The organism is Amycolatopsis sp. 3B14 (assembly GCF_050958625.1).
GTDB classification, from domain to species: Bacteria; Actinomycetota; Actinomycetes; order Mycobacteriales; family Pseudonocardiaceae; genus Amycolatopsis_E; species Amycolatopsis_E thermoflava.
The window spans coordinates 1-55,696 of record NZ_JBHZEN010000043.1 but is presented as its reverse complement, the minus strand read 5'-3'; the positions used below and the strand labels follow the sequence as shown (position 1 = coordinate 55,696).

The following is a 55,696-nucleotide window of genomic DNA, read 5'->3' as shown; positions in this document are numbered from 1 at the left end:
CGCGCCGTCGTAGGTGTGGAACTCGTGTGGTTTGCCCAACCGGTCGAGCTCCGCGGACAGGGTCGCGACCTCCTCGGGCGAGGGGAACTTGTCCTCGGCGCCGAACAGCCCGAGCAGCGGGCACGACAGCTGCGGCGCGAGCCCCAGCAGCGGCTTCATCCCGGCCATCTGCGGCGGCGGGTCGTTGACCACGAACGCGCCGTAGCAGTCGACCGCGGCGTCGATCCGGATGCTGCACGCGGTGAGGAACGTCTGCCGCCCGCCGGAGCAGTAGCCGATCACGCCGATCTTGCCGTTGGCGCCGTCCAGCCCCTTCAGGTGGTTCGCCGCGCCCTCGACGTCCCCGACGAGCCGCTCGTCCGGGACGCCGCCCTGGGCGCGGGCGGTCGCGGCGGCGTCCTCGGGGTCCGCGCCCGGCGCCTCGCGCCAGTAGAGGTTGGGGCAGATGGCGTGGTAGCCGTGGACGGCGAAGCGCCGCACGATCTCCTTGGTCGCCGCGTCGTAGCCGGGCATGTGATGGATCACCACGACCCCACCGCGTGGCGCCGGGTCCAGTGGCGTGGCCAGGTAGGCCTCGATCTCGTCGCCACCGTGCCCGGTGATCCTGACGGTCTCGGCCCGCATCGCATCGGTCATGGCGTCAGCGTGGCACGACGCGGAGTGATCGTCACATCGCCACAAACGCCTGCACAGCGGCAAATCCGACATACGCGCCACCGACCCCGGCGGCGACGCTGAGCACGATGTTCATCACCGCGTAGAAGTACGCCTTCTGCTCGACCAGCCGCAACGTCTCGTAGCTGAACGTGCTGTAGGTGGTCAGCGCGCCGCAGAAACCGGTGCCGAGCAGCGCGAACAGCGGGGCGGGCAGCGCGGCGCCGGCACCGGTGAGGCCGCCGAGGACCAGACAGCCGGCCAGGTTGACCAGCAGCGTGCCCCACGGGAACGGGCCACCGTGCCGTGCCCGCACGGCACGGTCGGTGAGGTAGCGCAGGGGTGCGCCGACCATCGCGCCGGCGATGACGAGGACAGCCGTCATCGGCCTGCCAGCCGGCGCGTGACGGCGACCCCGGTGAGGACGGCGAGCCCAGCGGTCAGAAGCGTTCCGCCGAGGTAGGCGAGCGCCATGCCCGCCGAGCCCGGCTTCAGCAGCCCGTGGATTTCCACCGTGTAGGTGGAAAACGTGGTGAACCCGCCGAGGACGCCGACCCCGAGGAAGGGCCGGACCAGGTGGTGCGCCACGCGGACCTCGGTGACCAGCACCATCAGGACGCCGATCAGGAGGCAGCCGGTGACGTTGACGAAGAACGTCGTCCACGGGAACTGGCCCGGCGCCGTCGGCCAGGTGGTGGTCAGTTCGTATCTGGCCAGCGCACCGATCCCACCGCCGATCGCCACGGCCGCCACGACCTGGGCCTGCGATCGGCGAGTGGTGGTGGCCGTGCCGGGATCACCGCTCACAGCCACCCACCGTAACGTCTCACTCGGCCTGCTTCGGCTCCTCGACCAGGTCCTCGAGCAGGCGGTCGAAGTCGAACTCCTCGCGCAGCGCCTCGAAGATCGGCGTGTCACCGATGACGCGCTCGTCGGTCTTGCTCATCAACAGCACCTTCTCCCTCGCCCGCGCGTGCACTCCCACACGGTTCGTTCTCGCAGGATCGGACGCTCTCCCCTCGCCCTTTGGTTCCCGCGATCGGGTTAACGGGAGGTAATATTACCTACTCACCGTGAGGGTGCACGGGACGACAGCCAAAGCACAGCGCAGATCACATCGTGACAAGGACCCGTCGGCGAGCAATACTGGTCGGTAGAGGCGGTGCGGGCGATGGCACTCCACGGTGAAGAACAGCGACGGCTCTCGGAAATCGAGCGGCAACTGGCCGCCGAAAACCCACGGCTGGCGCAACGGCTTGCCGAACTACGGCCGATGCGCGTGTCCGGCATCCTGCTGTCCGTGCTCGGGATCCTCTGCTCGCCCGTGCTGGGCCTGTTCCTGCTCGTGGCGGCCGCCCAGTCACAGGCGGTGATCCTGTTCGTGATCGGGACCGTGTTCACTTCCGTGGTGCCGACGGCGCTGATCTGGCGCGCCTGGCTGCACCGGTTGTACTGACGGCTACTCGGCCGCGGCGGAGTCGCTCGGCGGCACCCGGGACGGGCGGGTGTCGGTCGCGGAGTGGTTCGCCAGGAAGTTCGGGACCACGAACCACAGCACCGCGAACGTGACGCCGACCAGACCGCCGACGACGGCCATCGCGATGGGGCCGTAGACCACCTTCGCGATCAGCGACACCGTCGCGGTGATCGCGGCCGCCAGGCACACCAGGCCGGCCAGGACGGCGCGGTTGCCCGCCCGCAGGATGTCGTCGCGTCGGCCCGCGCGGAACAGGATCCGGTGCCACGCCGCGGGCGACGACAGCAGCGCGGTGGAGACGACCGCGAGCAGGACCGCCGACAGGTGCACGGCCTTCTCGAACCCGCTGGCCGCGCGGAACTCGCTGGTGAACACCACCGTGAGGAGGAAACCGAACAGGATCTGCACCCCGGCCTGCGCCACTCGCAGCTCGCCGAGGAGTTCGTTCACGTTGCGTGCGAGGCGCTGGTTCGGGGTCTCTTCGTCACGGCCGCTCACGGAGATCAGCCTATGGGAGGATTTGCCTGGTCACAGATTGACCGATAAATGGAACATCATGCGAATCGTCCCCTTGGCCCTCGCCGCGGCCGCGCTGCCGGCCCTCTGGCCCGCCGAAGCCGCCGCCGCCCCCGCCGCGCAGGTGGGCGCCGGTGCCTCCGTCGTGCGCTACAACACGGCCCTCGTACCGGAGGGGGCGACCGCGCGGGCGTTCACGGCGTCGGTGACGGGCACCCTGACCACGCTTTCCGTGCGCGGCCTGCTGCCCGGCCGCGAGTACGGCGCCCACGTGCACACCAAGCCCTGCGGGGCGGCCCCGAACGATTCGGGGCCGCACTACCAGCACGTTCCCGACCCGGTGCAGCCCTCGACCGACCCCGCGTACGCCAACCCGCGCAACGAGATCTGGCTGGACTTCACCACGTCCGCGAACGGCAGCGGGTTCGCCGTGTCGCGGGTCGACTGGACCTACGGCGACCGGCTGCCCGGCTCCGTGGTCATCCACGAGACACACACGCACACGGACCCGGGTCACGCCGGGACGGCGGGCGGGCGGCTGGCCTGCCTGAACCTCGAGTTCGGGCCGAGGTGACCGCCACGGCCAGGTGAATCCGGCTTGAGCCGGACGGCCGCGGGTAGGCCCGGACGGAGCAGCGGCGGAGGGGAGAAGCGGTGGAAGCGACCCCGGACGACCACCCGGTCTGGGTGACCAGCGCGGACGGCACGGCCGAGCACGCGGTCCCCGACACAGCGATGGCAGCCGGCCAGGAACTGGAAGCGGTGTGCGGCGCGCGGTTCCTCCCCGCCGCCATGACCGCCCCACCGGGCCGGACCTGCGAGGAGTGCCTGACGTACCTGCTGGTGCCCGCCCCGCGTGAGCCGGAGCCGCGCCGCCTCTGGCGCCGCTACGTGGCCAAACACTGAGAGCCGAACCCGCGAGGAGTACCCGCCCACGTGGGCCGAACCGCGCCGCCCCTGGCGCCCCTACGTGACCAAACACCACGGCGGCGGGCGGCCTGACGCATGCGAGCCTCTCGCCGACCGCCGCGTCACGAGAGGCGGCGTGCCAAGCGGACGCACTCCGACGCCTAACCCAGCCGTCGGCGGGGGCGCATCGGCGCGGTGACGACCGACGTAGCACGAAGCAGGCTTGGCGGGGGCGCGCCCGAAAGCGCGTGTGGCGTTCGCGCCAGGCTGGAGTTCGGCGCCCCGGGGGACCGCTCAGCGGCGGTACTGCGTCGAGGCCCGCACGACCAGCTCCGGCTTGAACACCACCGACCGGTGCGGCGGCCGGTTCTCCGGGTCCGCCGTCTCCGCGATCAGCAGCTCGGCGGCCGTCTGCCCCAGTCGCCGCGCGGGCTGGCGCACCGACGTCAGCGGCACCGCGGCCGCGCCGGCGAACTCGATGTCGTCGTAGCCCACGATCGCCATCTCGTCCGGCACCCGCACGCCTGCGCCGACCATCGCCTGCAGCACCCCCAGCGCCAGCAGGTCGTTGGCGCAGAACACCGCCGTCGGCCGGGGGCTCATCCCGAGCAGCCGCGCGCCGGCGTCCCGCCCGGACTCCACGTCCAGCTCGCTCGTCTCGATCACCGACAGCTCCGCCCCGGACCCCTCCAACGCGGTCCGCAGCCCCTGCTCCCGGTCGCGGCACTGCGTGAGTATCCGCGGCCCGTTGACGAACGCGACGTGCCGGTGCCCGGTCTCCAGCAGGTGCCGCCCGGCGAGCTCGCCACCCGCGAGATCGTCCACCGACACCGAACTCGCCTCGTCCGCGGGCACCTTCCGGTCCACGAACACGTACGGGATCCCGCTGCGGCGGAAGGTCTCCAGCGCGGCGCCTGACGTGTCGACCGGGCTCAGCAGCAGCCCCCGCACCCGCTGCTCGGCCAGCAGCGACAGGTACGACTCCTCGCGGTCGACGCGCTGCCCGCTGTTGCACGTGATGACGCTCAGGCCCGCGTCGTGCGCGGCCTGCTCGGCGCCGCGGGCGACGTCGACGAAGAACGGGTTCGCCAGGTCGAGGACGAGCAGCGCCATGATGCGGCTGCGGCCGGCCCGCAGCTGCCGCGCGGACTCGTCGCGGACGTAACCCAGCTCCTCGATCACGGACAGCACACGTGACCGGGTGGCCGGGGAAACGATGTGCGGCCGGTTGACCACATTGGACACCGTGCCGATGGAGACCCCGGCGCGCCGGGCCACATCCTTGATGCCAACCATGCGTCCCCTCGATCTCCCAGGGACCACAGCGTAGCACGCATGAAACGTTCAATGCGCCGAACAGAAGCTTGTTATTCCCCCACCCAAACGCTAACCTGCGTCCTTAATACGTTTCAAAATGTGTCCTGCGTCAACGAAGACGAGGAGAACCACATGACCTCACCCGAAACCGTCGGCACGAGCTCGGTCGAGGACGGCGGCACGATCACCCGCCAGCAATGGCGGTGGTCCGTGCTCGCGGGCATGGCCTCCTACCTGGATGCCGGGTCGATCGTAGCGCTCGGCGCGGGCCTCGCCCTCTTCCAGAGCTACCTCGGCCTCTCCGACGGCGCCGTCGGCGCGCTCGCCGCGATCGGCCCGAACGCCATCGGCTGCGCGATCGGCGCGTTCATCGGCGGCAGGCTGGGCGACAAGCTGGGCCGGAAACGGATCTACAAGTACGACCTGCTGGTCTACGCGGCGGGCATCCTGTGCATCGCGCTCGCGGTGAACACGCCGATGCTGTTCATCGGCACCTTCGTCGTCGGTGTCGCGGTCGGCGCGGACGTGCCGACGTCGCTGGCGCTGGTCGGCGAGTTCTCCCCGTCGAAGGCGCGCGGGAAGCTGCTCGGCTTCACGCAGGTCGCGTGGAACCTCGGCCCGGTGATCGTGTTGTTGCTGTCGCTCGCGCTCACCCCGCTGGACCTGCTCGGCACGCGGATCGTGTTCCTACACCTGTTCGTCATCGCGCTGGTGACCTGGGCGATGCGCCGCGGCCTGTCCGAGTCCGCGCGCTGGACGTCGGCGTCGTCCACCAGGGACGTCAAGTACCAGCTGAAAGCGCTTTTCCAGGGCGCGCACCTCAAGGCGCTGCTGTTCACCGGCATCGTCTACGTGTTCTGGAACATCGCGGCAGGCACCGGCGGCATCTTCACCCCGTACGTCATCAAGACCCTCAACGCGGGCAGCCAGGCGGCCAGCGTCGCGCTGTCCTGCGCCGGGTTCCTGATCGGCATCCTGGTCACGACGCTGGTGTTCATGCGCTTCGCCGACCGCAGCCACCACACGCGCAAGTGGATGTGGGGCATCGGCGCGGTCATGCAGATCGTCGCCTACGGCATCTACGTGGTGCTGCCCTTCAACATCCCGGTGATCATCGCGAACATCGTGTTGTTCGGCGTCGGCTGCTCGCTCGCCGGCGAGGCGTTCTACAAGGTGTGGAGCCAGGAACTGTTCCCGACGATGCTGCGCGGCACCGCGCAGGGCTTCACCTTCGGCGTCGCCCGGACGCTGCTCGGCGTGTGGAGCTTCTTCCTGCCGACGCTGGCCAGCGGCGGGTTCACCGTCGCAGGCGGCCTGCTCACGCTGTTCCTGGTGATCAGCGGCGGGGTCGGGTTCTTCTTCATGCCGAACACCTCCGGCAAATCGCTGGAGCAGATCGAGGCGGAGCGCGCCACCGCATGAGTTCCGACGAGCTGCTGACCCGGTTCACCGATCCCGGCCCCGAGTTCTCCCCGCTGCCGATCTGGTGGTGGAGCGGCGGCCGGGTCACCGGGGACCGGGTCCGCTGGCAGATGGAACAGCTGGTGTCGCAGGGCGTCCGGCAGGCGGTGGTGATGTGCCTGGCGCCCACCGGCCCGATGTTCGGTTCCCTGGCCGACGATCCGCCGTTCCTGAGTCCGAAGTGGATCGAGCTGCTGGACGGCGCGTGCGCGGACGCCGCCCAGCTGGGGTTCCAGCTCTGGATGTACGACCAGATCGGGTTCTCCGGCGCGAACTTCCAGGGCCGCCTCACCGCGGCCCGCCCGGAGTTCGCCGGGCTCGCCCTGCACCGGGACCCCGACGGCACGATCGGGCACCGCGTCAGCGGCTTCGACTACTTCAACCCGGACGCCTGCGCGGCCCTGCTCGACCAGGTGCACGGCGAGCTGGAACGGCACGTCGGGCGCTGGTTCGGCACGGTGATCCCCGGGTTCTTCCAGGACGAGCTGCCGCCGCTGCCGACCTGGGGGCACGACTTCGCGGAGACCTTCGCCGCCGAGTACGGCTACGACCTGCTGCCGCGGCTGTCCGCGCTGTACGAGGGCGCGGACGCCGAGTCGGCCCGGGTACGCCGGGACTACCAAGAACACCGTGCCCGCCTCGCGCGCCGCGCGTTCTTCGACCCACTGGCTCAGTGGTTCAGCCACCGCGGGCTGATCTGCGGGTTCGACCAGGCGAGCCCGGCGCGCGAAGGCGATCCGGTCGGCGGCGTGCGGATCTACGGCGACTACCTCGGCACGCACGCCGGGTTCGGCGCGCCGGGCAGCGACCACTGGGGCGACGCGAAGGTGCACAGCTCGCTCGCCCACGCGCACGGGCACCCGCGCACCTGGATCGAGGCGTTCCACTCGTCGGGCTGGGGCGGCACGCTGGAGGAGACCTACGACTGGCTCGCGCCGTTCCTGCGCCGCGGCGCCACGCTCTACGACCCGCACGCGGTCTACTACTCGACCGCGGGCGGCTGGTGGGAGTGGGCGCCGCCGTCGACCTGCTGGCGGCAGCCGTACTGGCCCGCCTACGGCCAGTTCGCCGGCGCGGTGAGCCGGTTGTGCTCGGTGCTGACGGCGGGCACGCACTCCTGCGACGTCGTGCTGCTGTCGCCGACCAGCACCGCCCAGGCCTACCTGACGCTCGACGGACCGCTGCCGCCCGCGGAACGGGCCGCGGCTTCGTTCCACGCGCTGAACGGCGTCGGCACGTGGTTCGCCGAGGAACGCGGTGTGCTGGAACGGGCCGGGATCGACCACGATACGTTCGACGAGGCCACGATCGCCGCCGCGGAGGTTTCGGGCGGCGAGCTCCGGATCGGCGCGGAAACCTACCGGGCGGTGGTCCTGCCCGACGTCGAGCTGCTGCTCCCGGCCGCGGCCGCCCGGCTCGCGGAGTTCGCCGCGGCCGGCGGGACGGTCGTCTGCGTCGGCAGCTGCCCGGTCGAGGGCGCGGTCACGGTCGGCTCGCCGGAGGACGTGCCCGCGGTCCTTCCGAAATCCCGGATCCGGTCCGACGTGCCGTTCCTGCTCCGGCGCCACGGCGACCGGCACGTGCTGTTGCTGACCGCGCACGACGAGCGGACCGGCACCCGGGCGCCGATCGTCGACCTCGACCGCGAAGGCTGGACGGACCAGGGCTTTCCCTGGGAGGAGTACTGGCGGCAGCTGCGTGCGGACGGGTACGAGTTCGTCTCCCCGTCGGACCGGGTGGCACGGGTCGCGGGGGTGACCGGCCGCGCCCAGCAGTGGAACCCGCGCACCGGGGAGCGCACGGATGTCCCAGTCGTGGACGGCGAGGTCGAGGTCGTCTTCACCGACGGTCCGATCACGTTGCTCGTGTTCGGCGACGACCTGCCGGAGGCGACGCACACCCCGCCCGGGCCGGTGATCCGGTCGGTGTTCCTCGACGGCTGGCGCGCGCGGGCGGAGTCCACTCTGGACAACCGGCACGGCGACCTGGCCGCGCCCGCCCGCACCGGCGTGCTGCCGCTGGAGGTCTGGCGGCTGAGTGACGAGCTGGCCGGGTACGGCGTCTTCGCCGAGGTTCGGGACGGCAACGGGTGGCGGCCCGCGGTCTGGTCGTTGTCCCGTGGCATCCGGGACGACCCCGGGCACGCGGAAGCGCTGGGGCCCAAGGGTTACGTGCCCGAGGAGTTCCTCGACTGGCGGCACGTGGAGGCTGGGGAGACGGTCGGCGTACGAACGTATCTGCCCTTGCCCGAACGCGACGGCCTGTTCCTCGCCGTCGGCGCGAGCGCGGCGCGACGGGTGTTCGTGGACGGCGCGGAGGCTCCGGTCGACGGGCCGGGCTACCAGTCGTTCAGCCCGCTGCCGTCCGGCGGGACGGTGCGGGTGGAGATCGAGTTCACCGCGGACCAGGACGGCCCGCTGCGGGCGTCGTTCGCGGTGGTCACCGATCCCGCGGGCTACCGCAGGCCGGAGTGGCTGGCGGGCGGGGAGATCACCCGCACCTTCCACCTCGACGAGGTACCCACCGACGCGACCGTGCAGGTCGCGAGCGAGGAGGCCTGCCGGGTGCTCGTCAACGGCGCCGAGGTGGGCAGGCAGGGCGACTTCAACCCCTACCCCGGCTTCCGCGAGATCCGCATCCACCCCTACGACCTGCGCGAACACCTCCGCCCTGGCGAGAACACGCTCACCCTGGCCACGACTGGCCCAGTCGCGGTGGATTCGCGCGACCCGCGGCTGGTCAGCGGCCCGGACTGGGGCGAGGTGCGCCGCCTGCACCGGCGCGACCCGCGTTTCCTGTGCCTGCACCCGCGGCCGCACCCGCTGCCCGGCGCGCACTGGCTCGAACCCGCCGCCGCGCCCGGCGATGTCGTCGTGCCGGTGGTCCCCGACGTCGCGCCTGCCGGGGAACGCACCGAGACGCTGACCTTCCCGGCCCCGCTCGGGGCGGTTGCGCTGCGGATCCCGACCGACCTCGATGTCGTGGTGCGCGTCGGCGAGGCCGAGTACAAGCCGGTCGACCAGCGGGTGCGCTTTCCCGCGCCGCTGAACGCCGCCACGCCGGTGGAGTTGCGGTTCCGCGCGGTCGACGGTCGCCGGGGCGGGGCGCTGCTCGGCTCCGGGATCGAGGTCGAGACCGCCGAGGCCCCGGTCGAACTGCGGAGCTGGGAGGACCTCGGACTGCGTGCACTGGGCGGCCTGGTCCGGTACCGGACCACGTTCGAGGCGCTGCCCGGCCGGGTCGTGCTCGACCTCGGCGAGGTGCGCGGCACGGCCGACGTGGTGGTCAACGGCCGGCTGGTCGACCGCCTGGTCTGGGGTCCGTGGCGGTCCGAAATCTCGGATGCGGTCCGAGCGGGTGTCAACGAACTGGAAATCGTCGTCCGCGGAACGCTCGCCGGCTACCTCGACGATGCGTCACCCACGATGGCCGTGGCCGCCGGGCAGGTCCGCACGGGCCTGTTCGGGCCGGTGCGGCTGGTACAGCACGAGAAGGAGAGCGACCGTTGACCGTCACCGCCGTCCGCTTCGAGCACCACGACGTCGCGCTGGGCATCGGCACCGGCACGCCCCGCCTGTCCTGGCAGGTCCGCACCGACGACCCGGACTGGTCGCAGACCGCGTACGAGGTCGAGCTGAACGGGTCGGCGACGGTGCGGGTCGAATCCGCCGAGCAGGTGCTGGTGCCGTGGCCGTTCGAGCCGCTGCCGTCGCGGACCCGGGCGACCGTGCGGGTGCGCGTCGGCGACGAGTGGTCCGAGCCGGCCACCGTGGAAACCGGCCTGCTGCGCACGGAGGACTGGTCGGCGCGGTTCATCAGCCCGCGCACGATCGGCGGCATCGGGCAGCGCGCGCCGATCCTCACCCGCAGTGTGGAGCTGCGACCGGGCATCGTGTCGGCCCGGCTGTACGCGACGGCGCACGGCGTCTACACCGCGTCGATCAACGGGGCCCGGGTCGGTGACGAGGTGCTGGCGCCCGGCTGGACCAGCTACGAGCACCGGCTGCGCTACCAGACCCACGACGTCACCTCGCTGCTCCGCGAGGGGACCAACGACCTGGAGTTCCTGCTCGGCAACGGCTGGTTCCGCGGACGGCTGGGGTGGAACGGCCGGCGCGCCCTCTACGGCGATCGCCTCGCGCTGCTGGCCCAGCTGGAGGTGACCTACGCCGACGGCACCACCGAGGTCATCGGCACCGACGAGCGGTGGTCGGCCACGGAGAGCCGGATCACCGCCGACGACCTGTACGACGGGCAGCGCACCGACCTGACGCTGTCGGAGTCCGAAGTGGACGAAGTCGAGGTGGTCGAGGCCGACCTGAGCAGGCTCGTCGCGCCCGAGGGGCCGCCGGTGCGCGTGACCGAGGTGGTGCCCGCGGTGCGGGTGTGGTCCTCGCCGTCCGGGAAGACCCTGGTCGACTTCGGCCAGAACGTGGTCGGCTGGGTGCGGCTGCGCGTGCGGGACGCCCGCGAGGTCACCGTGCGGCACGCCGAGGTGCTGGAGGACGGCGAGCTCGGCGTGCGGCCGCTGCGGTCGGCGAAGGCGACGGACACCTACGTCCTGCCCGGTGGTACCGAAACCGTGCTGGAGCCGAGCCTGACGTTCCACGGGTTCCGGTACGCGGAAGTGTCCGGAGTGGACGATCTGCGGGCCGCGGACCTGGAAGCCGTCGTCGTGCACAGCGACCTGCGGCGCACCGGCTGGTTCAGCTGCTCGGACCCGGACCTGGAGAAGTTCCACGAGAACGTCGTGTGGGGCATGCGCGGCAATTTCCTGGACGTGCCGACCGACTGCCCGCAGCGCGACGAACGGCTCGGCTGGACCGGCGACATCCAGGTCTTCTCGCCCACCGCGTCCTTCCTCTACGACTGCGCCGGGTTCCTCCGCTCGTGGCTGGCCGACCTGGCCGCCGACCAGCATCCGGACGGTGCGGTGCCGTTCGTGATCCCGGACGTACTGCCCGGCGACAGCCCGGCCGCGACGGCCTGGGGCGACGCCGCGGTGATCGTGCCGTGGGTGCTCTACCAGCGGTTCGGCGACGCGGAGGTGCTCGCCCGGCAGTTCGACAGCATGCGCGGGTGGGTCGACAAGATCGCCTCGCTGACCACGGACGGCGTGTGGGCGGGCGGGTTCCAGTTCGGCGACTGGCTGGACCCGGCCGCGCCGCCGGACGACCCGTTCGCCGCGAAGGCCGACTCGGACGTGGTGGCGACGGCGTACCTCGCGCGGTCCGCGGAGATCGTCGCCGCGGCGGCCGAGGTGCTGGGCCGGGACGGTTCGAAATACCGGACGCTGTCCGAACAGACGCGCGCCGCGTTCGCCAGGGAGTACGTCACCGGATCGGGCCGGGTGCTCTCGGACGCGCCGACCGTCTACGCGCAGGCGATCGAGTGGGCGCTGCTGCCGACGGCGGAGCAGCGGGCGGTCGCGGGTCGACGACTGGCCGATCTCGTGCGCACCAACGGCTTCCGCATCGCGACCGGGTTCGTGGGCACGCCGCTCATCACGGACGCGCTCACCACGGCCGGCCACCCGGAACTGGCCTACCGGCTGCTGCTCGAACGGGGCTGCCCGTCCTGGCTGTACCCGGTGACGATGGGCGCGACGACGATCTGGGAGCGCTGGGACAGCATGCTGCCGGACGGCTCGATCAACCCGGGCGAGATGACCTCGTTCAACCACTACGCGCTGGGCGCGGTGGCCGACTGGATGCACCGCACGGTCGCCGGGCTGGCGCCCGCCGCGCCCGGGTACCGGTCGATCGTCGTGCGCCCGGTGCCGGACGCCGCGCTCACCCACGCCTCGGCCCGGCACGAGACGCCCTACGGTGCGGCTTCGGTGGCCTGGCGCCGGGCGGACGGGAAGCTGACGCTCGACGTCGTGGTGCCGCCCGGCGTGCGGGCCGAGGTGCACGTTCCCGGTGGCCCGGTGGCCGAGGTCCGGCACGGCACGCACAGCTGGACCGTCGACGACCCGTGCCTGTCGCAGCCGCGCGTGCGGACCATTCGTGAACTGATCGGCTCGCCGAAGTGGCCGGACGCGGTGTCGCTGCTGGTCTCGCACGGGCTCGCCGAAGACGCGGTGGACGCCGCGCACCGGGCCGGGCGCTACCTGGACCGCCCGGCAGCCGAGCTGGCCGGTTTCCTCGCGATGAAGACGCTCTCCGACGGCTCGGACGCGAAGCGGGCGCTGGAGAAGCTGCTGGCGTGAGCCGATGTCAGCTGGTCCGGTGACGCCTGGGCCGCGGCGCGGCTGATCAGGACCCATACTGGGGCCATGAACCAGCCGGAGCCGTTGTTCAGCTCGTCCCGGGCCTTCCGCGTCTGGCGCTACGGCGTCGAGCACTCGGAGCTGGTCCTGCGCACCGACGACAACCCCGACGAGCCGGTCGAGCTGCTGTTCGAGGGCGTCCTGTCGATGCGCTTCGACCAGCTGTGGTTCACCGGCCTTGTGGTCGGCCGCGCGGAGGACCAGGTGCTGCAGAGCCCCACCGTGGACATCCCGCACCTGAAGATCGAGCTCGGGTCCACCGGCCACGCCGCCCAGGTGGTGTGCCGTCGCCTGACCTGCGTCGGCGGCACCTCGCCGGACGGGAAGATCCTGTGGACGGTCACCGCGCCGCGTCCGAAATCCCGGATCGCCGCCGACATCCCGGCGGTCGAACAGGCCTGACTGCGGGTGGCGCGAGTCACCAGCGACAATGGAGGACGTGACCGCCACCCTGAGCAAGCCCGCACTGAAGATCGGCCCGTACGAGGTCGATCCCCCAGTGGTGCTCGCGCCGATGGCCGGCATCACGAACGTCGCGTTCCGGCGGCTGTGCCGCGAGTACGGCGCGGGGCTGTACGTGTGCGAGATGATCACCGCCCGCGCCGTCGTCGAGCGGCACCCCGGGACCATGCACATGATGGCCTTCGACCAGGGCGAGTACCCCCGGTCGATGCAGCTGTACGGCGTGGACCCGAAGACGATGCGGGAAGCCGTCAAGATCATCGTCGGCGAGGGGCTCGCGGACCACATCGACAGCAACTTCGGCTGCCCGGTCGCCAAGGTCACCCGCAAGGGCGGCGGCGCGGCGCTGCCGTACAAGCGGAAGCTGTTCGCGCAGATCGTGCGCGCGTCGGTGGAGGCGGCCGAGGCGGCGGGCGTGCCGTTCACGGTCAAGTTCCGGATCGGCATCGACGACGACCACCACACCTTCCTCGACGCCGGCCGCATCGCCGAGGCCGAGGGCGCGGCGGCGGTGTCGCTGCACGCGCGCACGGCCGCGCAGCGCTACTCGGGCAAGGCCGACTGGAGCGCCGTCGCCCGGCTGAAGGAGGCCGTGCAGACCATCCCGGTGCTGGGCAACGGCGACATCTTCACGGCCGACGACGCGCTGCGGATGGTGGCCGAGACCGGGTGCGACGGCGTGGTCGTCGGCCGCGGGTGCCTCGGTAGGCCGTGGCTGTTCGGCGAGCTGGAGGCCGCGTTCGCCGGCCGCCCGATCCCGGAGGGGCCCCGGCTGGGTGAGGTCGCCAAGGTCCTGCGGCGGCACGCGGAGCTGCTGGTCCAGCACGACGGTCACGACAAGGCGATGCGCGACCTGCGCAAGCACATGGCCTGGTACTTCATGGGCTTCCCGGTGGGCTCGGAGCTGCGCCGTCGGTTCGCGATGGTGTCGTCGATGGACGAGCTGGACGAGCTGATCGGCCAGCTGGACCACGAGGCGCCCTTCCCGGCGGACGCCCTCGGCCCGCGTGGCCGCCAGGGTTCGCCCGGAAAGGTCACGCTGCCGCACGGCTGGCTCGACAACCCGGACGACGACCTGGTGCCCGAAGCCGAGGACATGCACTCGGGCGGCTAACGCCCGGCGCGCCGCCGCACGCGCTCGAAGTCGGCGTGCTGCACGGGGTTCGCCGTCCAGTATTCCTCCGGAATGCGGCGGAGGGCATCGACCAGGTAGCCGAAGTGGGTTTCCGCGAACGGGTCGCGGTTGAGGATCTGCAGCGCGCGCGGCACCAGGTGCGGCACGCCGATCTGCTGCCCGAGCAGGATGCGCACGCCTTCGGCGTCCAGCTCGTCCAGCGGGACCCGGCGCATCCGGTGGCAGGTGCTGATCAGGTTGGTCGTGTCCGGCGGCGGGTCTCCCCAGTAGTCGTCCTCGAGCTGCTCCAGTGACAGGTGCGTCATAGGTCCTTCCGCTCACTTGCGGCGAGGGCGGCGCGCAGTTCGGCGATCTCGCGGCTCAGCTCGGCGATCTGCGCGCGCGTCACGGTCTGCGACGTGGCCTCGACCTCCTCGACCCGGCGCACCAGCCACGACGCGAAGGTCGCCGTGACCACGCCGAGCAGCGCGATGCCCGCCACCATCAGGCCGACCGCGATCAGCCGTCCGGTGCCGGACACCGGGTAGCGGTCGCCGTAGCCGACGGTCGTGATCGTCGTGACCGCCCACCACAACGCGTCCGGGAAGTTCCGGATGCCGGCCTCCTCGATCGGCCGCTCCGCTTCGAGCACGGCGAGCGCCGCGCAGAAGACGATCAGCACCGTGGCGCCGACGAAGTACACGACGACCCGCCCGCGCAGGGCGAGCGCGGCGGTGCGGTTGAGGACGTTCAGCATCGCGACGAGGCGCAGCAGCCGCAGCGGGCGGAGCAGCGGGAGCACGATGACCAGGAGGTCCAGCACGTGACGCCGCAGGAATCGCGGTTTGTCCGGTGACTGGACCAGTCGCACGACGTAGTCCAGCGCGAACAGCCCCCACGCGAGCCAGGTGACGACCTCGCACCACACCCGGCCGGCGCTGCCGAGCGACGGCTGGAGGATCGGCCAGGCGTAGGCGCCGAGGAACAACACCGCGACGCCCGTCAGCGGCCACTCCATGCGCTTTTCCCACATCTGCGTCTCCCGTCGGTCGGCGCGATCGTCGCACGTGCGGGCGCGGTGATCCCGATCATTTCGCCCGGATCGTTACCCGCTTTCTGGTAGACACCAGAACCGATGGGCAAGCTGACCAACCGCGCCAGGGCGAAGGCCGACTACCTCTGGTTCATCGGTTCCCGCGAGTGGCCGGTGTTCGTCTCCGCGCTCGGCGTGCTGCTCGGCCTGGTCACGCTCGTGCCCAGCGCCGTCGGCATCGTGCTGTCGGTGATCGCGCTCGTGCTCGGCGTCCTTACCCTCACCCGCGACATCCGGATGCTCCGCGGCCGCTGGGCCGCCTGGGAGTTCGCCACGATCGCCGCACCGTTCCCGCACGCCGACGTCCCACCGCCGGCGAGCTACCCCGATGCCCGGTACCTCGAGGTGCCCGGACGCGGAACCGCCCTGGTCAGCGACGCCATCGACCGGGCACTGTGGACACAGCGGTTCCCGGTGGAGGTCGCGCCGGACCCCTACCGCCTGCCCGCCGAGCTGAAGGCGACGGCGCCGTACGTGTTGCCGCTGCGCGCGCACGGCCGGCTGCTGTTCAACGGCAGGGTCGTCGGGATGCGGGGCGAGCCGCTGCCGTCGGTCGGCCGCGGCGCGCCGATCCGGCTGCAGCGCACCCGGTTCTTCGACGCCCAGTGCTCCAACGAGCTGGCCACCCTGCGCATCGCCCGCCGGGACACCGACGAGGTCTTCGACCTGCGGCGGCAGATGATGGTCGACACCGCGGGCCGCCTGCACACGCTGGCCGAGAGCAGGCTGGCGGACATCGTCGGCGTGTCGACGGTGGCCGTCACGACCGACGGCTGGGTGCTGGTGGTGCTCCAGTCCAACCGGAATTCGGCCAGCCAGTCGCTGCTAGCCCCGTCGGGCAGCGGGTCGCTGGAGCCGCGTGACCTCGATGGTGACGACCTGCACGACGTCGTCCGCGCCGGGATGGAGCGCGAGCTGTGCGAGGAGACCGGGCTGCGCCGCGACGAGATCGTGCGCACGACGATCACCGGGTTCGCGCGCTGGATGGACCGCGGCGCGAAGCCGGAGTTCTTCGGGCTGACGGAGTTGTCCGCGACGCGGCAGGACCTCCTGGCCCGCAGGCCGAGCCGGTCGGAGCGCGAGTTCACGGCCGCGACACGGTTCGTGGAGGTCGACCTCGCCGGGTACGGCCGGGAACTGGCCGGCGGCGCGGACCTGCCGTCTCTGCCCGCGGTGCTCACCGACAGCGGTTCGGTGCCGCTGCTGCTGGCGTTGCGGGCGGCCGCGCGGTGGACGGTGAGCGCCCCGCGGGAGGAGGACCGTGTTCACCCCTGACAGCCGGTCGCGGCTGCGCGACTCGCTGATCGCGTCGGCCCGCTCGGACGACCGGATCAGCGGCGCCGCGCTGACCGGTTCCGCCTCGGTTGGACGAGAGGACCAGTGGTCGGACATCGACCTGGCGCTCGCGGTGGCGGCCGACCGCGATCAGGTCCTGGCCGACTGGACCGACCGGATGTACCGCGACCACGGCGCGGTCCACCACCTGGACCTCGGCGTGTTCCGGGTGTTCCTGCTGCCGGACACGCTGCAGGTCGACATCGCGTTCTGGCCGGAGTCCGAGTTCGGGCCGACCGGTCCGACATTTCGGACACTGTTCGGCAACCCGAACGAGCTGCCGCAGGTCTCGCCCCCCGCGGCGGAGCACGTGGTCGGGATGGCGTGGCTGTACGCGTTGCACGCGCGGTCGTCGATCGCGCGGGGCCGGGTGTGGCAGGCGGAGTACATGATCAGCGGCGCGCGGGACGAGGTGCTCGCGCTGGCCTGCCTGCGGCGCGGGGTGCGTGCGGTGCAGGGGCGCGGGATGGACGACCTGCCGGCCGAGGTCGTGGCGCCGTTCGCGGACGCCCTGGTCCGGTCGGTGGACCCGGCCGAGCTGCGGCGTGCGTTCGGGGTGGTCGTGGAGCTGCTGCTCGCCGAGGCCGGCCGTGTGGACGTGTCGCTAGCCGCCCGGCTGTCGGGGCCGCTGCGGGAGCTGGTCAGCTGACCTCGACGACGTGGAAGTAGCCGACCGGTTTGGGCCCCTCGCTGACCACGACCACCGTCCCGGGCTCGATGCGGTACGGACCCGAGTTCTCAACGACCAGCCAGCGCGCTTCGGCCGGCGAGACCAGCGCTCCGGCGACGAGGTTCCGGAGCACGAAGGACGCGAGGCCCGAGTAGGCGGTGTGCGGCGGCACGAAGGCATTGGCCGCGTAGAAGTCGGGGCGAGGTGGGCCGGTTTGCCGACCGCCCTGCTCCGGGGTGAGCCACACGACCCGCCCGCGGAACGGGAAGGGGTCGTCGGCAGGCTGGTTCACCACGGCCGTCAGTATGCCGGTCAGGGCCGGGGCACTCGTTCGCCGTGGGTGGCGGTGTACTCGGCGGCGAGCCAGGGGCCCAGGTCGTCGATCAGCATCTCCAGGACCGCGGGGTCGGCGGAGGGTGCGCGGGCGGTCACCGCGGCGGTGCGCATCTGGCCGAGTCGTTCGGGGTAGTAGCGGCCGAAGAGTTCGGCGGACCTGTCCAGGTCGCTCGTCCAGCCGCCCCAGTGGTGCATGACCAGCGTGAACCCGGTCCGCACGAGGCGGCGTGACACCGGCCGGCTCAGGGTCCGGCGGTCGTGGTCCGTCACCGCCGCGGCCGCGCGCGTGCGCCAGCCCGGGAGCAGCGCTGCGAGATTGCCGTTGGTCTCCCGCGCGAGCAAGGACGTTGGGCGGTAACGGGGCAGGTGCTCGGCGAGGTCGTCACCCAGGAGCGGCGTGCACAGGCAGGCGACGAAGAAGCCGCCGTCGTGGCGTTCGGCGTCGCTGAGCAGCGTACGGGCGTCGGCGAGCTGGATGCCGGCGCCGTTGATCTGGGGGAACGCACGGTCGAGGGCGGCCTCGATCCTCCTGGCATCAGCGCGATCGGCGTCGCTGGGCTCGTCGCGGAGGACGAGCAGGACGTCGAGGTCGGAGACCCCGGGGACGGCGGTGCCGCGCGGGATGCTGCCGTACAGATAGGCGCTGTGCAGGCGCGCGAAAGTCCCAGCGACGTGCGCCCGCAGCGCCTCGACGACGGGGGCGAACTCTGCGGAGATCCTTTCCAGAGAGCCCTCCCGCGCGATCGTCCCGTCCGGCGCCAGACCACGATCGTCCACCAGCTCACTGTGCCCCGCCGCGGGCGAGGATCGCAGCCGGGCCGGGGTGACGGTCAGAAGCGGTACCGGAGTATGCGGGTGCCTTGCCGGGACAGTGCGGCGCTGTGGCTGATGAGCCGGGTGGCCGCGCGCAGCGGCTGGGGGAAGTCCGCCACTTCCGGGGCGCGGGTGAGCAGTTGCTCTTCGACCAGGGTCAGGCCGGCGTTCCAGGTTTCGGGGGTGCGCGGGTCGTCGAAGCCCTGGGCGGCGGTGATGCCGATGGCCTTGATCGCCGGGTGGTATTTCATCGACCAGGCGGCGAAGCGGGTGTAGCCGTTGATGGCGAGCTCGCCGGTGTCGAAGTGCGCGGTGAGTTCGCGGGTCATCCGCTGGAAGGTGTCGCCGGGCAGGAACGGCAGCAGGCCCTCGGCGACGATCATGGCCGGCCGGTCGCGCGGCAGCGGGTCGAGCCAGCCCGGTTCGGTCAGGTCGACGCCGAGGCGTTCCGAGCGGTCCGGGAGCAGCTGGGTCCGCAGGGCGACGACGTCGGGGAAGTCGATGTCGTACCAGTCGACGCCGGCGGGCGGGTCGCAGCGGAGGACGCGGGTGTCGAGTCCGCAGCCGAGGTCGAGCACGACGGCGCGGGGGTGGGCGGCGACGAACTCCCGGACGGCATCGTCGAGTTTCTTGGCGCGTAGGGCGGTGCCGCAGATGAGGCTGGGTTTGAGCTTGAGCCGGGCGAAGTCGTAGTCGATCGTGTCGGCGAGCGCGGCGGAGTCGGCGTCACCGAGGATCGGGTGGGGAAGTTTGCTGTCCAGCGCCCTCGCGTAGAGGGTGAGCAGCAGGGTCTCGCGGAGCGGATCCAGGTCTGGTCGCAGGCGTTGCACGAGGGTCCTCACGGTTGCAGGGGGTTGCGGGCGGCGATGTCCCGCAGCCAGGTCAGGGCGCGTTGGGCGGAGCGGATGCGCTGGGCGTCGAGGCCGTTGCCACTGGCCAGCGCCATGCCTTCGTCGGCGATGTCGTCGAAGGCGCTGAGGCCGTCGAGCTTGCGCTGGACCACCTTGTGCCAGGCGTCGTCCTCGATGCGGTAGTAGGTGGTGCGGTCGCCGGGCACCCGCACCTTGCGGATGAGCCCGATGGTGGCCAGAAAGCGCATGTTCGAGGTCAGCGAAGCGCGGCTGGCCTGGATCGCCTCGGCGATCTCGCCCGCGGAGCGCTCGGGCGGGTCGCAGATCATCAGCAGGCCGAGGATGCGCCCGGTGATCGGCGGTAGCGCCCACTCCTCCACGCAGAAGGTGGCGACCCGCTCCACCCACCGCAGCACGTCGTCCTGGTTGTCCTGATTGGACATGCGCTCCTCCTCGGCTGACTCGTCGCGGCGTCACTGTGTCATGGCGGCAACCGAGTCGCGGGTGGGTGTCGGGGTGACTGTGGCGAGCCGGGTCCGGCGCAGGTAGCGGTCGAACCAGTCCACGGCCAGCGCCATCGCCTCGTCGAGACCCGGACCGGTGTAGAGGCCGAGGACGTCGTAGGGCAGCACCTCCAGCCGTTTCGGCTCGCCGGCCCTGGCGAACGCGCTCTGCGCCTCTTCGAGCATGTGGTACGGGTCCCACCCGCCGTTGGCGATCATCAACAGCGGGGTGGGCGACAGCCGGTGGATGAGGTCCTCCGGCGCGAAGGTGAGCAGGTGTTCGGTGGAGTCGAGGGTCTTCTCGTTGCGGTAGCTGGGGAACATCTCGGCGGCCAGGTCCGGCGTGTCCCGCACGGTCTCCCCGTCCAGGCTCAGGTGCGGGACCCGGGCACTGGCCCCGCCCTCGTAGCGGCGCCGCCAATCCTCGTCCAGCCGGTCCCGCAGCGCCTGCACACCGGCGCGCCCGCGCAACCGCTCCAGGTACCGCCAGCCGTTCCACACGCTGGGGCTCTGCACCACGACGCACTTCACGCGCCGGTCGAGAACCGCGGCCTGGACCGCGACCGAGCCCCCGACGCTGACCCCCCACAACCCGATCCGCTCCGCGTCCACCTCCGGCCGGCTCTGCAGGTAGGAGATCGCGCTGCGGAAGTCCTCCACCTGGCGCTGCGGATAATCCTGGCCACGGGGGTCGCCCTCGCTGGCACCGACCGTGCGGTAGTCGATCGCCAGCACCGCGAACCCGGCGCGCACGAAGTACGGCGCGAACACGGCCAGTGCTTCCTTGACCATCACCCCGCTGTGCCCCAGCACCAGACCGGGAACCGGGGCGTTCGCGTCCGGTAAGTACAGGTCAGCGGCGCACGCGGTCCCGAGACTGTTGAACATCACCTGCACCGGACGCGGAGCCATCGCCGCCACCTTCCTACTGGACGCTAGTTGTTTCAGTCTGGACTGAAATGACTAGCACCGTCAAGCCTCACGTCGTCGAGGTCGGCCGCGGAGGCTGCGCATAGGTACTGGTGGGGCGCCGATCTCCACGCGGCTTCGGTAGCGGTACCGGGGTCCGGGGCCGAGTCCGTTGGGCCAAGGATGGTGATGAGGTGATCTCCTCGCGGCGCGGGTTCGCCCCTGCCAGCCCTCGGTCGTGTCCTCCCCTGATCTCCGAAGCGGCGCCGGGCGTTCTCTAGATGCAGTACCAGCAGTCGCAGGGACGCCCGGATTCGCTCCCGCGTGCGGCGAGGTGCCGTACCGGCAAGAGCGCCTCGACCCGTTCTGCGGCGGTGAGTTCAGGGAAACGGCCAGTCGCACCGTGCCATGTCGCAGGCCACCATTCAGGACCTTCATCGGGGGCGAGGTCACCGTGCCGCTCGGCGTTGATGAGCAGGGTGTAGAGCGGATGGTCGGGCCAGTGGTTGAGACGGAGGACCCACCATTGGCCCTGGAGGTATGCCGCCTGAGGGAAGCAGGCGTCGCCAGTCGCCTTCCAGCGGACGAGCTGGCCTCGTTCTCGATCTCGTAGCGGCACCGGTCCAGTGTGAGCGGTTGCGCAGCACTCGGGCTACGAGAGGCCAAGGACAGCGACGCCGACGAGCGACTCGCGGACCGCCCCTCCCGGCGACGGCTAATGGCCCGCTAATGGCACGCGACCCGGGTTGATCAAGAGACGACGAAGGCCCAGGTCCGGAGTAGACACCCGCTGACCTGGGCCTTCGCACTAAGAGCGGATGACGGGAATCGAACCCGCGTTCTCAGCTTGGGAATCATGCTGGCCGCGCTGGAGATCGCCCCTGACCTGCGGTTCGTCGTGACCGCGGGGTGTCTCCGTTGACCGTGGTTGACCGCCCCTAATGGCCCGCTAATGGCCCGACGGGTGGCGCTCCCACCTGCACACTTCCGGCTGAGGTGATCTCCTCGCGGCGCGGGTTCACCCCTGCCAGGCCGGGTGGTGCCGGTCAAGGGTCTGCCGAAGGCCGCGAAGCGCCCTTGACCGGTGCCGGCCGGGCTGGCAGCCCTCGGGCGCGCCGTGAGGAGGTCACCGGTCGTGACCTTCCCTGATCTTCGAAGCGGTGCCGGGGTCCGGGGCGGAGCCCTGGAAGGATCGCTTAAATGTACGTATGGCGGGGTCGCAAGTCAGCCAGGGTGGCGCCAAGGAGTCGCGGCTAGTACAGCTGGCGGTCCGTGCGCTTCAAGACGCCCTTCGCCGCCTTCGTCTGGAGCGCCACGACGTCGACAAGGCCTATGCGCCGACCGGCGAGACCTTGTTCTGGCTCGGATCATGCGACGAAGGTCTTCAGGACCTGCTCGGCGACCGTTATCGGGCGGCCAGGCAGGGCGATCCCGAGGGGCAGTTGATCGCTGGAATCCGGTGGGCCAGAAATCGGATGACGCATCAACGTGCCATCGTCATCCAACGGAACCACGGTAGTGAACTTGGCACGTGGGTCCTTGGCCAAGGCAGGCTTGGCACGCGGGACGAGATGTACTGGGCCACTGCCGACGGTGTCCCGACAGACCCAAGGTACGACCGCGGACGGGATGTGTATGAGAACCAGCTTGCGGGTCAACCGGTGATACCAACGGCCGAGGCGGCTGTTCGATGGATACAGAAGGCGGCGTCCCCGGTCGGATTAGACGGCACGCCTTGACGGCAGATGTCGGGACCGCCGGCCGGAGCGGAGCGGAAGGCCGTGCGGATCCCGACGCGGCCCGCTTGCGGGCCGCTCTTGATCCCATAGAGCCAAGTTCGGCAGACACACTCGCATTGCTCATGTCGCTGAAGGCGACGCCCGGGGAGTGTCGCCCGGTCGGCGCAGAGCACGTAACGATTTGAACAGTGTGATAACGCGAAGATCGTTCACGGAGATACAAGAGACGTTGTGCTGTGGGACGCCGTCGATGACATCCCGTCTCTGGAGGAACGTTGGACGACGATCTTGTCGCGACCGCCGCTCGATACTTCGCGGAAGCTTGTGAGCGTTCTGGGCACACACTTGGGCGACGGGACGGACAGGAGTGCCGCTGTGGCCAACTTGCAGACCGGCTAGAGGGCGAACGTCAAGCAAGATTTGAAGCCGAGACCTACGACGTTTCGAAGTACCAATTGCAAGCTTCTGGCGTCGACGAATTCCCCACTCTAGAGTGGCCCGCCCCTGCACTTATACGGACTGTAACCGACGACCTTACCACACCGCCCTGGCTTGCGAAGAATCCTCAACGCAGAATGGTGAAACTTACGTCAGCGCTGGCAAGGATAGGCGAGCGTGGACTTCCTCCTGACGCGCTAGTGCGGATCGGGCTGCGAAGAAGAATCAAATTCCAGATCACGTCGTTGGTAATTGGATTTTATCGAGAGCAATTCCCCGACGAGTTGGTTGACAAACTACCAGAGGATCTTCAACAATGGCTCAGGCTCGCCTCGGATTGCATGGACACCGCCGACAGCACTGGCGCAGGGCGCGATGATTCCTGGCTGCTAAATTTACTTCCGAACATTGAACAGGGGCGGTTCGCCCAAAAGCTAGCTAATTGGATAGATTACGCGTGCATGCGAGACCTCGTAGCATGGAGACTAGAGGCGGAGCCGCACGGAGGGCTGGACGAGGAAGACCTTAATATCCGCGGCGGCCACGAAGCGATCCATTGGATAGTCGACAGGTTCTCCCATACGCATTACCGAGAATGGTATAGGACTTCATTATATTGGGAGTTGCGATTTGCGAGCAATCCTGAATCAACCGCAGCAGAGGCTGGTGTTCCGTTGACGTTGCTAGCGCAACGCCCCTCGCACACTGGCCTACTGGTTGAGTCCATTGTGTCGCGTGCATCGTATGCTCTTGACCATGAAACGTTGATAGGTGACATATCGCGTGACGAATTGCTGTCACACATTATGCACCTTTTACAGAATAAGTTTTTCGATCAAGCAATCAATGTACTTCGCGCGGTCCTCGACCGGTACCCCGGGTTGTCACAGGCGCGTTGCATGCTCGCGTTCTGCCTTACGCCAGTGGATCCCATGCAAGCACTCGACGAGCTGGCTCGGTGCGAACCAGACGCACGTACGCCCGAACAGCTCCTAAGAATCAACAGAGCCGCCGCGCTTTGGCGCGCCGGCAAACGTCGCGATGCACTGGAGTCGCTCACCATAGACACTACATTCACCGACAACGGTGTTTTCATCCTGTGGCAGCCTGAAGATTTGGCCAGCGAGGTCGATGCAAAAGGAATCAGGATGAACAGGTACGCGCCAAAGAAATGGGTCCACCAGGCGCGCACCCTGCTCAGCGGTTAAGGTCTGGAGCTTCTGCCGATTCCTGAACCGGCGAGCTGTTCGCCTCGGCGCCAGCTCGTATCAAGTGGATGGGAATCATGAGGTGCAGCGGATCGGTTGGAGATTGGAATAGGTCCGCGTGCTTCATGTAGAACCTACGGGCATCTTCGTCCCGTGCGTGAATTAGAAATGCCCGCACCCCGACCGATTGTGAAAGCGCTACTGCGCGTTGCAAAGAATCTGCAAAAAGCGCAGCTCCAATGCCCCGCTCTTGATACTCCCAGTCGACAGCGAGTCGCGCAAGCAAAACGCACGGCACATCAGCAGGAGGCGAGTTGCCGGCCACCTCGCTTGGCACGTTCTGCTTGCTGACGCCAGCAACGGTGATAGCGTAGTAGCCGACAACTCGGCGCTCGGCCGTGGTTGTCACATATGTGACTGCGTTGTTAGCCTTCTGGTTCACTCTCGCAAACTGCGAGAGCCATTCATCTAGTTCTTCCGCCCCGCTCTGAAAACCATTAACTTCGTCCCTCTTGTCCAATTTTCGCGGAAAACAGAAGTCTTCCTTCGAGCGATCTTCACCCTGATTGCCGCTAGTCCTGGTCATCACGGTCCACAAAGGGGCTAGGTCGGCTAAAGAGGGCGCGCAGCTTTGGCATTTCTCTGACGGGTGTGTCCAGAAGTCTCTGGAACTCCTCCCAGCGTTCATCCTCCAGTACGAACCATCTGCGGTCCGTTAAAACGCGTTCCGCCTGAGTGACGGCTGAGTCGAGTATGAAATCTGTAAGCGAACGGTCGGTCGCTGCGGCCGCTTGGCGGAGAAGGCTCTCTTGACGACTCGTCGCCCTCAGGTTGATCCGCCCCTCACGCGGCGCTCGCTGAGGAGCTGTCTCCGGTGACATGGCATCCTTCCCTTCAGTCTGTACGTACGCAGTACATACGTCGGCTGGGGACCCGTATAGTTACACCCCACAGAAGGGTGACATGCCGACTGTGTCCGAACCGTTACCAAACCCTGTAACGTTGCTGCGAACGAGGTACACTCGCTAGGTCTAGACCCTCCGTTGCAGCCTGCCGACGAGGGTTGGTCACCTAGCCACCGAGCGAAGAAGACATCTGGCTGGTTAGACGCGTCCGGCACATGCGATTGCCTCCCACCGACTCACGCGCTCGCGGTCCAGGTCGCTGTGCTTGACCATCCTGCTGCCAACCCCTGGGCGCGACAGCAGGCGCTCGAACTTGTACGCAATCACGGCGGCGTCGTACTCGGGTTCGCCTTGCATGCCGCGGGGGTCGATGAGCTTCCACTGACCGTGGGGGCCTGCTAGGACGTTCCAGGGTGAGGCGTCGCCGTGACAGAGGCTGGGGCGCATGTCTGCGGCGAGCTCGTTGAGGAGTTCGAGTGCGTGGGCTCGCTCGGTCTTCGGGGCTACCTGCTCGCCGACTGGGAGTTCGGTGAGGTTGTCGTCGGTGAGGCGGTCCCGGAGCCAGTCGGTGATGAGTGGCAGGTCTGGCGACGGGGCGGGTTGGCCGGCCATCGCTCGGAGGGGGCGGGCCAGGGCCTCGATGTCGAGGGTTGCCGGGTCGGCATCGGCGAGTGGGGTTCCGGGGACGACCTGCTCCATGACCGTCCATGAACCGGTGTCGGTGCTCGACGTGAGGTGGATCTTCGGGCCCACGTCGAGGCGGCCCAGGGCTTCGGCGACGGTGGCTTGGTCGAGGGCGGCCGGGTCGGGTGAGGCTCGGAAGATGAGCGGGCCGTGCGGGCTGGTCGCACTGACCACGAAGGCGTACCGCGCTGGTAGGACGCGTTGGGGTGTCGCCGAGTGCTGGCGGGTCAGTTCGTCGAGTTCGGGGCCGATGCTGGTCAGCCAGGCGTCCGCGCGGTCGGACCATCGTGCTCGCACGGAGTTGGCGAGCTTGTCCGGGACCCTCACCGCACCGCGGCCAGATCGGTCAGTACTTCGGTGATCGCGTCGGCTCCGGCGCTGGTGAAGCGCTCGCGCTTGCCTGGTTTGTTGGCGTAGCCGATCGACAGGACACCGGCGGCCTTGGCTGCTTCGATGTCGGTCAGGGAGTCGCCGACAAAGACGCATCGCTCCGCCGGGAGGCCCAGTCTGCGGACGGCCTGGTTCAGGAGGTGCGGGCGTGGCTTGAGGAGCTGGACGTCTGCGCTCTCTCGGGCGGATACCACGTTGACCAGCGGGCGGAGGCCGTAGAAGTCGAGGTACGCGCTGATGGCGGCGGCGCTGTTGTTGCTCACGATCGCCAGTGGCCGGCCGGAACCGTGCCAGGCCTGCATGAGCTCGTGAGCGCCCTCGGTCGGCGCTGCGGTGGTCATCGCCTCGACCTCGTGGGCGGTGAACGCGGCTTCGACGTATCGGGCGTCGTCGTCGCTGAGTGAGGCGGCGTATTCGAGCACGTCGAAGGGGTCGCTGCTGCTCGCGACGGGCTCGGGTGACGCATGTCCGGCGTCGGCCAGGACGGTGCGGAGCTGTTCGGCAACGACGGGCGCGGGAATTCCGGCGAAGACCGAGCACACCGGGCCGTCGAAGTCGAGCAGGAGCGCTCCGGCTTGGTCCAGCAGCTCCGCGGCCGTCATCGTTGGAAGTCCTTGCCGACGCTGGACCACATGCTCTCGAACCACGTCTTGGCCTGCTCGACGTACTGCGATCCGGTCGACGTGTCGTCGTCGTTCGCCGAGTGGTGGAACAGGATCGCGTCCTTGCCCATCAGGTCGTACATGGCCTCGGTTTGGCCGTCGTAGCTGATGACGTGCTCGCGCACTGGGTAGAAGCCGAAGAACGCTTCCTCGTCGTTGATCAGGTAGAGCTTGAACGTCGGTGGCACGTTGTGCACCCGGATCTCGGCCGATGCCTCGTTGATCAAGCCCAGGTCGGCGAGTTCGGTCACGGAATCGACGATCGCGAGCGTGTTCCGGCGCATGATCTCTTCGGCCCGCTTGCGGAAGACCGGGCTGTCTGTGCGCTCGTCCACGGTCACCGGCAGCGTCCAGGGCTGCCTCGGATCGGGCACGAGCAGGCGAACCCGGATCGACTCGGGACGGAGCCGGCCGATGCGGATCTTGTCCAGCGGTTCGGCGATGACGCCGTGCAGGGTCTCGCCGGAGAAGCCCGCGAAGTCGACGGTCACGTGCTGGGCCTCGAACGCGCGCTCGATGTGCGGGCGGAGGCCGATGGGTCGTTCGGTGCGCTCTCGGACGAACACGCCGCTGCCCTGGCGGGAGACGATCAGGCCCTCTTCGCGCAGCTCACGCAGGGCGTTCTGCACGGTCATGGGGGCGACGTTGTAGGTCTTCGCCAACTCGTTCCGCGAGGGCAGCTTGTCGCCCGGGCTGAACTTCTTCGTCAGGATCGCAGCGCGGAGAGCATTCGCCACCTGCACGTACGGCGGCCTCGGGTCATCCGGATCGAGTGGCACGAGACTGCCTCGCTTCCTGCGGATCTACTGACTTACGGAGTTACTGACCCTGTAAGTCTCGCGCATGCCGCGCCAACCCGTCTAGGCCACCTAGTCGCCTAGCCTGATTCCCTCTTGCTTGACTTGTCTAGCCAGGCTGGCTAACCTATCCCTGTCAGCCACGATAGGCAGCGCCGACTGAGGCGCCGACCAGGAGGAACAGGCAATGGCGGTACCGCGCGGAACGCGCTTCGAGATCGAGCACGACATGGTCTTCCCGGAAGGAGCGGCGATCGTTGGTCCGGTCACACCGGACATGGAGTACGTCTCGAACGAGGACAAGGCCCGGGGCAAGCAGCCCAAGCAGAAGATCGACGAGCAGACCGGTCTGCCGCAGTGGAAGGTCACGGTGACCGACCCCTCTGCCGAGAAGGACCGGGACAAGTCGGTCACGGTGACCCTGCTCGACAGGGTCCAGCCGGTCCCGCCTCCGGCGGTGATGCAGGGCTTCGACTTCCGACCGGTCCTGTTCGAGGGCCTGACCGTGGAGCCGCGGGTCATGGGCGAGAAGTTCAAGTACCAGGGGTGGGCGCTGCGGGCGACCGGGATGCGGGAGCCGAAGGGCGCGACCAACTCCCGGCCCACCCAGAACAAGGGTGCCGGCCAGGGCTCGAGTGAGCAGAAGGCCGCCTGATGGTGGGGCGACCGTCGCGTGAGGCGGTCGCTCGGTGGAACACCGCGTATGCCGAGCAGACAGCCGCACTGTTCGCCGCGATGCGAGCAGCCGCCGATGACGTGGCGGCAGTGCGGCGTCTCGCTCAGGCATACCACTCCGTCGCCGAGGCGTGGCGAGTCCTCGCGGAGGACCTGGGGGCACCGTTGTGGGCTCGCCACGCAGCATCCGTAGCCGCCGAGGAGTTCGAGCGCAGAGCACGACTCGAAGCACGGCGCGCAGATTCCATCCAGTCCTGACACCAAGAGGGGGCAGTTGTGCCCACAGTTCCGAATGACCTGGTCGGCTACGTGTACGAGTGGCTGGCCGATGACATCGCAGCGCGGATCGCCTCGGGCGAGCTGCCTCCGCGAAGTGCGCTGCCCAACGAACGTCGTCTCGCCGAGGAGTACCGCGTCTCCCTGGGCACAGCGAGGCACGCGGTCGAGATCCTCCGTGAACGCGGCCTGGTGACCACGATTCGCTCCAAGGGCACGTTCGTGGTCGAGCGCGAGACCAACCGCTGAAACCTTGATGACGTAGCAGAAGGGAGGTGATCGCAGTGGCACACAAGGTGCGGCGCAAGTGGCTCGTTCGGCGACGCTGCTGGGTCTGCGGGCATTCGCAGCGGGTCCTGCGCAACAGGGTGCACGTGTGCCGGAAGTGTTCCCGACAAGCAACCGAAGGACTCTAAGGGGTCCACAAGCGACTGAAAACGCGCGCCATGTCGTGCGGCGATGAAGCACGCCCTCATTCGGGCTCTCGAACCGTACGGCGCAGAAGCGGAAACCGGCTGCCAACCTCTTGCCGCTCCTGCGCTGTCCACACCTCACGGAGTAGACAGTGGAAACGCTAGCCAATGCTGGCGGGCACGTGTCAAGCGGGGTCACCCGGACGCGCTGCGCCGCATGCAAGAAGTTCGCCCGCCTCGCTCCCGGCGACACCGAGTGCGCCACCTGTGCGGGATGGCTGGATCTCCCGATCACCGCACGGAAGGCCGGTGGTCGGCGGTGAACGCACACACCTTCGGAGTCCTGTTGCTCGGCAGTGCCGGCCTCGCCGGTGTTGTCTGGGTGCTCCAGAAGCTCGGGAAGGCACTCGCCTCGATCGCGGAAGCCCTCGCCGCTGCTGCAGTGGTTTTCCTTGCCCTGTGGTGGGTTCTCAAGGGCGCGGTCTGGGTCGTCAAGGAGATCCTGACGCATCCGCGGACCACGCTCGCTGTGCTCGCGGTAGCGGCATGGTGCATGTGGCTGGGCTGGATGTCGCTGGCGGTGACTGGTCTCGTCATCGCGACGGGACTGCTGACCTGGCGGAGCTTCCACCTGGTTTCCTTCGACCAGTGGGCCGGGCGCGCGCTGCGCTCGTGGTGGTTCCGCTGGGCGCTCTACATGCCCAAGCTGCCGGAGTGGCTGCACGCCTGCGGCCTGAGCGTCAAGGACGACACCGTGCCGGTCGATCTGACCGTGACGCTCGTCGGGCGGAAGAAGATCACGCGTGACCAGCGGCGGCCCGGGGTCCGGTTGCCCAAGGTCCGGCGGGTGCGGTCGGGTGCCTCGTGGGATGAGGTGCGGGTCGAGCTGGTGCCGGGACAGAAGCCCGAGGACTTCGACGAGGCTGCGCGGGAACTCGCCGTGGCGCGCAAGGTCGCCCGGTGCCAGGTGCGGGAGCTGGCTCCCAACGTGGTATCCATCGACTTCCAGCGCCGGGACCTGCTCGCCACTCCGGTGCCCTGCCCGCAGTTCACCGAACTGGACGCAGTGGATCTGCGGCGTGCCTGGGCCGGGCGGACCGAGTACGGGCAGGACTGGCACCTGCCGTTGTACGGCTCGGGGAGCCACACGCTCACGGCCGGCGCTTCGGGTGCGGGCAAGAACTCGGTGATGTGGTGCCCGCTCGCGTCGATCGCCCCAGCGATCCGGGACGGGCTTGTCCGCGTGACTGGCATCGACCCGAAGGGGATGGAACTCGCTTACGGGCGCGGCATCTTCCACCGGTACGCGGTGACGCCGAAAGACGCGCTCGAAGTCCTGGACGAGCTGGTGGCCGCAATGGATGCCCGTAAGCGCGAGTTTGCCGGGCGGGTCCGGACGGTGCCGGTGAGCATCGAGAATCCGCTTGAGCTGCTGGAGTTCGACGAGATCGGCGCTCTGACCAAGTACACCGATCGGAAGACGCGTGAGCAGATCATCGAGAAGGTGGCTCTGCTGACCACGCAGGGCCGGGCGCTCGGGTTCACCGTCCGCGGCTACGTGCAGGAGCCGACGAAGGACACCGTTCCGGTGCGGGAGCTGTTCCCCCGCCGTATCTGCCTGCGGGTCACCTCGAAGTCGCACGTTGGGATGGTCCTCGGCGACCAGGCGTACGAGCGGGGTGCTTGGGCCAACCGCATCGGCGAGTCCGAAGCGGGCACCGGATACGTGTGGGGTGAGGGCATCCGTGAGCCGCTGCGGGTGCGGGCTGGCTGGGTGCCGGATGAAGCGGTCAAGGCGCTCGAAGCGTTCGTGACCGGCGGGGCTGTCGTGCCGTTCCGCGGCCCTGAGGGCGGTGTTGCGGCATGAGGACTGCCTTGGAGACGTTGACTCGGGCGTTCTGGGGGCACCTGCGGGACTTTCCGCTTCCGGAGCCGTGCCGGGTGACGCTGCACCCGGGCGTGCCGGAGATCCAAGTGCAGGTGGCTCCCGGTGAGGCCGGCACGCATCTCGCCGAGCTGCTGCTGTGGGCCTACACGCTCGACCAGGTCACCGCGACGTGGTGGCGCACCGAGCAGAACAACCTGCACATCACGATTCGCGGTCGGTCGCAAGGCGGGGCGCAATTCCTCGTGTACGGCGGGGTTGCGTGGCGGCACTGCGGCGGCTTGGTGCAGCTCGCGAACGGTGCGCGCGAGGGCGTCTCGATCGATGAGCTGTACACGTTGCGGGTGCTGCTCGACGAGCAGGCGGTGGAGGTGGCCGCGTGAGCACTCGTGCTGAGCGGATGCGGCTGCCGCTGTCCACCGAGGTCATGAAGGCCACGGCGGAGAAGCACGGGGTGTGCGTGCGGCCGTTCACGATGGAAGTCGGTGACCCGGAGACCGGCGAGCTCCGCTACGTAGCCGTGCCGTGCGGCTCGACGGTGGAGAGTGTCTGCGCGCCCTGTGCGAAGAAGGCGAAGGCTTTGCGGATGGCGCAGTGCCGGGAGGGCTGGCACCTGACCGAGGAACCGGACTTCACTCCGGCCCCGCCCACGGCTGAGCAGAAGGGGTTGATGGAGTTCCGCGCGGATCTGGTGGCGCGGTATCGGGAGGCGGTCGAGCACGGGGAGGAGGGCCAGGCCGACGAGTTGCGGGAGGAGATCCGCGGGGTCGATGAGGAACTTCGGCAACTCGGCATGCGCGGCCGGTTGCCCTCGCCGGATCTGCCGGGCAAGCGGCCGGTGAAGCGGTCGACCAAGCGGCGGCAGGACGCGCCCAACCTGCCGCGGAAGAAGGTCGCCAAGACCACAGTGGGCCGGGAGTACGCGGGGAAGTTCCGGCCGTCGATGTTCGTGACGCTGACCTGCGACACCTACGGCCGGGTGCGGGACGACGGGACACCGGTCGACATGGCGACCTATGACTATCGGCGGGCGGCGCGGGATGCGGTGCACTTCGCCTCGCTGGTGGATCGGTGGTGGCAGAACCTCCGCCGGGTCGTGGGCTGGGATGTCCAGTACTTCGCCACGGTGGAGCCACAGAAGCGGACGGCCCCGCACCTGCACGCGGCGCTGCGGGGGTCGATCCCGCACGAGGTCATCCGCCAGGTCACCCAAGCTACCTACCACCAGGTCTGGTGGCCCCGGCACGACGGGCTCATTTATGGCGGGGACCGGTTGCCCGTGTGGGACGCGCGGGTGAAGGGGTTTGTGGATCCGGAGAAGCACGAACCCCTGACGCCGTGGGAAGAGGCGGTGGAGGAGGCCGAGGAACCCGCCCACGTGGTGACCTTCGGGCGGCAGGTGCACTCCAAGGGCATCCTCGGCGGCAGCGAAGAAGCCGGACGCCACATCGGCTACCTGACCAAATACCTCACCAAGAGCACCGGCGAGGTGGTCGAGGCCACGAGCGCCCGGCAGCGGGAACACCACGACCGACTCCACGCCGAACTCGCCATCACCCCGTGTTCGCCCCGCTGTGCCGTGTGGCTGCTCTACGGGGTGCAGCCGCTCGGGGCCTCCAGCCGGATGACCCCAGGGCACTGCAAGGGGCGGGCGCACCGCCGTACCACGCTTGGGCTCCCCGGCCGGCGGGTGCTCGTCTCGCGCAAGTGGTCGGGCAAGTCCCTCGCCGACCACAAGGCCGACCGCAAGGCGTTCGTCCGGAACATGCTCGCCAACGTCGGCATCGTCAAACCCGAGGAAGACACCTCGCGCCTGATCTGGCGCAAAGTCCAACCCGGCGACCGCGACGCACCACCACGCGCCCACCTGCTCATGCGCGCCATCTCCGAGCGGATCACCTGGAAGGCCGAGTACGACCGCGCACTACTCGCCGCAGGGCCACCGCCAGGGGAGCCAGAAACTTCGGCAACTCCGCAAGCAGCCTGATCACCTGGGGGAGGAAGACACCTTGAACACGCACTACCTGAACGTCGAGCAGGCGGCCGAGTACCTGAACACCTCGGTGCGCTTCGTCCGTCGGCTGATCGCCGAACGTCGGATCGCCTTCCACAAGGTCGGCGCTCACGTCCGGCTGGCCGTCGACGACCTGGAGGCCTTCGTGCAGGCCGGTCGGGTCGAGCCGATCACGGCCACATCCCTGATGCGTGGCTTCGGAAGGGCGGCCTGACGTGGCGAACAGGAAGGGCCGCCGAGGCTTCGGGAGTGTTCGGCAACGCGAGTCAGGGCGGTGGCAGGCTCGCTATCCCGGTCCGGACGGCCGAATCCACACCGCGCCGAACACCTTCAGCACGAAGAGGGACGCTGAGCGGTGGCTGTCGCTGATCGAGACCCAGATCAGCCAGGGCGACTGGCTCAACCCGGAACAGGCGAAGGTGCCGCTCGGGCACTACGCGGATCAGTGGATCACCCAGCGTCCGAGTCTGCGGCCGCGGACGGTCGAGCTGTATCGGTGGCTGCTGCGGAAGCACATCGCGCCCTACCTCGGCGGGGTCGAGCTGGGCAAGCTCTCCACGGCCCTTATCCGCGAATGGCGGGCGGAACGGCTGGAGGCGGGCGTGTCCGAGTCAGTGACGGCGAAGTCGTACCGGTTGCTCCGGGCTGTGCTCAACACGGCGGTCGAGGAAGACAAGATCCTCCAGCGCAACCCGTGCCGGGTGCGAGGGGCTGACCGGGAGGAGCCTGAGGAACGTCCGGTCCTGTCGGTTGCCCAGGTGTTCGACCTGGCCGGCCGGATGCCGGAGCGGTTTCGGGCGCTCGTCCTGCTCGCGGCCTTCGGGTCGCTCCGGTGGGGTGAGGTGACCGCGCTCCGCCGGTGCGACATCGCCGAGGACGCGAGTTGGGTGCGGGTGTCCCGCTCGTTCGTGGAGATTCCGGGGCAGGGCCTCGTAGCCGGTCTGCCGAAGTCCCGGGCCGGGGTACGGACGGTGATCATTCCGGCTGCGGTCCGGCCTGACCTGATCAAGCACCTGGAGACCTACGTCGGCCCTGATCAGCTCGACCTGTTGTTCACGGGCGAGCGGTCTGGGGCGGCGCTCCGGCGGCCCAACTTCAACCAGCGGTCTCGGTGGACCGAGGTCGTCACGAAGATGGGGCTCAAGGGGCTGCACTTCCACGACCTGCGACACGCGGGCAACATCTGGGCCTCCAAGGCCGGCACCTCGACCAAGGACCTGATGGCCCGGATGGGGCACGACGACATGCGGGCGGCCCTGATCTACCAGCGGGCGACCAGCGACGCTGACGAGCGGATCGCAGACCGGCTGTCCAAGCTCGTCGACGAGCACCGGAAGGGCAAGACGACCGACGACGACCACCCGGACGACGACGAGCCCGGCGCGCTGGCCCCGGTGCCCTAATGGCCCGCTAATGGCCCGCGACCGAAAATGATCAAGGAACGACGAAGGCCCAGGTCCGGAGTAGACACCCGCTGACCTGGGCCTTCGTCACAAGAGCGGATGACGGGAATCGAACCCGCGTTCTCAGCTTGGGAAGCTGATGTTCTACCATTGAACTACATCCGCAGCGACGCACAGCATACACAAACGTCGCCCCCTGGTGAGAGCACCCCCTTGACTCTGCGGGTCGCAAGTGACAACACTCGTTGTCGAAAGGGTGGTGGGTGTGCATGGATGAGCGACTGCCGGATCCCGAGTTGTTCCGCCGTGGGGGTTTCAGCCTGGCCGCCAAGCTCTTCGTGAAGCACGACATCCGCGCGACCGAGCGGCAGGTGCGCCGCTTCCGGGAGTTCGCCCAGGCGCAGGATCCGAAGGCCGACGCGGTCGTCGCGCTGTTCCGCCGTCTTCCGAAGAACCGCGGGCGGCAGCTGTTCGAACAGGCGCTCACCGACGGCATCCGCAGCCTCGACGCCCCGCCACCGGAACTCGTCGACTTCTTCGAGCACGTCGAGGCCACCCCGTACTGGGTCGACCCGGCCCGGCTCGACCGGGGCGCCAGGGCCATCATCCGCACCGGCGTCCTCGGCCTCTTCCCGCTCGGCGACATGTCCCTCATGGGCGGCTACCTCGCCTCGCGCGCGACGAAGGCCCTCGTCGCGACCGGGGAGATCGAACGGATGGCCAGCCAGCGCCTCGTGGAGACCGCGGCGTGGTGGATGGACGTCACCACCCCCGGCGCACTGGCGATCGGCCAGACCGGCTACGCCTCCGCCCTGCGCGTCCGCCTCGTGCACGCCCACGTCCGCGCCGCCATGAACCGCCGCCCCGACTGGGACTACGACGAGTGGGACAAGCCGGTAAACCAGGTCCAGACCGCCGGCACGCTTCTCCTCTTCTCCCTCGTCTTCGTCTACGGCACCCAACTGCTCGGCATCCGCTACAGCGACCGCGAGCGCGCCGACATCCTGCACCTCTGGCGCTACGTCGGCTGGCTGCTCGGCGTCGACGAGGAACTCCTGCCCGCCACCGAAGACGACGCCTGGCGCCTGTTCTGGCTGCTCGCGACCACCGAGTTCATCCCCGACGAGGACAGCAAACGCCTCGCCCGCGCCCTGCTCGAGACGCACGCCGCGATCGGCGAGGGGCGCGGCGCCGTCGGCAAGGTCCTGTCCCACGTCTCGGTCGCCGTGCACTCCTCCATCAGCCGCCTGGTGCTGGGCAAGTCCAACGCCGACTTCCTGGAGATCCCCAACGACCCGATCGCCCAGGGCGCCATCCTCGCCGTCGCCGCGGGCAACTTCGCCGCCGAGACCGCGCGGCGCTTCATTCCCGGCGCGACCGCGCTGCAGGAGTACCTCGGCACCCTCGAACGCCGCCGCTACGTCGACCGCCTCGGCAAGATCTTCAAGCTCGATCCCACCTACGCCCGCCACATGAAAGCGGCCTAGCTAGGGTGAAGCCGTGCTGCTCAGTGACCGTGACCTCCGCAAAGAGCTCGAAGCCGGCCGTCTCGGCATCGACCCCTTCGACCCGGCGATGCTCCAGCCGTCCAGCATCGACGTGCGGCTGGACCGGTTCTTCCGCGTGTTCAACAACAGCCAGTACACCCACATCGACCCGAAGCTCCAGCAGGACGAGCTGACATCGCTGGTCGAGAAGGACGGCGAGGACGCCTTCGTCCTCCACCCGGGCGAGTTCGTGCTCGCCTCGACGTTCGAGCTGGTCACGCTGCCCGACGACCTCGCAGGGCGCCTCGAGGGCAAGTCCTCCCTCGGCCGCCTCGGGCTGCTCACGCACTCCACCGCCGGCTTCATCGACCCGGGCTTCACGGGCCACATCACGCTGGAGCTGTCGAACGTCGCGAACCTGCCGATCACCCTGTGGCCCGGCATGAAGATCGGCCAGCTGTGCCTGTTCCGGCTCACCAGCCCGGCCGAGAACCCGTACGGCTCGGCCGCCGTCGGCTCCCGCTACCAGGGCCAGCGCGGCCCAACGCCGTCGCGCGCCCACCTGAACTTCCACATAGCCGACACCAACCGCTAAAGCCCGAGCAGCTCCCGGGCCCGCCGGGCGGCCTCCACCAGGTCCCCGGTGATCAGCGAGTCGACGCCACGCAGGCCGGCACGGTCGAGCAGGCGCTTCTCGTTGAGGACCCACTCGCCGCGCTCGGCCAGCACCGCGTGCCCGGCCTGCATCGCCGCCGTGGCGAGCGCGCCCGCGAACTCCGTCACCTGCCCGTGCGGCGCGTAGTTGTGCTCGGCGTAGGTCAGCGTCAGCAAGGCCCGCTCGCGCCACACGGCGGGTGCCGACTTCCGCAACGCCTCCGGGAACTCGACCTCGGGGAGCGAGCCGTGCAGCACCCGGTTCACCGCCAGCTCGGCGACCACCAGGTAGCTCGGGATCCCGGCCAGGTGGAACATCAGCGGCTCCCAGTGGAACCGGCCCTCCCGCGCCTCGGCCAGCTCGTGCTCGACCACGTCCAGGTCGCGGTAGTGGACGTCGGCCCTGCGCCCGTCGATCGTCAGCCACGCGCCCCCGTTGAACACGCCGCCGCCCCAGCCGCCGATCTCCGACACCTCACCGGGCCAGCCCAGCGCACGCAGGTCGGCGGGGTCGAAGCGCCCGCGGTAGTAGATCGCGAAGTCCCAGTCGCTGTCCGGGCGCGCGGTGCCCGTCGCCCGTGAGCCGCCCAGCGTCACGGCCTGGACGCCGGGCAGCCCGGAGAGCCGCGCGGCCACCTCTTCCTCGAAGCTCATGCTCCCAAACTCCCATGATCGGGTGGTCCATGTCACCCGGTGGTACGGCATGGACTGGACCATTTTGTAGGTTGCTCCGAATGGAGGAAACACCTCAGGCAAAGGAGCACGGGTCGTGAGTTCGACGACGACCGGGGAGCGAGCCGGTCAGCAACATCTCGCCCATGTCGTGTTCATCGCCGGCGCGGCCGCGGTCGGCGGGTTCCTGTTCGGGTACGACAGCTCGAACATCAACGGTGCCGTCCTCGGCATCCAGCGGCACTTCGAGGTCGGTGACGGGGTGACCGGGCTGACCGTGTCGAGCGCGCTGATCGGTTCGGCTGTCGGCGCCTGGTTCGGCGGGCTGCTGTCCGACCGGATCGGCCGCATCCGGACCATGCAGCTCGCGGCGGTCCTGTTCCTGGTCAGCGCCCTCGGAGCGATGTTCCCGTTCAGCGTGTGGGACCTGGCGATCTGGCGCGTGGTCGGCGGCATCGCGATCGGTGTCGCGTCCGTGATCGGCCCGGCCTACATCGCCGAGGTCGCGCCACCCGCCTACCGGGGCAGGCTCGCCTCGCTGCAACAGCTGGCGATCGTCCTCGGCATCGGGGTGTCCGCGCTGGTCAACTGGGTCATCAAGGCACTGGCCCCGGTCGGCGCGGACGGCACGCACGACCTCAACGGCAACCTCGGCGGCATCGAGCCGTGGCAGTGGATGCTGGGCGCCGCGGCGGTGCCCGCGGTGATCTACTTCGTGCTCGCCTCGATCATCCCCGAGTCGCCGCACTTCCTGCTGGCCAACGGCAAGATCGAGCGGGCACGCAAGGTGCTGCGCGAGGTCGAGGGCGGTGACGTCGACACCAAGCTCGAGGACATCCGCCGCAGCCTGAAGACCGAGAAGCGGTCCCGGGTCCGCGACCTCGTCGGCGGCCGGTTCGGGCTGCTGCCGATCGTGTGGGTGGGCATCGCGCTGGCGGTGTTCCAGCAGTTCGTCGGGATCAACGTGATCTTCTACTACAGCGACACGCTGTGGCACTCGGTCGGCCAGAACACCGACTCGCTGCTGATCTCGATGGTCAGCCCGGTCATCAACATCATCGGCACGTTCATCGCGATCGCCTTCATCGACAAGGTCGGCCGCAAGCCGCTGCTGCTGATCGGCTCGGTCGGCATGCTCGTCGGCCTCGGCGTGGCGGCGATCGCGTTCGGCAACGCGCAGACCGTCGGCGGCGAGCTGAGCCTGCCGGGCGCGTGGGGCCCGATCGCGCTGGTGTTCGCGAACCTGTTCGTGATCTCCTTCGCGATGTCGTGGGGCGTGATCCTGTGGGTCATGCTCGGCGAGATGTTCCCGCTGCGCATCCGCGGCGCGGCGCTGGCCGTGGGCACCGCGGCGAACTGGGTCGCGAACTGGGCGGTCACGGTCAGCTTCCCGAGCATGGCCGACTGGAACCTGTCGATCACCTACTGGATCTACGCGGCGTTCGCGCTGCTGTCGATCCCGTTCGCGCTGCGCTTCGTCCGCGAGACGAAGGGCACCGCGATCGAGGACGTCAGCTGACGAACGCCCGCTCGATGATGGCCCTGGTGTCGGCGCCCGCGGGCAGCGTGCCGAACGCGATGCCCCAGTCGCCGCCGAGGCGGGACGCGCAGAAGGCGTCCGCCACCGCCGCGGGTGCGAAGCGCACCAGCAGCGAGCCCTGCAGGACCAGGGCCATCATCTCGGCCAGCCGCCGCGCCCGGTACTGGAGGTCCTCCAGGTCGGACAGCTCCTTGCGCACCCGCGCGATCGCGTCGTCCAGACGGGCGTCGGCGCCCGCGGCGAGGTCGAGTTCGGCGAAGAACGCCTCCACCGACTCCGGCTGCTTGCCCATGGCGCGCAGCGAATCCAGCGCCGCGACGTTGCCCGAACCCTCCCAAATGGACAGCAGCGGCGCCTCACGGTAGAGCCGCGGCATGCCGGAGTCCTCGACGTAACCGTTGCCGCCAAGGCATTCCAGCGCCTCGGCGGTGTGCGCGGGGCCGCGCTTGCACACCCAGTACTTGGTGACCGCGAGCGCCAGCCGCCGGAACGCCTGCTGGTCCGGGTTCGCGGTCGCGCCGGCCAGCCGCAGCGCGACGGTAGTGGCCGCCTCGGACTCGACGACCAGGTCCGCCAGCACGTTCGCCATCGCGGGCTGGTCCACGAGGTTCGCGCCGAACGCCTTGCGGTGCCGCGCGTGGTGCACGGCCTGCACGACGCCTTGGCGCATCAGCGAAGTGCTGCCGAGGACGCAGTCGAGGCGGGTGTTGTTGACCATCTCGATGATGGTCGGCACGCCGCGGCCCTCCTCGCCGACGAGCCAGCCGACCGCACCGTCGTACTCGATCTCGGACGAGGCGTTGGACTTGTTGCCGAGCTTGTCCTTGAGGCGCTGGAAGAAGATGCGGTTGCGGGAGCCGTCGGGCAGCACGCGCGGCAGCATGAAGCAGGACAGGCCGCCGGGCGCCTGGGCGAGGGTGAGGAACATGTCGGACATCGGCGCCGAGGTGAACCACTTGTGGCCGGTCAGCACGTACGTGCCGTCGCCGGCGGGTTGCGCGGTGGTGGTGTTGGCGCGGACGTCGGAGCCGCCCTGCTTCTCGGTCATCGACATGCCGGCGATCAGGCCGCGCTTGGTGGCCGGGACGCGCAGGCCGTAGTCGTACTCGGTGGCGGCGAGCAGCGGCTCGTAGGTCGCGGCGAGGTCCGGGTTGTGGCGCAGCGTCGGGACCGCAGCGTAGGTCATCGAGATCGGGCAGATGTGGCCGCCCTCGGCCTGGTTCCAGACGAGCACCTTGGCGGCGCGCGCGACGTGCGCGCCTTCGCGGTTGTCGCGCCAGGGGGTGGCGTGCAGGCCGTGGCCGACGGCGACGGTCATCAGCTCGTGCCAGTACGGGTGGAACTCGACCTCGTCGACGCGGTTGCCGTAGCGGTCGTGGGTGTGCAGCTTCGGCGGGTTCTCGTTCGCGACACGGCCCCACTCCTGGCCGCGGGCGCTGCCGGCGAGGCGGCCCAGCTCGTGGACCTCGTCCTCGGCCCAGGCCGCGCCCTCGCGGCGCAGGCCGTCGAGGAGGGCCGCGTCCTCGGCGACGTCGTAGTCGACCAGCGGCGGGACCTGGTTCAGGACCTCGTGCGTGTCAGGCATCCTTGCCTCCCAGTGCGCGGAAGATGAACGTGCGGAGCGCGCCGACCGCGTCGGCGCTGTCGGTGGTCAGGGGGCCGATGAGCACCTCCGCGGCGCCGCCGACGAGGGCGGCCGCGGTGAGGTCGGCGTCCTGCGCCGGGAGCTGGCCGGTGCGGACGCCCTCCCGGACGTGGCGGGCGAGCTCGTCGCGGAAGACGCGCCGGAAGACGATGCGCTCGGCCTCGATCGGGGCGTCGACCGGCTCGGCCAGCAGGGCGTACGCCTGGCGGGGCACCTTGAGCGCGCGCTCGGCGAAGGTCTCGACGATGGCGGCGACGCGCTCGGCGGGGGTGCCCGGTCGCTCGGCGGCTTGCCGGACGGCGTCCACCTCGTGGTTGACGACGATGCGGAACAGCTCGACGACCAGCTCGGCCTTGCCGGGGAAGTGGCGGTAGACCGTGCCGGTGGCGACACCGGCCTTCTCCGCGACGGCGCTCACGGAACAGCCCGCGTAGCCGCGCTCGGCGAGGATCTCACCGGCGGCGGTCAGGATCGCTTCGCGCTGCGCGTCGAGGCGAGCCTGGACCTGCGGGGTGCGTCGGTAGGGCACGGGAAGAAGTGAAGCACTGATTCATCGCTTCACGCAAGGGCCTCCCGGTAGACGGCGCGGGTCAGGTCGGTGATCCGGTCCGCGGAGTCCGCCCAGCTCAGCGTGGTCGGTTCGGCGGTGAGGACGACGACGATGCGCCGGTCGCCGTCGGCAGTGCCGCTGGTGTGCATGACGCGGCTGGTCAGGTCCACGTCGCCGCTGGAGGCGACGGCGAGTGCCGACCGGGCCTCGGGCGAGGCGAGCACGCGCTTGGTGTCCTCGGAAACGCACTCCTCGCCCGGGGCCGGTGCCGCGCCGAAGCCGGACCAGCCCTGCTTCACCGCGCCCGGCCGCCGGAGCGCGCTCGGAATGCCGAACGACTGGTCGAACCCGTCGTCGCCGCACTTCGTGAACTGCTCCAGGTTGTCCATGATGAAGTCGCGGAACTTCGGGTGCGCGTCCTCCAGGATGTACTGGTAGGTCTTCGCGATGTCCGCGGCGCTGACCGCGGTGTAGCCCCACGTGCCGCGCTTCTCGGCGGGCGGCGGCGCGGTGTCCGTGAGACCGATCTTCGCGACCATCCGGTTGACGATCTCCTCCCAGCCGTCGCGCACCCACAGCACACTGGCCGCGTCGTCGTTGCTGGAGCGCAGCATCGGTTCCAGCAGCGCGAGGTCGTCCGCCGGGATCTCGTAGTCCGGTCCGTGCGATTCGAGGTAGTCCAGCGCGATGAACAGCTTGACCAGCGAGGCCGACCGGTACTGCCGGTGCTCGTTCGCGGCATGGACCGCACCGGTTTCGCGGTCGAGCACCGTGTACCCGGCGGTCATGCCGTCAGGCAGTTCAGCGGCTTGCGCGGGCACGGCCAGAATCGCCGTCGACGCCACGAACGCGGCGGCGAGGCTCAGGACTTTACGCACGTCGGTTCCCCACAGATCGATGATCGAATTGGTGGGGCGCACACTATCGTCCAGGCGTTGGGGTGCCGCACTTCGGCGTCGGGGCGGGCGACCGGGCACGGGACATTGCGCCCTCCCCGGCCAGGCACCTACCGCCCGTACCGCTTGGCGATGTCGCCGTATCGAGCCAGCACCGCGGCGCGCAGTTCGGGATCGTTCCGCGGCACGGGCTCGATGAAGACCTCCGTCACGTCGGAGAACTCCGAGTGCAGCTCCGCCGCCAAGCGGACGCACGCTCGCTCCACGTCCGCTGCCCCGAGTGCGTCGTCGAAGTCCACGCGTGCGCACACCAGGATCTGGTCCGTCCCGAGCAGCATCGTCTGCAGGTCGACCACCGCCTCGATCTCGGCGGCCCCGGCCAGGTGCTCGCGGATCCCCCGCACCACCGGCAAATCCGCCTGCCGCCCGATCAGCAGCCGCAGGTTCGTCCGGCCCAGGACGTACGCCACGATCGCCAGCAGCACGCCGATCAGGATCGACGCCATCCCGTCGTACACGGCGGAACCCGTGACGTGGTGCAGGAACACCCCGGCGAACGCCAGCACCAGACCGACCAGCGCGGCCGAATCCTCCAGGAACACCGTCTTCGGCGCCGGATCGTCGATGTAGCGCAGGAACTTCCAGATCGTCCGGTTCTGTTCCACCGCGCCGCGCCGCACCTGGCGGAACGCCTGCGTCCACGACACCGACTCCAAGACGAACGCCAGCGCCAGCACGACGTACCCGACGATCGGACTGGTCTGTTCCACCGGCTCCCCGAACACCGTCGAGAAACCCTCGTACAGCGCGAAAGTCGCACCGGAGGCGAAGATGGACACCGCCGCCAGCAGGGACCAGAAGTACCGCTCCTTGCCGTACCCGAACGGGTGCATGACATCGGCTGGGCGGCCGGACCGGCGCAGCGCCGTGAGGAGCAGGATCTCGGTGAACGTGTCGGCCACCGAGTGCGCCGCCTCGGAGAGCATCGCCCCCGAACCGGTGATCACGCCCGCCACGGCCTTCATCACGGCGATGGCCAGGTTCACCCCACCGGCGAGCAACACGGTGAGAGTGCTTTCGCCGCCGGCGTCCGGGCGCTCCGATTCCTCGCTCACCGGCCGATCCTACGAGCGGATCACAACCGCTGCAGGCCGTCCAGCACGCGCTTCATCAGCTCGAGCGGCGGGCGCCCCTCTGCGGTCCGTTCGATGCCGTGGATGTGCAGCAACCCCAGTTCGGCCATGTCGGACAACAGCACCCTGGCCACGCCGAGCGGGATCGACAGCAGCGCCGCGACCTCGGCGAGCGAACGCGGGGTGTCGACCACCGCGCGGACCGGCTGGTACTCCGCGCTCAGCGCGGGACCGGTCCACTTCGCGTCGGCGCGGACCGAGACCAGCGTCTCGATCGCCAGCTCGTAGGCGGAGTGCGTGCGCCCCTTGGTCAGCACGTACGGCCGCACGCGCAGCCGGTTCTCGTCGTCGGGGTCGAGCAGCTCGGGGGGCTCCGGCTCGGCAGCGGGCGCGGGCTCGGGGCGGGGCCGCGGCGAGGGTTTGAACTCCTCGCGCGGTTCGGGGTCCGGCAACGGTTCGGGCTCCGGTTCGGGCGCGGGCCGCGGCTCCGGTTCACCGAACCGAGCGAGCTGCTTCTCGGTCGGGAACCGCGCGCCTGCGGCCCGTTTGGTCTTCGTGGTCTCGGCGGGGACACGGCCCGGAGCTTGTGGTTCCGGGCCAGGGGGTTCGGCGTGTTCGCCGGTCAGCTTCCGCAACTGCTTCACGGACGGGAACCGGGCACCGGCGCGCGCGACCCCCGGCTCACCGGCCGGTCCGGTCCCGTCGGGTACTCCCATGCTCAGCCCCGTTCGCGCGCGTCGACATCCTCCGCGGGCAGCGTCGGCAGCGTGACGAACAGGATAACCCGGGTGTCGAGACCCCAACGGGTGGTGACGAAGAAGGCGCCCCCGCGTAGAACTCGCGGGGGCGCCTTCGGGCTACTTGTCCTCGGTCGGCAGCGGCGTGCCGGTCGACACCTTGTCCGTCCGGGCGTCGGCCTCCAGCGGGTCCGACTCGACCGCGGGCAGCGAGTCCGCACCGAGCGCCGGCGCGGGCTGCGGACGCCGCTTGACCGCCGACAGCAGCAGCTGCGAGACGTCCACGACCTCGACCTTCTCGCTCGCCTTGCCGTCGTTCTGCCGCGCGGTCACGCCGTCGGTGAGCATGACGCGGCAGAACGGGCAGCCGGTCGCGATCTTCGACGGCGCGGTGCCGAGCGCCTCGTCGACGCGCTCGATGTTGATCCGCTTGCCGATCTTTTCTTCCATCCACATGCGCGCGCCGCCGGCGCCGCAGCACATCGACCGGTCGCCGTGGCGCGGCATCTCGCGGAACTGCGCCCCGGACGCGCCGACCAGCTCACGCGGCGCCTCGTAGACCTTGTTGTGGCGGCCCAGGTAGCACGGGTCGTGGTAGGTGACGTCGTCCGCGATCGGCGCGACCGGCACCAGCCGCTTCTCCCGCACCAGGCGGTTGAGCAGCTGCGTGTGGTGCACGACCTCGAACTGCCCGCCCAGCTCCGGGTACTCGTTGGCGAGCGTGTTGAAGCAGTGCGCGCAGGTCGCGACGATCTTGCGGCTGCCTGCCTCGCGGCCCTCGAACACCGAGTTCAGCACCTCGACGTTCTGCTGCGCGAGCATCTGGAACAGGAACTCGTTGCCGGCACGACGGGCCGGGTCACCGGTGCACGACTCCTCCGGGCCGAGCACCGTGTACTTGACGCCCGCGATGTGCAGCAGCTCGGCCACCGCGCGGGTGGTCTTCTTCGCGCGGTCCTCGAACGCGCCGGCGCAGCCGACCCAGAACAGGTACTCGGTGTCGCCGAGCTCGCCGTCGAACACCGGCACCTCGAAGTCCAGGTCCTCGGCCCAGGCCATCCGGTCCTTGGCGTTCTGGCCCCACGGGTTGCCCTTGTTCTCCAGGTTCTTGAACATCCCGTTCAGCTCGGTCGGGAAGTTCGACTCGATCATCACCTGGTAGCGGCGCATGTCGACGATGTGGTCGACGTGCTCGATGTCCACCGGGCACTGCTCCACGCACGCGCCGCAGGTGGTGCACGACCACAGCACCTCGGGGTCGATGACCCCGCCGTCGTCGCCGACCAGCGGCCGCTCGGCCTCGGCCAGCGCCAGCACGTCGATGCCGGCGTACGGGTTCTCGCCGGTCAGGCCGACCTCTTCACCCGTGACGTCCTTCTTGCCGCCCGCGAGCAGGTACGGCGCCTTCGCGTAGGCGTGGTCGCGGAGCTGGGTGATGACCAGCTTCGGCGACAGCGGCTTGCCGGTGTTCCATGCCGGGCACTGCGACTGGCAGCGGCCGCACTCGGTGCAGGTGGTGAAGTCGAGCCAGCCCTTCCAGCTGAAGTCCTCGATCTGACCGGCGCCGAAGACGTCCTTCTCCGGGTCGGCCTCCTCGAAGTCGAGCGGCTTGCCCCCGCTCATCATGGGCTTCAGGGCGCCCAGCGCGGTGCCGCCGTCGGCCTCGCGCTTGAAGTAGATGTTGAAGAAGGCGCTGAAGCGGTGCCAGGCCACACCCATGGTGAGCGTCTGCCCGACGACGTAGAGCCAGATCATGCCCGAGAGCAGCTTGATCAGCGCGGTGATCGTGACCGCGACCGTGCTGGCCGGCAGGATCTCGGCGAGCGGCTTCGTGACGAAGCTCGTCCACAGCGCCGGGTCCTCGATGCCGCTGGAGATCTTGAACGCCTTCACGCCGAGGATGCCGAGGCCCTCGACGATCACCACGGTCTCGACGAAGTAGGCCTGCTTGAAGTTCGACCCGGCGAAGCGCGACTGCCGGTCGGCGCGGCGCGGGTGGTTCAGCTGGCGGATGATCACCAGCGCGAGACCGCCGATGACGGTGCCGAGGCCGAGCAGTTCGGTGAGCAGCAGCCAGACGCTCCAGTTGCCGATGATCGGCCAGTGGAAGTGCGGGTCGAACGTCTCGCCGTAGGCCTCGAACCACGCGAGCGAGCCGATCAGGAAGCCCCACATGACCAGCCAGTGCCATGGGCCGACGTGGCGGAACTTGTTCATCCGCGTGTGCGCGGCGAACTCCTTGATCAGCGTCGTGATGCGCGGCCCGAACGGGCCGTTGCGCGTCGCGTCCGGTTGACCGAGCCGGATGATCCGGACCATCCGGTACACGCCGGTGCCGAACATGATCCAAGCGACGATGCTTACGGCGACGCCGACCACGCCGAGCGTGATCTGCAGTGCACCCATGATCGGGGCCTTTCGTCCGTGATGTGGTGGGTTGGCGGGAGCCTAACCGGATTTACCCATGAGTAACCGATCGGCGCGAGTTGAGTCCCACGAGTGTGGCGTAGGACTCGCTGGATATCGGGACGATCGTACCGGTAGTTTGGCGGGATGGTCGCCTATCTGCTGCTCGCTCTGGCCATCGCGGCCGAGGTCACCGCCACTGTTTCGATGAAGTTGTCGGCGGGCTTCACCAAACTGTGGCCGTCGCTGGTCGTCGTGGCCGGGTACCTCGTCGCGTTCGCGGCGCTGGCGAGCGTGCTGAAGCGCGGGATGCCCGTCGGGGTGGCGTACGCGATCTGGGCCGCGGTGGGCGTGGCGGCGGTCGCGATCATCGGCGTGCTGTTCCTCGGCGAGCCGGTGAACCCGACGATCGTGGCGGGGCTGGCGCTGGTCATCGGCGGTGTGGTGCTGATCGAGGTGGGTTCGGCGTGAAGCCCCAGCGCGACGGGCGGCGGGCCCGCGGCGAGAAACGCCGGCAGGAGATCATCGACGCGACGCTGCGGGTGATCGAGCGGGACGGCGTCGCGGGGGTGACCCACCGGACGGTCGCGGCCGAGGCCGGGGTGCCGACGACGTCGACGACCTATCACTTCGAGACGCTCGACGACCTGCTGATCGCGACCTTGATCTCGTGCGCGCGCGACATGGCGACCGAGGTGTACTGGACGATCGACCGGGCCCGGTCGCGTGGCAGCCGGGGCGCTTCCGAGGTGGCGACCCTGCTCGCGGAGGCACTGGGCCCGCGACGGGGCCGGACGATGGCGGAGTACGAGCTGTACCTGCTGGCCGCGCGGCGGCCCGAGCTGCGGCCGGCGGCGCGGCGGTGGCTGGACGTGCTGACGACGATGGTGCGCCCGGACGACCTGGTGGCGCTGCGGGTGTTCCTGGCCGGGATCGACGGGCTGCTGATCCAGGGCCTCATCGACGACGAGCCGCCGACCGCCGAGGAGCTCCGGCCCACCGTGGAGTACCTGCTGAAACCCCGGTGATCAGCGCGGGACCGGCACCGTGTGGGCGACCGCCGCGGTCGCGGACACGCGTTCGGCCGCGACCCCCCGGTGGGTGCGGCGCGCGGCCAGCATGCCGAGCAGGACGCCGGCCGCGGAGAAGATCGCCAGCGCCAGCGACGCCCTACCGAAACCGGTGGCGAGGGCCTCCGCCGGAGCGCCTCCGGTCGCCGTCCGGGTCGCCGTGACCGAGGAGTAGATCCCGGCCACGACGGCGGTCAGCACGGCGCCGCCGACGTAGCGCGCCATGTTGGACACCCCGGACGCGGCGCCGACGTCCTCGTCGCGGACCGCGCTCGTGGACAGCGCCGAGGCGGGCCCGTTGGACAGCCCCAGCCCCACCGCGATCCCCAGCAGGGACGGCAGGATCGCCCAGTACGACCACGACGCGCGGATCACGGCGAGCACCGCGAACCCGGCGGTCATCAGCACGAACCCGGCCACGATCACCGGCCGCGGCCCGAACTTGTGCGCCAGCGGCGTGACCGCGGGGGCGACGGCGACGACCAGCGCCGCCACCGGCAGGCACGCCAGGCCGGCCAGCAGGCTGCTCATCCCGAACGTCGCCGGGTCCTGGAAGTAGAGGCTGATCAGGAACGACAACCCGGCGATCGCGCCCGCCCCGATGAGGATCGCCAGTGTCGCGCCGACCAGCACCGGGTTCCGCAGCAGCCGCAGGTCGACCAGCGGCGCGGCCATCCGGCGCTCCACCACCGGGAAGGCGATCGCGGCGAGCGCGGTGACGGCGAGGCAGACCACGGTGGGCACCGACCACCAGCCCCAGTCCGAGCCCTTCGTCATCGCGAACACGAAGGGCGCCAGCACGCATGCCACCAGCAGCGTGCCAGGGACGTCGATCGAGCGGGGCCGGTCCGGGTCGCGGGACTCCGGCACCGTCCGCACCGCCCAGGGGACGCACGCGGCGGCCACCGCCGCCGCGATCCAGAACAGGCCCTGCCACCCGGCGGCCTCGTTGAGGACACCGCCGAGCACGGGCCCGGCCGCGGCGCCGGCGGCCGCCGCGGCGCCCCAGTACGCGACCGAGCGCATCTGCGCCGGCCCCTCGGTGACGACCGACAGCAGGCTGAGCCCGGCGGCGAGGATCGCGGCGCCGGCGGCACCCTGCACGACCCGGCCGACGACGACCATCCACCCGCCGGGCGCGAGCGCGATCAGGACGCACGACACCACGAACAGCCCGAGACCCAGCACGAACACCCGGCGGCGCCCGAAGACGTCGCCGAGCGCACCGGACGTCACGATCGTCGCGGCCCCGACGAGCATGTACCCGGTGACCGCCCACTGCAGCACCGCCAGGGACGCGCCGAGGTCCGCGCTGATCGACGGCAGCAGGATGCTGACCGCCGAGGTGTTCACGTTGACGATGAAGGTGGAGACGCATGCGGTGCCGAGCACCCCGCCGGTCTTCACCGCGCTGGTCGTGGACATTCCGCCTCCCCGCGTGCGCGTGGTCCGGAGACCATGGCGTGCGGTCGCCACGCGGCACCTCATCCGGGGGAGGTGAAAGGACTCAGCCCTTGTTCTCGTACACCGGCACGACCATCGCGCGCGCCAGCGTCGCCCCGAACATGTTGAAGCCCAGGAACGCGGGCGTCGCGGTGTCGGGGAGGTCCAGGGACTCCACGTCGAGCGCGTGCACCACGAAGAAGTACCGGTGCGGCCCGTGCCCCGGCGGCGGCGCGGCGCCCAGGAACTGTCGCACGCCACCGTCGTTGGTCACCGTCACGGCGCCGGACGGCAGGCCGGAACCCGACGCGTCCCCGGCGCCCGACGGGAGCGAGGTCACCGAGGCCGGGATGTTGTACACCGCCCAGTGCCAGAACCCGCTGGCCGTCGGGGCGTCCGGGTCGTAGCAGGTCACGGCGAAGCTCTTGGTCCCGGCGGGGAAGCCCTCCCACGCCAGGTGCGGCGACCGGTCCTCGCCGCCGGGGACGCCGAAGATCCCGCTGAGGTGCGGCGCCGCGAGCGTCTCCCCGTCCGCCACGTCGTCGCTGCGCACCGTGAAGGCCGGCACCGACGGCAGGAAGTCGTACGGATTCGGTGGTTGTGGCATCGATTCCTCCTCGTCACAGAGTGGCCGGTGATCACCCTAGTGCCGTTCGGGGTGACCCCCGGGATGAACCGGGGGCTTCCCTGATACCGGCGCGCCACGCCCAGGCCATAGCGTGACCGGCACAGCAAAGTTCACTGGGGAGGACGCAATGCGCAAGCCGGCACTCGCGATAGGCGGGATCGCGCTCATCGTGGCGGGGATCGGGCTCGCGCTCGGCTGGAACTGGAACTGGTGGCGCATCTCGGACCGCGCCGAGATCACCGATACCGTCGCCCAGCCGGTGTCGTCGGTCCGCGTCGACAACAACTCCGGCGACGTGCGGATCCGCGTCGAGGACACCGCCACGACGTCGGTCAACCAGGTCCTCCACTACGACGGCGACCGGCCGGACCGCGCCTTCCGCCTGGACGGCGCCCAGCTGGTCCTCGACGGCTGCGGCGGGGACTGCACCGTCGACTACGAGGTGGTGGTCCCGCGCGGGACCACCGTGACCGGCGAGGTCCGCTCCGGCAGCCTCAGCGTCTACGGCACCGCGTCGGTGGACCTGGCCGCCAGTTCCGGGGACATCCGCGTCGAGGACGTCACCGGCCCGGTCACGGCCCGGACCAAGTCGGGCAGCATCGAGGTCGACCTCGCCACCGCGCAGAACGTCCAAGCCGAGGCCCAGAGCGGCGACATCCGCATCGTCGTGCCCGCCGACCGCTACCGGGTCACCGGCGAGACCAGGAGCGGCGACCGGTCGATCGAGGTCGTCCAGGACCCGTCGGCCCCGTACGTCCTCGACGTCAGCACCTCCAGCGGCGACGCGAGCGTGAAGCAGGCATGATCCCCGCGCTCGCCCTCGCCGCGACTCTGCTCGTGGCCCCCGTCGCCACCCCCGCCGCACCCGCGCTGACCTGGCGCGACTGCGCCACCCCGCAGACCGCGCAGCGCCTGCAGTGCGCCGAGCTCGACGTGCCCGGCGCGACGCTGCGGCTGGCCCGCCTGCCCGCGCTCGACCCGGCCCGCCGCATCGGCTCGCTGCTGGTCAACCCGGGCGGCCCGGGCGGATCCGGCGCCGATGTCGTCGGCTACGGCGGACTCCGCCTCGCCACGCCCGAGTTCGCCGAGCTCAACCAGCGGTTCGACATCATCGGCTTCGACCCGCGCGGCGTCGGCGGCAGCACCCCGGCGGTCACCTGCGGCCCGGTGCACGACCCCGCGGTCAGCCGCTTCCCCGTTGACGACGCCGGCTACGCGCGGCTGGCCGCGCACAACCGGGACGTCGGCCTCGGCTGCCGCGGACCCCGCGACGTCGACACGGCCACCGTCGCCGAGGACGTCGAGCGGATCCGGCTCGCCATCGGCGAGGAGCGGATCTCCTGGCTGGGCGCCTCGTACGGCACCGAGATCGGCGCGCTCTACGCCGCCCGCCACCCGCAGCACGTGCGCGCGATGGTCCTGGACGGCGCGGTCGACCACGCCCTGCCGATGCGGCGGGCCGTCCTCGACGCGGCCGCGGCGACCGAGGACGCCCTGCTGCGCTTCGCGCGGTGGTGCGCGGGCACCTGCGGCGACGACGTGCTCGCCCGCTACGACGCGCTCATGACCACCGGCGCGCCCTCGGCACAACTCGGCCGCCACGCCACGCCCGAGGAGCTGGCCGCGGGCGTCTACTCGCACCTCTACTTCCCGCAGCTGTGGCCGCGGCTGGCCGACGCCCTGCGCGCCGCGCCGGCCGACGCGAGCGCGCTGACCTCGGCCATGCCCTTCGGCTCGGCCGAGTATCCCGCCTACCGGGCCGTCGGCTGCCAGGACTTCCCGTCGCCCTTCACCGGCCCGGCCGACCTGCGCCGGACGGCCGACCGGGTCCGGGAAGCCGCGCCGCACAGCTGGCGCTACTCCGAGTTCTGGGACTTCGCGTCGGGCTGCCTCGGCTGGCCCGTGCCGGCGGCGAACCCGCCGCACGCCGAGCCCGTCCGCGGGGCCCCGCCGATCCTGGTGGTCGGCGGGGAGCACGACCCAGCGACGCCGCTGACCTGGGCGCGCAGCCTCGCGGCCCGGATCGAGCGCAGCGTGCTGCTCACCTACGCCGAGGACGGCCACACGGGGGTGTACAACTCCGCCTGTGCGCGGTCCCACGAGGCGGCCTACCTGATTTCGGGTACGCCGGGAACAACACCGCAGACCCGCTCGTTACCCTGTCAGAAAGGTTGAGCGAGCAGCACTCAAGTCTGATTGACGCCCAACACGCGCCCGAGATAGAACTTGAGTACCACTCGCTCAACGCGGGCGCGAAACCGCAGCTCACCGGGGCTGCGCACACAGCATGACCAGGAGGGAACACACCATGGCGCGAGCGGTCGGCATCGACCTCGGCACGACCAACTCGGTCGTCGCTGTCCTGGAGGGCGGCGAGCCGACGGTCATCGCCAACTCGGAAGGCTCCCGCACGACCCCGTCGATCGTCGCGTTCGCCAAGAACGGCGAGGTGCTGACGGGCCAGCCGGCGAAGAACCAGGCCGTGACCAACGTCGACCGGACGATCCGGTCCGTGAAGCGGCACATCGGCACCGACTGGAAGACCGAGATCGACGGCAAGGCCTACACGGCGCAGGAGATCAGCGCGCGCGTGCTGATGAAGCTCAAGCGCGACGCCGAGGCCTACCTCGGTGAGGAGATCACCGACGCGGTCATCACCGTCCCCGCCTACTTCGAGGACGCGCAGCGGCAGGCCACCAAGGAGGCCGGCCAGATCGCCGGCCTGAACGTGCTCCGCATCGTCAACGAGCCCACCGCGGCCGCGCTGGCCTACGGCCTGGACAAGGGCGAGAAGGAGCAGACCATCCTGGTCTTCGACCTCGGTGGCGGCACCTTCGACGTGTCGCTGCTGGAGATCGGCGAGGGTGTCGTCGAGGTGCGCGCCACCAGCGGTGACAACCACCTCGGTGGTGACGACTGGGACCAGCGCATCGTCGACTGGCTGGTGGACAAGTTCAAGGCCAGCCACGGCATCGACCTGACCAAGGACCGGATGGCGCTGCAGCGCATCCGCGAGGCCGCGGAGAAGGCGAAGATCGAGCTGTCCAGCTCGAGCAGCGCGAACATCAACCTGCCCTACATCACGGTCGACGCGGACAAGAACCCGCTGTTCCTGGACGAGACGCTGTCCCGCGCGGAGTTCCAGCGGATCACCTCCGACCTGCTGGACCGCACGAAGGCGCCGTTCAACAACGTGATCCGCGACGCCGGCATCTCGGTCGGCCAGATCGACCACGTGGTGCTGGTCGGCGGTTCCACCCGCATGCCCGCCGTCGCCGAGCTGGTCAAGGAGCTGACCGGCGGCCGCGAGCCGAACAAGGGCGTGAACCCGGACGAGGTCGTCGCCGTCGGCGCCGCGCTGCAGGCCGGCGTGCTCAAGGGTGAGGTCAAGGACGTCCTGCTGCTGGACGTGACCCCGCTGTCGCTGGGCATCGAGACCAAGGGCGGCGTGTTCACCAAGCTCATCGAGCGCAACACGACCATCCCGACGAAGCGGTCCGAGATCTTCTCCACGGCGGACGACAACCAGCCGTCGGTGCAGATCCAGGTGTTCCAGGGCGAGCGCGAGATCGCCGCGCACAACAAGAAGCTCGGCATGTTCGAGCTGACCGGCATCCCGCCGGCCCCGCGCGGCGTGCCGCAGATCGAGGTCACCTTCGACATCGACGCGAACGGCATCGTGCACGTCACGGCGAAGGACCTGGGCACGAACAAGGAACAGTCGATGACCATCACCGGTGGCTCCGCGCTGCCGAAGGAGGACATCGAGCGGATGGTCAAGGACGCCGAGGCGCACGCGGAGGAGGACCGCAAGCGCCGCGAGGAGGCCGAGACCCGCAACCAGGCCGAGACGCTGGTCTACCAGACCGAGAAGTTCGTCAAGGACAACGAGGACAAGCTGCCCGAGGACCTCAAGGGCAAGGTCAAGACCGCGATCGACGAGGCCAACGAGGCGCTCAAGGGCACCGACACGGCCAAGATCAAGGAAGCCATCGAGAAGCTGAACACCGCGTCGCAGGAGCTGGGCACCGCCCTGTACGCCAACGCGCAGCAGGCCGGTGGCGCCAACCCGGGCGCTGACTCGGGTACGGCGGGCGCGTCCGACAACAAGGGCGCGGACGACGTGGTGGACGCCGAGATCGTGGACGAGGACGAGAAGAAGTGACGGGACGCCACTCGAACGAGATCGACGAGCAGGAGCCGGTCACCGAGCCCCTGGTCGTGCGGGACCGGCGCAAGATCGACCCCGAGACCGGCCAGGTGCGGACCCAGCCGGAGGCTGCCGAGGCGCCTGCCGCGGAAGCCCCGGCGGACCAGGCCGGGCCGTCGCTCGGTGAGTCCATCGTGGACGACGCGGTGGCGGCTCCGTCCGAGGTCGAGAAGGAACTGGCGGAGCGCACCGCCGACCTGCAGCGCCTGCAGGCGGAGTTCGCGAACTACCGCAAGCGGGTCGACCGTGACCGGGAGGCCGTGGTCAGCGCCGCGAAGGCGTCGGTGGTGAACGAGCTGCTGCCGCTGCTCGACGACTTCGAGCGGGCGGAGCAGCACGGCGACCTCACCGGCGCGTTCAAGGCGGTCGCGGACAAGCTGGTCGCGAGCCTGCAGCGGATCGGGCTCGAGCCGTTCGGCGCGGAGGGCGAGCCCTTCGACCCGAGCGTGCACGAGGCCGTGCAGCACAACACCTCGCCGGAGGTGTCGGGGCCGACGGTGACGACGGTGCTGCGCCGTGGTTACCGGTTCGGCGAGCGGACGCTGCGGGCCGCGCTGGTTGGCGTCACCGACCACGAGCCGGGCGAGGCCCCGGTCGAGGGTGAGCTACCGGTCGAGCAGTTGTCGGATGAGAACGCACAGCAGTAACGAACAGGCGAGAGGAGGAGACGTCCGGTGAGTGCACGGGAGTGGATCGGTAAGGACTTCTACCGTGAGCTGGGCGTCTCCTCCGACGCTTCGCAGGACGAGATCAAGAAGGCTTACCGCAAGCTGGCGCGGGAGAACCACCCGGACGCCAACCCCGGCAACACGGAGGCCGAGCAGAAGTTCAAGGCCGTGTCGGAGGCCTACGGCGTGCTGTCGGATCCGGCCAAGCGCAAGGAGTACGACGAGGCGCGGCGGCTGTTCGGTTCGGGCGGCGGCCCGGGTGGCTTCGGCTTCCCCGGCGCGGGCGGCACCGGCGGTTTCGACTTCGGCGACATCTTCGGGCAGACCGCGGGCGCGGGCGCGCAGGGCGGTTTCGGCGGGCTCGGCGACATCCTCGGCGGCCTGTTCGGCAGGCGAGGCCAGCAGAGCGCGGGCGCCCGCGGCCAGCGCGGCGCCGATGTCGAGACGGACGTGCGGATCGACTTCGCCGAGGCGGTCAAGGGCGCGACCCTGCCGCTGCGGCTGTCCAGCCCGGCGACGTGTTCGACGTGCCACGGCAACGGCGCCCGCCCGGGCACCACGCCGCGCACCTGCCCCACCTGCAAGGGCGCCGGGCTCGTGAGCCGCAGCCAGGGGGCGTTCGCGTTCTCCGAGCCGTGCCCGGACTGCCGTGGCCGTGGCCGGATCATCGACGACCCGTGCCCGGAGTGCGGCGGCGAGGGTGTCAGCACCCAGACGCGCACCCTGACCGTGCGGGTGCCGGCGGGTGTGGACGACAACCAGCGGATCAGGCTGGCGGGCCAGGGCGAGCCGGGCCGCGGGGGCGCGGCTGCCGGTGACCTGTACGTGCGGGTGCACGTGAACCCGGACCCGGTGTTCGGCCGGTCGGGTAATGATCTGACGATCACGGTCCCGGTGAGCTACCCCGAGCTGGCTCTGGGTGCGACGATCACCGTGCCGACGCTGGACGGGAAGGTTTCGGTGAAGGTGCCCGCGGGCACCGGCAGCGGCCGGGTCCTGCGGGTGCGCGGCAAGGGCATCAAGAAGCGGGACGGTTCGCAGGGCGACCTGCTCGTCACGTTGCAGGTGGCCGTGCCGTCGCGGTTGGAGTCTTCGGAGCGGGAGGCGCTCGAGGCGTACGCCAAGATCGCCGAGAAGCACGACCCGCGCCCGGAGATCACGAAGCTGCTCCGCGAAAGGGGTTGATCGAGGTGTTCGGCGGGTTGCCGCACGGGGCCGACGAAGAGACGCCGGTCTTCGTGATCTCCGTGGCCGCTCAGCTGTCCGGCCTGCACGCCCAGACCCTGCGCTCGTACGACCGCATGGGCCTGGTGTCGCCGGGCCGAACCGCAGGCGGCGGGCGGCGCTACTCCATGCGGGACATCGCGCTGTTGCGTGAGGTGCAGCGCCTGTCCCAGGAGGAGGGCGTCAACCTGGCGGGCATCAAGCGGATCATCGAGCTGGAGAACCAGGTCGAAGCGCTGCAGTCCCGGATCACCGAACTGACCGAAGAACTCGCCACCGCGTACGCCGCAGCCGAACAAGCCGCGGCGGCCGTGCACCGCTCCTACCGCAAGGACCTGGTGCCGATGAAGCAGGAAACCGCCTTGGTGGTCTGGAAACCACGCCGAAGGCGATAAACGACGACGGGCCCCGCAACACGCGGGGCCCGTCTTTTTGTTTTCTTTCAACAAAACGCAAGCCGGCAACGCAACAGCACCGACCACCCCAACCAGACCTCCCCCGCCCCCGATCCACAGCCGATCTTTGGTCGCCGACCAGGGTTGTCAAGGCACGC

Annotated in this window: 56 protein-coding genes and 1 tRNA gene (1 of these 57 cut by a window edge); 29 read left to right on the top strand and 28 right to left on the bottom strand. The window is 69.8% G+C overall.

Annotation, left to right across the window (positions count from 1 at the left end; translation table 11 throughout):
* The 3 genes in view from ACCP09_RS23815 to crcB (ACCP09_RS23805) are tightly spaced (at most 31 nt apart) and all read right to left on the bottom strand, a layout consistent with a single transcriptional unit that may run on beyond the window.
* On the bottom strand, window positions 1-636 hold the 5' portion of the coding sequence (locus ACCP09_RS23815; protein ID WP_433750330.1) for a dienelactone hydrolase family protein. The gene continues 102 nt to the left of window position 1, outside the view; only the first 636 of its 738 coding nucleotides appear in the window; its start codon is at window positions 634-636; its stop codon lies beyond the left edge, outside the window.
* 31 nt (window positions 637-667) lie between these two features.
* Window positions 668-1,039, bottom strand: coding sequence for a fluoride efflux transporter CrcB (gene crcB, locus ACCP09_RS23810; protein ID WP_378335845.1), 372 nt, complete (start codon window positions 1,037-1,039; stop codon window positions 668-670).
* On the bottom strand, window positions 1,036-1,407 hold the full coding sequence (crcB, locus tag ACCP09_RS23805) for a fluoride efflux transporter CrcB (protein WP_400986767.1): 372 nt from the start codon (window positions 1,405-1,407) through the stop codon (window positions 1,036-1,038). Before crcB (ACCP09_RS23805) ends, crcB (ACCP09_RS23810) begins: the two co-directional genes overlap by 4 nt.
* Window positions 1,408-1,825: 418 nt before the next feature.
* Here crcB (ACCP09_RS23805) and ACCP09_RS23800 point away from each other — a divergent pair, with 418 nt between their 5' ends.
* Entirely contained in the window at window positions 1,826-2,110 is a 285-nt protein-coding gene (locus ACCP09_RS23800) for a DUF3040 domain-containing protein (protein ID WP_037324126.1), read from the top strand.
* 3 nt (window positions 2,111-2,113) lie between these two features.
* Here the strand turns inward: ACCP09_RS23800 and ACCP09_RS23795 are convergent, their stop codons facing one another.
* Window positions 2,114-2,629 (bottom strand): DUF6328 family protein, encoded by a 516-nt coding sequence (locus ACCP09_RS23795; protein WP_433750326.1) that lies wholly within the window; start codon window positions 2,627-2,629, stop codon window positions 2,114-2,116.
* Between the two features lie 58 nt (window positions 2,630-2,687).
* Between ACCP09_RS23795 and ACCP09_RS23790 the strand changes: the two genes are divergently transcribed.
* A complete protein-coding gene (locus ACCP09_RS23790) occupies window positions 2,688-3,221 on the top strand; it encodes a superoxide dismutase (RefSeq protein ID WP_433750323.1) in 534 nt (177 codons plus the stop codon).
* An 80-nt stretch (window positions 3,222-3,301) separates the two neighbouring features.
* Entirely contained in the window at window positions 3,302-3,553 is a 252-nt protein-coding gene (locus ACCP09_RS23785) for a hypothetical protein (protein WP_027933449.1), read from the top strand.
* Between the two features lie 297 nt (window positions 3,554-3,850).
* Here the strand turns inward: ACCP09_RS23785 and ACCP09_RS23780 are convergent, their stop codons facing one another.
* On the bottom strand, window positions 3,851-4,852 hold the full coding sequence (locus ACCP09_RS23780) for a LacI family DNA-binding transcriptional regulator (RefSeq protein WP_017985609.1): 1,002 nt from the start codon (window positions 4,850-4,852) through the stop codon (window positions 3,851-3,853).
* 153 nt (window positions 4,853-5,005) lie between these two features.
* On the opposite strand from ACCP09_RS23780, the gene ACCP09_RS23775 reads away from it, so the two are divergent.
* From ACCP09_RS23775 to dusB, 5 genes are all read left to right on the top strand, one after another.
* Window positions 5,006-6,295 carry an MFS transporter gene (locus ACCP09_RS23775; protein ID WP_027933447.1) on the top strand — a complete coding sequence of 430 codons (1,290 nt, stop codon included), beginning with the start codon at window positions 5,006-5,008 and terminating at the stop codon, window positions 6,293-6,295.
* Window positions 6,292-9,843 carry a hypothetical protein gene (locus ACCP09_RS23770; RefSeq protein WP_433750318.1) on the top strand — a complete coding sequence of 1,184 codons (3,552 nt, stop codon included), beginning with the start codon at window positions 6,292-6,294 and terminating at the stop codon, window positions 9,841-9,843. Before ACCP09_RS23775 ends, ACCP09_RS23770 begins: the two co-directional genes overlap by 4 nt.
* A complete protein-coding gene (locus ACCP09_RS23765; protein WP_433750315.1) occupies window positions 9,840-12,545 on the top strand; it encodes a glycoside hydrolase family 78 protein in 2,706 nt (901 codons plus the stop codon). Before ACCP09_RS23770 ends, ACCP09_RS23765 begins: the two co-directional genes overlap by 4 nt.
* Window positions 12,546-12,611: 66 nt before the next feature.
* Window positions 12,612-13,007 (top strand): hypothetical protein, encoded by a 396-nt coding sequence (locus ACCP09_RS23760; RefSeq protein WP_017985613.1) that lies wholly within the window; start codon window positions 12,612-12,614, stop codon window positions 13,005-13,007.
* 28 nt (window positions 13,008-13,035) lie between these two features.
* Complete coding sequence (gene dusB, locus ACCP09_RS23755) at window positions 13,036-14,181, top strand: tRNA dihydrouridine synthase DusB (protein ID WP_378335841.1); 1,146 nt, start codon at window positions 13,036-13,038, stop codon at window positions 14,179-14,181.
* On the opposite strand, the gene ACCP09_RS23750 is transcribed toward dusB, so the two are convergent.
* Both ACCP09_RS23750 and ACCP09_RS23745 read right to left on the bottom strand, forming a co-directional pair.
* Window positions 14,178-14,507 carry a contact-dependent growth inhibition system immunity protein gene (locus ACCP09_RS23750; RefSeq protein ID WP_433750310.1) on the bottom strand — a complete coding sequence of 110 codons (330 nt, stop codon included), beginning with the start codon at window positions 14,505-14,507 and terminating at the stop codon, window positions 14,178-14,180. The two genes, dusB and ACCP09_RS23750, sit on opposite strands and share 4 nt — an antisense overlap.
* Window positions 14,504-15,214 (bottom strand): potassium channel family protein, encoded by a 711-nt coding sequence (locus ACCP09_RS23745; RefSeq protein ID WP_433750307.1) that lies wholly within the window; start codon window positions 15,212-15,214, stop codon window positions 14,504-14,506. Before ACCP09_RS23745 ends, ACCP09_RS23750 begins: the two co-directional genes overlap by 4 nt.
* A gap of 102 nt (window positions 15,215-15,316) precedes the next feature.
* On the opposite strand from ACCP09_RS23745, the gene ACCP09_RS23740 reads away from it, so the two are divergent.
* Window positions 15,317-16,549: a hypothetical protein gene (locus tag ACCP09_RS23740; RefSeq protein ID WP_433750304.1), complete on the top strand. Its 1,233-nt coding sequence runs from the start codon at window positions 15,317-15,319 to the stop codon at window positions 16,547-16,549.
* Entirely contained in the window at window positions 16,536-17,258 is a 723-nt protein-coding gene (locus tag ACCP09_RS23735) for a nucleotidyltransferase domain-containing protein (RefSeq protein WP_433750301.1), read from the top strand. Before ACCP09_RS23740 ends, ACCP09_RS23735 begins: the two co-directional genes overlap by 14 nt.
* On the opposite strand, the gene ACCP09_RS23730 is transcribed toward ACCP09_RS23735, so the two are convergent.
* The 6 genes from ACCP09_RS23730 to ACCP09_RS23705 all read right to left on the bottom strand — a co-directional run bounded on the left by ACCP09_RS23730 (window position 17,251) and on the right by ACCP09_RS23705 (window position 22,196).
* Complete coding sequence (locus ACCP09_RS23730) at window positions 17,251-17,574, bottom strand: hypothetical protein (RefSeq protein WP_123684537.1); 324 nt, start codon at window positions 17,572-17,574, stop codon at window positions 17,251-17,253. The genes ACCP09_RS23735 and ACCP09_RS23730 overlap by 8 nt on opposite strands.
* Window positions 17,575-17,591: 17 nt before the next feature.
* Window positions 17,592-18,392: a nucleotidyltransferase domain-containing protein gene (locus ACCP09_RS23725; protein WP_433750298.1), complete on the bottom strand. Its 801-nt coding sequence runs from the start codon at window positions 18,390-18,392 to the stop codon at window positions 17,592-17,594.
* 53 nt (window positions 18,393-18,445) lie between these two features.
* Window positions 18,446-19,270, bottom strand: a complete 825-nt coding sequence (locus ACCP09_RS23720) for a class I SAM-dependent methyltransferase (protein ID WP_433750295.1) — start codon at window positions 19,268-19,270, stop codon at window positions 18,446-18,448.
* Window positions 19,267-19,722: a GbsR/MarR family transcriptional regulator gene (locus ACCP09_RS23715; RefSeq protein ID WP_027933438.1), complete on the bottom strand. Its 456-nt coding sequence runs from the start codon at window positions 19,720-19,722 to the stop codon at window positions 19,267-19,269. The genes ACCP09_RS23720 and ACCP09_RS23715 overlap by 4 nt, the downstream gene beginning before the upstream one ends.
* A 30-nt stretch (window positions 19,723-19,752) precedes the next feature.
* The gene (locus tag ACCP09_RS23710; protein WP_433750291.1) at window positions 19,753-20,694 is read right to left on the bottom strand and encodes an alpha/beta hydrolase; all 942 of its coding nucleotides are present in this window, start codon (window positions 20,692-20,694) and stop codon (window positions 19,753-19,755) included.
* 1,364 nt (window positions 20,695-22,058) lie between these two features.
* Complete coding sequence (locus ACCP09_RS23705; RefSeq protein ID WP_433750288.1) at window positions 22,059-22,196, bottom strand: hypothetical protein; 138 nt, start codon at window positions 22,194-22,196, stop codon at window positions 22,059-22,061.
* 509 nt (window positions 22,197-22,705) lie between these two features.
* Between ACCP09_RS23705 and ACCP09_RS23700 the strand changes: the two genes are divergently transcribed.
* Window positions 22,706-24,076 carry a hypothetical protein gene (locus tag ACCP09_RS23700; RefSeq protein WP_433750285.1) on the top strand — a complete coding sequence of 457 codons (1,371 nt, stop codon included), beginning with the start codon at window positions 22,706-22,708 and terminating at the stop codon, window positions 24,074-24,076.
* Here the strand turns inward: ACCP09_RS23700 and ACCP09_RS23695 are convergent.
* From ACCP09_RS23695 to ACCP09_RS23675, 5 genes are all read right to left on the bottom strand, one after another.
* Window positions 24,066-24,662 carry a GNAT family N-acetyltransferase gene (locus ACCP09_RS23695; RefSeq protein ID WP_433750282.1) on the bottom strand — a complete coding sequence of 199 codons (597 nt, stop codon included), beginning with the start codon at window positions 24,660-24,662 and terminating at the stop codon, window positions 24,066-24,068. The two genes, ACCP09_RS23700 and ACCP09_RS23695, sit on opposite strands and share 11 nt — an antisense overlap.
* Window positions 24,649-24,957, bottom strand: coding sequence for a DUF1778 domain-containing protein (locus ACCP09_RS23690; RefSeq protein ID WP_433750279.1), 309 nt, complete (start codon window positions 24,955-24,957; stop codon window positions 24,649-24,651). Before ACCP09_RS23690 ends, ACCP09_RS23695 begins: the two co-directional genes overlap by 14 nt.
* A 222-nt stretch (window positions 24,958-25,179) precedes the next feature.
* Window positions 25,180-25,992 carry a phosphotransferase gene (locus ACCP09_RS23685; RefSeq protein WP_433750276.1) on the bottom strand — a complete coding sequence of 271 codons (813 nt, stop codon included), beginning with the start codon at window positions 25,990-25,992 and terminating at the stop codon, window positions 25,180-25,182.
* On the bottom strand, window positions 25,989-26,657 hold the full coding sequence (locus ACCP09_RS23680) for an HAD family hydrolase (protein ID WP_433750273.1): 669 nt from the start codon (window positions 26,655-26,657) through the stop codon (window positions 25,989-25,991). The genes ACCP09_RS23685 and ACCP09_RS23680 overlap by 4 nt, the downstream gene beginning before the upstream one ends.
* A complete protein-coding gene (locus tag ACCP09_RS23675; RefSeq protein WP_020418342.1) occupies window positions 26,654-27,460 on the bottom strand; it encodes a GntR family transcriptional regulator in 807 nt (268 codons plus the stop codon). The genes ACCP09_RS23680 and ACCP09_RS23675 overlap by 4 nt, the downstream gene beginning before the upstream one ends.
* A gap of 241 nt (window positions 27,461-27,701) precedes the next feature.
* Between ACCP09_RS23675 and ACCP09_RS23670 the strand changes: the two genes are divergently transcribed.
* The 7 genes from ACCP09_RS23670 to ACCP09_RS23640 all read left to right on the top strand — a co-directional run bounded on the left by ACCP09_RS23670 (window position 27,702) and on the right by ACCP09_RS23640 (window position 34,180).
* Window positions 27,702-28,169: a hypothetical protein gene (locus ACCP09_RS23670; RefSeq protein ID WP_123684528.1), complete on the top strand. Its 468-nt coding sequence runs from the start codon at window positions 27,702-27,704 to the stop codon at window positions 28,167-28,169.
* 296 nt (window positions 28,170-28,465) lie between these two features.
* Complete coding sequence (locus ACCP09_RS23665; RefSeq protein WP_027935919.1) at window positions 28,466-28,714, top strand: winged helix-turn-helix domain-containing protein; 249 nt, start codon at window positions 28,466-28,468, stop codon at window positions 28,712-28,714.
* 483 nt (window positions 28,715-29,197) lie between these two features.
* A complete protein-coding gene (locus ACCP09_RS23660; RefSeq protein ID WP_433750502.1) occupies window positions 29,198-30,745 on the top strand; it encodes an FtsK/SpoIIIE domain-containing protein in 1,548 nt (515 codons plus the stop codon).
* Window positions 30,742-31,146, top strand: a complete 405-nt coding sequence (locus ACCP09_RS23655; RefSeq protein ID WP_433750268.1) for a hypothetical protein — start codon at window positions 30,742-30,744, stop codon at window positions 31,144-31,146. The genes ACCP09_RS23660 and ACCP09_RS23655 overlap by 4 nt, the downstream gene beginning before the upstream one ends.
* 17 nt (window positions 31,147-31,163) lie before the next feature.
* Window positions 31,164-32,750: a replication initiator gene (locus ACCP09_RS23650; protein ID WP_433750499.1), complete on the top strand. Its 1,587-nt coding sequence runs from the start codon at window positions 31,164-31,166 to the stop codon at window positions 32,748-32,750.
* Window positions 32,751-32,772: 22 nt separating this feature from the next.
* Window positions 32,773-32,991 (top strand): helix-turn-helix domain-containing protein, encoded by a 219-nt coding sequence (locus ACCP09_RS23645; protein WP_123684524.1) that lies wholly within the window; start codon window positions 32,773-32,775, stop codon window positions 32,989-32,991.
* A gap of 1 nt (window position 32,992) precedes the next feature.
* Entirely contained in the window at window positions 32,993-34,180 is a 1,188-nt protein-coding gene (locus ACCP09_RS23640) for a tyrosine-type recombinase/integrase (RefSeq protein ID WP_433750265.1), read from the top strand.
* Window positions 34,181-34,274: 94 nt separating this feature from the next.
* Here ACCP09_RS23640 and ACCP09_RS23635 read toward each other — a convergent pair.
* A tRNA-Gly gene (locus ACCP09_RS23635) sits at window positions 34,275-34,345 on the bottom strand.
* A gap of 104 nt (window positions 34,346-34,449) precedes the next feature.
* Here ACCP09_RS23635 and ACCP09_RS23630 point away from each other — a divergent pair.
* Together ACCP09_RS23630 and dcd are read left to right on the top strand one after the other, a co-directional pair.
* Window positions 34,450-35,667 (top strand): oxygenase MpaB family protein, encoded by a 1,218-nt coding sequence (locus tag ACCP09_RS23630; RefSeq protein WP_431901398.1) that lies wholly within the window; start codon window positions 34,450-34,452, stop codon window positions 35,665-35,667.
* Window positions 35,668-35,680: 13 nt separating this feature from the next.
* On the top strand, window positions 35,681-36,262 hold the full coding sequence (gene dcd, locus ACCP09_RS23625; RefSeq protein WP_020418351.1) for a dCTP deaminase: 582 nt from the start codon (window positions 35,681-35,683) through the stop codon (window positions 36,260-36,262).
* Here the strand turns inward: dcd and ACCP09_RS23620 are convergent.
* Window positions 36,259-36,975 carry a nucleotidyltransferase domain-containing protein gene (locus ACCP09_RS23620; protein ID WP_433750261.1) on the bottom strand — a complete coding sequence of 239 codons (717 nt, stop codon included), beginning with the start codon at window positions 36,973-36,975 and terminating at the stop codon, window positions 36,259-36,261. The two genes, dcd and ACCP09_RS23620, sit on opposite strands and share 4 nt — an antisense overlap.
* A 115-nt stretch (window positions 36,976-37,090) precedes the next feature.
* Here ACCP09_RS23620 and ACCP09_RS23615 point away from each other — a divergent pair, with 115 nt between their 5' ends.
* Window positions 37,091-38,512, top strand: a complete 1,422-nt coding sequence (locus ACCP09_RS23615; RefSeq protein WP_208722382.1) for a sugar porter family MFS transporter — start codon at window positions 37,091-37,093, stop codon at window positions 38,510-38,512.
* On the opposite strand, the gene ACCP09_RS23610 is transcribed toward ACCP09_RS23615, so the two are convergent.
* The 6 genes from ACCP09_RS23610 to ACCP09_RS23585 all read right to left on the bottom strand — a co-directional run bounded on the left by ACCP09_RS23610 (window position 38,505) and on the right by ACCP09_RS23585 (window position 45,900).
* A complete protein-coding gene (locus tag ACCP09_RS23610; RefSeq protein WP_027933432.1) occupies window positions 38,505-40,118 on the bottom strand; it encodes an acyl-CoA dehydrogenase family protein in 1,614 nt (537 codons plus the stop codon). The two genes, ACCP09_RS23615 and ACCP09_RS23610, sit on opposite strands and share 8 nt — an antisense overlap.
* Entirely contained in the window at window positions 40,111-40,707 is a 597-nt protein-coding gene (locus ACCP09_RS23605) for a TetR/AcrR family transcriptional regulator (protein WP_123684521.1), read from the bottom strand. Before ACCP09_RS23605 ends, ACCP09_RS23610 begins: the two co-directional genes overlap by 8 nt.
* Window positions 40,708-40,736: 29 nt before the next feature.
* On the bottom strand, window positions 40,737-41,606 hold the full coding sequence (locus tag ACCP09_RS23600; RefSeq protein WP_433750256.1) for a hypothetical protein: 870 nt from the start codon (window positions 41,604-41,606) through the stop codon (window positions 40,737-40,739).
* A gap of 128 nt (window positions 41,607-41,734) precedes the next feature.
* A complete protein-coding gene (locus ACCP09_RS23595; protein ID WP_378336706.1) occupies window positions 41,735-42,739 on the bottom strand; it encodes a cation diffusion facilitator family transporter in 1,005 nt (334 codons plus the stop codon).
* 20 nt (window positions 42,740-42,759) lie between these two features.
* Window positions 42,760-43,473, bottom strand: a complete 714-nt coding sequence (locus ACCP09_RS23590) for a DUF742 domain-containing protein (RefSeq protein WP_027933428.1) — start codon at window positions 43,471-43,473, stop codon at window positions 42,760-42,762.
* Window positions 43,474-43,614: 141 nt separating this feature from the next.
* Window positions 43,615-45,900: a (Fe-S)-binding protein gene (locus ACCP09_RS23585; RefSeq protein WP_433750251.1), complete on the bottom strand. Its 2,286-nt coding sequence runs from the start codon at window positions 45,898-45,900 to the stop codon at window positions 43,615-43,617.
* A gap of 147 nt (window positions 45,901-46,047) precedes the next feature.
* On the opposite strand from ACCP09_RS23585, the gene ACCP09_RS23580 reads away from it, so the two are divergent.
* Complete coding sequence (locus ACCP09_RS23580) at window positions 46,048-46,371, top strand: DMT family transporter (RefSeq protein WP_027933426.1); 324 nt, start codon at window positions 46,048-46,050, stop codon at window positions 46,369-46,371.
* Complete coding sequence (locus tag ACCP09_RS23575) at window positions 46,368-46,928, top strand: TetR/AcrR family transcriptional regulator (protein WP_017985646.1); 561 nt, start codon at window positions 46,368-46,370, stop codon at window positions 46,926-46,928. Before ACCP09_RS23580 ends, ACCP09_RS23575 begins: the two co-directional genes overlap by 4 nt.
* On the opposite strand, the gene ACCP09_RS23570 is transcribed toward ACCP09_RS23575, so the two are convergent.
* A complete protein-coding gene (locus tag ACCP09_RS23570; protein WP_027933425.1) occupies window positions 46,929-48,395 on the bottom strand; it encodes an MFS transporter in 1,467 nt (488 codons plus the stop codon).
* An 82-nt stretch (window positions 48,396-48,477) separates the two neighbouring features.
* On the bottom strand, window positions 48,478-49,020 hold the full coding sequence (locus ACCP09_RS23565) for a YbhB/YbcL family Raf kinase inhibitor-like protein (RefSeq protein ID WP_027933424.1): 543 nt from the start codon (window positions 49,018-49,020) through the stop codon (window positions 48,478-48,480).
* Window positions 49,021-49,168: 148 nt separating this feature from the next.
* On the opposite strand from ACCP09_RS23565, the gene ACCP09_RS23560 reads away from it, so the two are divergent.
* From ACCP09_RS23560 to ACCP09_RS23535, 6 genes are all read left to right on the top strand, one after another.
* Window positions 49,169-49,846, top strand: a complete 678-nt coding sequence (locus tag ACCP09_RS23560) for a DUF4097 family beta strand repeat-containing protein (protein ID WP_123684519.1) — start codon at window positions 49,169-49,171, stop codon at window positions 49,844-49,846.
* The gene (locus ACCP09_RS23555; protein WP_433750245.1) at window positions 49,843-51,216 is read left to right on the top strand and encodes an alpha/beta hydrolase; all 1,374 of its coding nucleotides are present in this window, start codon (window positions 49,843-49,845) and stop codon (window positions 51,214-51,216) included. Before ACCP09_RS23560 ends, ACCP09_RS23555 begins: the two co-directional genes overlap by 4 nt.
* A 133-nt stretch (window positions 51,217-51,349) precedes the next feature.
* The gene (gene dnaK, locus ACCP09_RS23550) at window positions 51,350-53,206 is read left to right on the top strand and encodes a molecular chaperone DnaK (protein ID WP_378336702.1); all 1,857 of its coding nucleotides are present in this window, start codon (window positions 51,350-51,352) and stop codon (window positions 53,204-53,206) included.
* On the top strand, window positions 53,203-53,898 hold the full coding sequence (grpE, locus tag ACCP09_RS23545) for a nucleotide exchange factor GrpE (protein WP_433750242.1): 696 nt from the start codon (window positions 53,203-53,205) through the stop codon (window positions 53,896-53,898). The genes dnaK and grpE overlap by 4 nt, the downstream gene beginning before the upstream one ends.
* A 27-nt stretch (window positions 53,899-53,925) precedes the next feature.
* The gene (gene dnaJ, locus ACCP09_RS23540; RefSeq protein WP_123684516.1) at window positions 53,926-55,104 is read left to right on the top strand and encodes a molecular chaperone DnaJ; all 1,179 of its coding nucleotides are present in this window, start codon (window positions 53,926-53,928) and stop codon (window positions 55,102-55,104) included.
* The gene (locus tag ACCP09_RS23535; RefSeq protein ID WP_433750238.1) at window positions 55,101-55,538 is read left to right on the top strand and encodes a heat shock protein transcriptional repressor HspR; all 438 of its coding nucleotides are present in this window, start codon (window positions 55,101-55,103) and stop codon (window positions 55,536-55,538) included. The genes dnaJ and ACCP09_RS23535 overlap by 4 nt, the downstream gene beginning before the upstream one ends.
* Window positions 55,539-55,696 lie beyond the last annotated feature (158 nt).

What these genes read in the sequence shown, in the direction of transcription:
- ACCP09_RS23565 (WP_027933424.1), bottom strand. Translation starts at nt 49,020, where the DNA reads ATGCCACAACCACCGAATCCGTACGACTTCCTGCCGTCGGTGCCGGCC.
- ACCP09_RS23580 (WP_027933426.1), top strand. Translation starts at nt 46,048, where the DNA reads ATGGTCGCCTATCTGCTGCTCGCTCTGGCCATCGCGGCCGAGGTCACC.
- ACCP09_RS23760 (WP_017985613.1), top strand. Translation starts at nt 12,612, where the DNA reads ATGAACCAGCCGGAGCCGTTGTTCAGCTCGTCCCGGGCCTTCCGCGTC.
- ACCP09_RS23800 (WP_037324126.1), top strand. Translation starts at nt 1,826, where the DNA reads ATGGCACTCCACGGTGAAGAACAGCGACGGCTCTCGGAAATCGAGCGG.
- ACCP09_RS23750 (WP_433750310.1), bottom strand. Translation starts at nt 14,507, where the DNA reads ATGACGCACCTGTCACTGGAGCAGCTCGAGGACGACTACTGGGGAGAC.
- dnaK (WP_378336702.1), top strand. Translation starts at nt 51,350, where the DNA reads ATGGCGCGAGCGGTCGGCATCGACCTCGGCACGACCAACTCGGTCGTC.
- ACCP09_RS23650 (WP_433750499.1), top strand. Translation starts at nt 31,164, where the DNA reads ATGCGGCTGCCGCTGTCCACCGAGGTCATGAAGGCCACGGCGGAGAAG.
- ACCP09_RS23780 (WP_017985609.1), bottom strand. Translation starts at nt 4,852, where the DNA reads ATGGTTGGCATCAAGGATGTGGCCCGGCGCGCCGGGGTCTCCATCGGC.
- ACCP09_RS23740 (WP_433750304.1), top strand. Translation starts at nt 15,317, where the DNA reads ATGGGCAAGCTGACCAACCGCGCCAGGGCGAAGGCCGACTACCTCTGG.
- ACCP09_RS23610 (WP_027933432.1), bottom strand. Translation starts at nt 40,118, where the DNA reads ATGCCTGACACGCACGAGGTCCTGAACCAGGTCCCGCCGCTGGTCGAC.
- ACCP09_RS23590 (WP_027933428.1), bottom strand. Translation starts at nt 43,473, where the DNA reads ATGGGAGTACCCGACGGGACCGGACCGGCCGGTGAGCCGGGGGTCGCG.
- dusB (WP_378335841.1), top strand. Translation starts at nt 13,036, where the DNA reads ATGGAGGACGTGACCGCCACCCTGAGCAAGCCCGCACTGAAGATCGGC.
- ACCP09_RS23710 (WP_433750291.1), bottom strand. Translation starts at nt 20,694, where the DNA reads ATGGCTCCGCGTCCGGTGCAGGTGATGTTCAACAGTCTCGGGACCGCG.
- ACCP09_RS23770 (WP_433750318.1), top strand. Translation starts at nt 6,292, where the DNA reads ATGAGTTCCGACGAGCTGCTGACCCGGTTCACCGATCCCGGCCCCGAG.
- ACCP09_RS23555 (WP_433750245.1), top strand. Translation starts at nt 49,843, where the DNA reads ATGATCCCCGCGCTCGCCCTCGCCGCGACTCTGCTCGTGGCCCCCGTC.
- ACCP09_RS23655 (WP_433750268.1), top strand. Translation starts at nt 30,742, where the DNA reads ATGAGGACTGCCTTGGAGACGTTGACTCGGGCGTTCTGGGGGCACCTG.
- ACCP09_RS23630 (WP_431901398.1), top strand. Translation starts at nt 34,450, where the DNA reads ATGGATGAGCGACTGCCGGATCCCGAGTTGTTCCGCCGTGGGGGTTTC.
- ACCP09_RS23620 (WP_433750261.1), bottom strand. Translation starts at nt 36,975, where the DNA reads ATGAGCTTCGAGGAAGAGGTGGCCGCGCGGCTCTCCGGGCTGCCCGGC.
- ACCP09_RS23585 (WP_433750251.1), bottom strand. Translation starts at nt 45,900, where the DNA reads ATGGGTGCACTGCAGATCACGCTCGGCGTGGTCGGCGTCGCCGTAAGC.
- ACCP09_RS23670 (WP_123684528.1), top strand. Translation starts at nt 27,702, where the DNA reads ATGGCGGTACCGCGCGGAACGCGCTTCGAGATCGAGCACGACATGGTC.
- ACCP09_RS23715 (WP_027933438.1), bottom strand. Translation starts at nt 19,722, where the DNA reads ATGTCCAATCAGGACAACCAGGACGACGTGCTGCGGTGGGTGGAGCGG.
- ACCP09_RS23745 (WP_433750307.1), bottom strand. Translation starts at nt 15,214, where the DNA reads ATGTGGGAAAAGCGCATGGAGTGGCCGCTGACGGGCGTCGCGGTGTTG.
- ACCP09_RS23695 (WP_433750282.1), bottom strand. Translation starts at nt 24,662, where the DNA reads ATGACCAGGACTAGCGGCAATCAGGGTGAAGATCGCTCGAAGGAAGAC.
- crcB (WP_378335845.1), bottom strand. Translation starts at nt 1,039, where the DNA reads ATGACGGCTGTCCTCGTCATCGCCGGCGCGATGGTCGGCGCACCCCTG.
- ACCP09_RS23680 (WP_433750273.1), bottom strand. Translation starts at nt 26,657, where the DNA reads ATGACGGCCGCGGAGCTGCTGGACCAAGCCGGAGCGCTCCTGCTCGAC.
- ACCP09_RS23775 (WP_027933447.1), top strand. Translation starts at nt 5,006, where the DNA reads ATGACCTCACCCGAAACCGTCGGCACGAGCTCGGTCGAGGACGGCGGC.
- ACCP09_RS23690 (WP_433750279.1), bottom strand. Translation starts at nt 24,957, where the DNA reads ATGTCACCGGAGACAGCTCCTCAGCGAGCGCCGCGTGAGGGGCGGATC.
- ACCP09_RS23790 (WP_433750323.1), top strand. Translation starts at nt 2,688, where the DNA reads ATGCGAATCGTCCCCTTGGCCCTCGCCGCGGCCGCGCTGCCGGCCCTC.
- ACCP09_RS23570 (WP_027933425.1), bottom strand. Translation starts at nt 48,395, where the DNA reads ATGTCCACGACCAGCGCGGTGAAGACCGGCGGGGTGCTCGGCACCGCA.
- ACCP09_RS23560 (WP_123684519.1), top strand. Translation starts at nt 49,169, where the DNA reads ATGCGCAAGCCGGCACTCGCGATAGGCGGGATCGCGCTCATCGTGGCG.